At 38.1% G+C, this 57,671-nt stretch carries 58 protein-coding genes (1 of these 58 cut by a window edge); 25 read left to right on the top strand and 33 right to left on the bottom strand.

The window, feature by feature from the left end; translation table 11 throughout:
• The 8 genes from pcaD to chuA form a co-directional block, all read right to left on the bottom strand.
• On the bottom strand, window positions 1–447 hold the 5' portion of the coding sequence (gene pcaD, locus SOI81_RS07360; RefSeq protein ID WP_239977242.1) for a 3-oxoadipate enol-lactonase. 339 nt of this gene lie to the left of the window's left edge; 447 of the gene's 786 nt are visible here — the first part of the coding sequence; it begins with the start codon at window positions 445–447; the stop codon falls past the left edge of the window.
• Entirely contained in the window at window positions 444–1,802 is a 1,359-nt protein-coding gene (pcaB, locus tag SOI81_RS07355; RefSeq protein ID WP_239977244.1) for a 3-carboxy-cis,cis-muconate cycloisomerase, read from the bottom strand. The genes pcaD and pcaB overlap by 4 nt, the downstream gene beginning before the upstream one ends.
• A gap of 2 nt (window positions 1,803–1,804) precedes the next feature.
• Window positions 1,805–3,016 (bottom strand): 3-oxoadipyl-CoA thiolase, encoded by a 1,212-nt coding sequence (gene pcaF / locus SOI81_RS07350; protein ID WP_320541467.1) that lies wholly within the window; start codon window positions 3,014–3,016, stop codon window positions 1,805–1,807.
• 12 nt (window positions 3,017–3,028) lie between these two features.
• Window positions 3,029–3,682, bottom strand: a complete 654-nt coding sequence (gene pcaJ / locus SOI81_RS07345; protein ID WP_239975853.1) for a 3-oxoacid CoA-transferase subunit B — start codon at window positions 3,680–3,682, stop codon at window positions 3,029–3,031.
• Between the two features lie 18 nt (window positions 3,683–3,700).
• On the bottom strand, window positions 3,701–4,372 hold the full coding sequence (locus SOI81_RS07340) for a 3-oxoacid CoA-transferase subunit A (protein WP_262445257.1): 672 nt from the start codon (window positions 4,370–4,372) through the stop codon (window positions 3,701–3,703).
• Between the two features lie 342 nt (window positions 4,373–4,714).
• Complete coding sequence (gene ispD / locus SOI81_RS07335) at window positions 4,715–5,431, bottom strand: 2-C-methyl-D-erythritol 4-phosphate cytidylyltransferase (RefSeq protein ID WP_239977407.1); 717 nt, start codon at window positions 5,429–5,431, stop codon at window positions 4,715–4,717.
• The gene (gene ftsB, locus SOI81_RS07330; RefSeq protein WP_005069056.1) at window positions 5,397–5,786 is read right to left on the bottom strand and encodes a cell division protein FtsB; all 390 of its coding nucleotides are present in this window, start codon (window positions 5,784–5,786) and stop codon (window positions 5,397–5,399) included. Before ftsB ends, ispD begins: the two co-directional genes overlap by 35 nt.
• A 315-nt stretch (window positions 5,787–6,101) precedes the next feature.
• Window positions 6,102–8,297: a TonB-dependent siderophore receptor gene (gene chuA, locus SOI81_RS07325; protein WP_345791157.1), complete on the bottom strand. Its 2,196-nt coding sequence runs from the start codon at window positions 8,295–8,297 to the stop codon at window positions 6,102–6,104.
• A gap of 369 nt (window positions 8,298–8,666) precedes the next feature.
• On the opposite strand from chuA, the gene SOI81_RS07320 reads away from it, so the two are divergent.
• Together SOI81_RS07320 and SOI81_RS07315 are read left to right on the top strand one after the other, a co-directional pair.
• The gene (locus SOI81_RS07320) at window positions 8,667–9,347 is read left to right on the top strand and encodes a hypothetical protein (RefSeq protein ID WP_320541466.1); all 681 of its coding nucleotides are present in this window, start codon (window positions 8,667–8,669) and stop codon (window positions 9,345–9,347) included.
• A 307-nt stretch (window positions 9,348–9,654) separates the two neighbouring features.
• Window positions 9,655–10,332: a DUF421 domain-containing protein gene (locus SOI81_RS07315; RefSeq protein ID WP_239976641.1), complete on the top strand. Its 678-nt coding sequence runs from the start codon at window positions 9,655–9,657 to the stop codon at window positions 10,330–10,332.
• Between the two features lie 84 nt (window positions 10,333–10,416).
• Here the strand turns inward: SOI81_RS07315 and eno are convergent, their stop codons facing one another.
• The 3 genes from eno to pyrG all read right to left on the bottom strand — a co-directional run bounded on the left by eno (window position 10,417) and on the right by pyrG (window position 14,295).
• Window positions 10,417–11,706, bottom strand: coding sequence for a phosphopyruvate hydratase (gene eno, locus SOI81_RS07310; RefSeq protein WP_002121066.1), 1,290 nt, complete (start codon window positions 11,704–11,706; stop codon window positions 10,417–10,419).
• Window positions 11,707–11,769: 63 nt separating this feature from the next.
• The gene (gene kdsA, locus SOI81_RS07305) at window positions 11,770–12,627 is read right to left on the bottom strand and encodes a 3-deoxy-8-phosphooctulonate synthase (RefSeq protein WP_016140803.1); all 858 of its coding nucleotides are present in this window, start codon (window positions 12,625–12,627) and stop codon (window positions 11,770–11,772) included.
• Window positions 12,628–12,657: 30 nt separating this feature from the next.
• The gene (gene pyrG / locus SOI81_RS07300) at window positions 12,658–14,295 is read right to left on the bottom strand and encodes a CTP synthase (protein ID WP_016140802.1); all 1,638 of its coding nucleotides are present in this window, start codon (window positions 14,293–14,295) and stop codon (window positions 12,658–12,660) included.
• Between the two features lie 223 nt (window positions 14,296–14,518).
• Between pyrG and SOI81_RS07295 the strand changes: the two genes are divergently transcribed.
• Window positions 14,519–15,019 carry an internalin gene (locus SOI81_RS07295; protein WP_320541465.1) on the top strand — a complete coding sequence of 167 codons (501 nt, stop codon included), beginning with the start codon at window positions 14,519–14,521 and terminating at the stop codon, window positions 15,017–15,019.
• 242 nt (window positions 15,020–15,261) lie between these two features.
• Complete coding sequence (locus SOI81_RS07290) at window positions 15,262–16,107, top strand: metal-dependent hydrolase (RefSeq protein WP_239976639.1); 846 nt, start codon at window positions 15,262–15,264, stop codon at window positions 16,105–16,107.
• A gap of 63 nt (window positions 16,108–16,170) precedes the next feature.
• Here the strand turns inward: SOI81_RS07290 and SOI81_RS07285 are convergent, their stop codons facing one another.
• From SOI81_RS07285 to fadH, 4 genes are all read right to left on the bottom strand, one after another.
• Window positions 16,171–17,265: a YheT family hydrolase gene (locus SOI81_RS07285; RefSeq protein WP_224991187.1), complete on the bottom strand. Its 1,095-nt coding sequence runs from the start codon at window positions 17,263–17,265 to the stop codon at window positions 16,171–16,173.
• Window positions 17,266–17,284: 19 nt separating this feature from the next.
• A complete protein-coding gene (locus tag SOI81_RS07280) occupies window positions 17,285–18,001 on the bottom strand; it encodes an SGNH/GDSL hydrolase family protein (RefSeq protein ID WP_239976637.1) in 717 nt (238 codons plus the stop codon).
• Between the two features lie 38 nt (window positions 18,002–18,039).
• Window positions 18,040–18,447: a nuclear transport factor 2 family protein gene (locus tag SOI81_RS07275; RefSeq protein WP_239976635.1), complete on the bottom strand. Its 408-nt coding sequence runs from the start codon at window positions 18,445–18,447 to the stop codon at window positions 18,040–18,042.
• Between the two features lie 71 nt (window positions 18,448–18,518).
• Window positions 18,519–20,543: an NADPH-dependent 2,4-dienoyl-CoA reductase gene (gene fadH, locus SOI81_RS07270; protein ID WP_239976633.1), complete on the bottom strand. Its 2,025-nt coding sequence runs from the start codon at window positions 20,541–20,543 to the stop codon at window positions 18,519–18,521.
• Window positions 20,544–20,678: 135 nt separating this feature from the next.
• Between fadH and SOI81_RS07265 the strand changes: the two genes are divergently transcribed.
• Window positions 20,679–21,239, top strand: coding sequence for a PadR family transcriptional regulator (locus SOI81_RS07265; protein ID WP_239969716.1), 561 nt, complete (start codon window positions 20,679–20,681; stop codon window positions 21,237–21,239).
• Between the two features lie 2 nt (window positions 21,240–21,241).
• Window positions 21,242–22,159, top strand: a complete 918-nt coding sequence (bioH, locus tag SOI81_RS07260) for an alpha/beta hydrolase (protein ID WP_320541464.1) — start codon at window positions 21,242–21,244, stop codon at window positions 22,157–22,159.
• Window positions 22,160–22,207: 48 nt separating this feature from the next.
• Here bioH and SOI81_RS07255 read toward each other — a convergent pair whose 3' ends face one another.
• The 6 genes from SOI81_RS07255 to argC form a co-directional block, all read right to left on the bottom strand.
• Entirely contained in the window at window positions 22,208–23,263 is a 1,056-nt protein-coding gene (locus SOI81_RS07255; protein ID WP_320541463.1) for a 3-deoxy-7-phosphoheptulonate synthase, read from the bottom strand.
• 422 nt (window positions 23,264–23,685) lie between these two features.
• The gene (locus SOI81_RS07250; protein ID WP_016140792.1) at window positions 23,686–24,048 is read right to left on the bottom strand and encodes a YnfA family protein; all 363 of its coding nucleotides are present in this window, start codon (window positions 24,046–24,048) and stop codon (window positions 23,686–23,688) included.
• A 3-nt stretch (window positions 24,049–24,051) separates the two neighbouring features.
• On the bottom strand, window positions 24,052–26,328 hold the full coding sequence (gene clpA, locus SOI81_RS07245; protein ID WP_016140791.1) for an ATP-dependent Clp protease ATP-binding subunit ClpA: 2,277 nt from the start codon (window positions 26,326–26,328) through the stop codon (window positions 24,052–24,054).
• A 9-nt stretch (window positions 26,329–26,337) separates the two neighbouring features.
• Window positions 26,338–26,751, bottom strand: a complete 414-nt coding sequence (gene clpS, locus SOI81_RS07240) for an ATP-dependent Clp protease adapter ClpS (protein ID WP_002121129.1) — start codon at window positions 26,749–26,751, stop codon at window positions 26,338–26,340.
• Between the two features lie 9 nt (window positions 26,752–26,760).
• A complete protein-coding gene (locus SOI81_RS07235; protein WP_320541462.1) occupies window positions 26,761–27,519 on the bottom strand; it encodes a DUF6776 family protein in 759 nt (252 codons plus the stop codon).
• A gap of 75 nt (window positions 27,520–27,594) precedes the next feature.
• A complete protein-coding gene (gene argC, locus SOI81_RS07230; protein ID WP_320541461.1) occupies window positions 27,595–28,650 on the bottom strand; it encodes an N-acetyl-gamma-glutamyl-phosphate reductase in 1,056 nt (351 codons plus the stop codon).
• 183 nt (window positions 28,651–28,833) lie between these two features.
• On the opposite strand from argC, the gene SOI81_RS07225 reads away from it, so the two are divergent.
• Window positions 28,834–30,354, top strand: a complete 1,521-nt coding sequence (locus SOI81_RS07225; RefSeq protein WP_320541460.1) for a hypothetical protein — start codon at window positions 28,834–28,836, stop codon at window positions 30,352–30,354.
• Here SOI81_RS07225 and SOI81_RS07220 read toward each other — a convergent pair.
• Window positions 30,351–31,031, bottom strand: coding sequence for a SprT family zinc-dependent metalloprotease (locus tag SOI81_RS07220; RefSeq protein ID WP_320541459.1), 681 nt, complete (start codon window positions 31,029–31,031; stop codon window positions 30,351–30,353). The two genes, SOI81_RS07225 and SOI81_RS07220, sit on opposite strands and share 4 nt — an antisense overlap.
• Window positions 31,031–31,702, bottom strand: coding sequence for a ribose-5-phosphate isomerase RpiA (gene rpiA, locus SOI81_RS07215; protein WP_224991195.1), 672 nt, complete (start codon window positions 31,700–31,702; stop codon window positions 31,031–31,033). Before rpiA ends, SOI81_RS07220 begins: the two co-directional genes overlap by 1 nt.
• A 101-nt stretch (window positions 31,703–31,803) precedes the next feature.
• Between rpiA and ilvA the strand changes: the two genes are divergently transcribed.
• The 3 genes from ilvA (at window position 31,804) to ntpJ (ending at window position 35,502) form a co-directional block, all read left to right on the top strand.
• Complete coding sequence (gene ilvA / locus SOI81_RS07210) at window positions 31,804–33,351, top strand: threonine ammonia-lyase, biosynthetic (protein WP_014206951.1); 1,548 nt, start codon at window positions 31,804–31,806, stop codon at window positions 33,349–33,351.
• A 144-nt stretch (window positions 33,352–33,495) separates the two neighbouring features.
• Window positions 33,496–34,146, top strand: a complete 651-nt coding sequence (gene trkA / locus SOI81_RS07205; protein WP_016140785.1) for a potassium channel family protein — start codon at window positions 33,496–33,498, stop codon at window positions 34,144–34,146.
• 18 nt (window positions 34,147–34,164) lie between these two features.
• Window positions 34,165–35,502, top strand: coding sequence for a TrkH family potassium uptake protein (ntpJ, locus tag SOI81_RS07200; RefSeq protein WP_320541458.1), 1,338 nt, complete (start codon window positions 34,165–34,167; stop codon window positions 35,500–35,502).
• Window positions 35,503–35,539: 37 nt separating this feature from the next.
• Here ntpJ and pldA read toward each other — a convergent pair whose 3' ends face one another.
• Window positions 35,540–36,691: a phospholipase A gene (pldA, locus tag SOI81_RS07195; RefSeq protein WP_262456572.1), complete on the bottom strand. Its 1,152-nt coding sequence runs from the start codon at window positions 36,689–36,691 to the stop codon at window positions 35,540–35,542.
• Window positions 36,692–36,711: 20 nt separating this feature from the next.
• Window positions 36,712–39,651 (bottom strand): insulinase family protein, encoded by a 2,940-nt coding sequence (locus tag SOI81_RS07190; RefSeq protein WP_239976619.1) that lies wholly within the window; start codon window positions 39,649–39,651, stop codon window positions 36,712–36,714.
• Window positions 39,652–40,020: 369 nt separating this feature from the next.
• On the opposite strand from SOI81_RS07190, the gene SOI81_RS07185 reads away from it, so the two are divergent.
• The 8 genes from SOI81_RS07185 to SOI81_RS07150 all read left to right on the top strand — a co-directional run bounded on the left by SOI81_RS07185 (window position 40,021) and on the right by SOI81_RS07150 (window position 45,698).
• Entirely contained in the window at window positions 40,021–41,025 is a 1,005-nt protein-coding gene (locus tag SOI81_RS07185) for an adenosine kinase (protein WP_016140781.1), read from the top strand.
• Between the two features lie 16 nt (window positions 41,026–41,041).
• Window positions 41,042–41,350 (top strand): Rieske (2Fe-2S) protein, encoded by a 309-nt coding sequence (locus SOI81_RS07180; protein WP_002121079.1) that lies wholly within the window; start codon window positions 41,042–41,044, stop codon window positions 41,348–41,350.
• Between the two features lie 25 nt (window positions 41,351–41,375).
• The gene (locus tag SOI81_RS07175; protein ID WP_016140780.1) at window positions 41,376–41,984 is read left to right on the top strand and encodes an OB-fold-containig protein; all 609 of its coding nucleotides are present in this window, start codon (window positions 41,376–41,378) and stop codon (window positions 41,982–41,984) included.
• A 379-nt stretch (window positions 41,985–42,363) separates the two neighbouring features.
• Window positions 42,364–42,558, top strand: coding sequence for a cytochrome oxidase putative small subunit CydP (gene cydP, locus SOI81_RS07170; protein ID WP_016140779.1), 195 nt, complete (start codon window positions 42,364–42,366; stop codon window positions 42,556–42,558).
• Complete coding sequence (gene cydA / locus SOI81_RS07165) at window positions 42,558–44,144, top strand: cytochrome ubiquinol oxidase subunit I (protein WP_016140778.1); 1,587 nt, start codon at window positions 42,558–42,560, stop codon at window positions 44,142–44,144. The genes cydP and cydA overlap by 1 nt, the downstream gene beginning before the upstream one ends.
• Window positions 44,141–45,286, top strand: coding sequence for a cytochrome d ubiquinol oxidase subunit II (gene cydB / locus SOI81_RS07160; RefSeq protein ID WP_016140777.1), 1,146 nt, complete (start codon window positions 44,141–44,143; stop codon window positions 45,284–45,286). Before cydA ends, cydB begins: the two co-directional genes overlap by 4 nt.
• Before the next feature lie 10 nt (window positions 45,287–45,296).
• A complete protein-coding gene (cydX, locus tag SOI81_RS07155) occupies window positions 45,297–45,398 on the top strand; it encodes a cytochrome bd-I oxidase subunit CydX (RefSeq protein ID WP_000270276.1) in 102 nt (33 codons plus the stop codon).
• Window positions 45,399–45,698, top strand: a complete 300-nt coding sequence (locus SOI81_RS07150; protein ID WP_239976933.1) for a cyd operon YbgE family protein — start codon at window positions 45,399–45,401, stop codon at window positions 45,696–45,698.
• A 65-nt stretch (window positions 45,699–45,763) separates the two neighbouring features.
• Here SOI81_RS07150 and SOI81_RS07145 read toward each other — a convergent pair whose 3' ends face one another.
• From SOI81_RS07145 to SOI81_RS07125, 5 genes are all read right to left on the bottom strand, one after another.
• On the bottom strand, window positions 45,764–46,435 hold the full coding sequence (locus tag SOI81_RS07145) for a DUF2057 domain-containing protein (RefSeq protein WP_239976935.1): 672 nt from the start codon (window positions 46,433–46,435) through the stop codon (window positions 45,764–45,766).
• A 214-nt stretch (window positions 46,436–46,649) separates the two neighbouring features.
• Window positions 46,650–47,246: a nitroreductase family protein gene (locus tag SOI81_RS07140; RefSeq protein WP_320541457.1), complete on the bottom strand. Its 597-nt coding sequence runs from the start codon at window positions 47,244–47,246 to the stop codon at window positions 46,650–46,652.
• Window positions 47,247–47,434: 188 nt separating this feature from the next.
• Window positions 47,435–48,547 (bottom strand): signal recognition particle-docking protein FtsY, encoded by a 1,113-nt coding sequence (ftsY, locus tag SOI81_RS07135; RefSeq protein ID WP_320541456.1) that lies wholly within the window; start codon window positions 48,545–48,547, stop codon window positions 47,435–47,437.
• A gap of 119 nt (window positions 48,548–48,666) precedes the next feature.
• Window positions 48,667–48,993, bottom strand: a complete 327-nt coding sequence (locus tag SOI81_RS07130; RefSeq protein WP_016140772.1) for a hypothetical protein — start codon at window positions 48,991–48,993, stop codon at window positions 48,667–48,669.
• A 99-nt stretch (window positions 48,994–49,092) separates the two neighbouring features.
• Window positions 49,093–49,452, bottom strand: coding sequence for a hypothetical protein (locus SOI81_RS07125; RefSeq protein WP_002120892.1), 360 nt, complete (start codon window positions 49,450–49,452; stop codon window positions 49,093–49,095).
• A 216-nt stretch (window positions 49,453–49,668) separates the two neighbouring features.
• On the opposite strand from SOI81_RS07125, the gene SOI81_RS07120 reads away from it, so the two are divergent.
• From SOI81_RS07120 to SOI81_RS07110, 3 genes are all read left to right on the top strand, one after another.
• Window positions 49,669–49,902, top strand: coding sequence for a hypothetical protein (locus tag SOI81_RS07120; protein WP_002121063.1), 234 nt, complete (start codon window positions 49,669–49,671; stop codon window positions 49,900–49,902).
• Window positions 49,903–50,191: 289 nt separating this feature from the next.
• Entirely contained in the window at window positions 50,192–50,566 is a 375-nt protein-coding gene (locus SOI81_RS07115; protein WP_025470290.1) for a DUF2750 domain-containing protein, read from the top strand.
• A gap of 147 nt (window positions 50,567–50,713) precedes the next feature.
• Window positions 50,714–51,145 carry a CBS domain-containing protein gene (locus SOI81_RS07110; RefSeq protein WP_206239357.1) on the top strand — a complete coding sequence of 144 codons (432 nt, stop codon included), beginning with the start codon at window positions 50,714–50,716 and terminating at the stop codon, window positions 51,143–51,145.
• Between the two features lie 55 nt (window positions 51,146–51,200).
• On the opposite strand, the gene argD is transcribed toward SOI81_RS07110, so the two are convergent.
• Window positions 51,201–52,409: an aspartate aminotransferase family protein gene (gene argD, locus SOI81_RS07105; RefSeq protein ID WP_239976938.1), complete on the bottom strand. Its 1,209-nt coding sequence runs from the start codon at window positions 52,407–52,409 to the stop codon at window positions 51,201–51,203.
• Window positions 52,410–52,636: 227 nt separating this feature from the next.
• Between argD and grxD the strand changes: the two genes are divergently transcribed.
• A complete protein-coding gene (gene grxD / locus SOI81_RS07100) occupies window positions 52,637–52,978 on the top strand; it encodes a Grx4 family monothiol glutaredoxin (RefSeq protein ID WP_002120913.1) in 342 nt (113 codons plus the stop codon).
• 48 nt (window positions 52,979–53,026) lie between these two features.
• Here the strand turns inward: grxD and SOI81_RS07095 are convergent, their stop codons facing one another.
• Complete coding sequence (locus tag SOI81_RS07095) at window positions 53,027–53,350, bottom strand: hypothetical protein (protein WP_224991205.1); 324 nt, start codon at window positions 53,348–53,350, stop codon at window positions 53,027–53,029.
• A gap of 235 nt (window positions 53,351–53,585) precedes the next feature.
• On the opposite strand from SOI81_RS07095, the gene ltrA reads away from it, so the two are divergent.
• On the top strand, window positions 53,586–54,485 hold the full coding sequence (ltrA, locus tag SOI81_RS07090) for a LysR family transcriptional regulator (protein WP_016140766.1): 900 nt from the start codon (window positions 53,586–53,588) through the stop codon (window positions 54,483–54,485).
• A gap of 49 nt (window positions 54,486–54,534) precedes the next feature.
• Here the strand turns inward: ltrA and map are convergent, their stop codons facing one another.
• Window positions 54,535–55,329: a type I methionyl aminopeptidase gene (gene map, locus SOI81_RS07085; RefSeq protein ID WP_320541455.1), complete on the bottom strand. Its 795-nt coding sequence runs from the start codon at window positions 55,327–55,329 to the stop codon at window positions 54,535–54,537.
• 352 nt (window positions 55,330–55,681) lie between these two features.
• On the opposite strand from map, the gene brnQ reads away from it, so the two are divergent.
• Together brnQ and SOI81_RS07075 are read left to right on the top strand one after the other, a co-directional pair.
• Window positions 55,682–56,983: a branched-chain amino acid transport system II carrier protein gene (gene brnQ, locus SOI81_RS07080; RefSeq protein WP_032053926.1), complete on the top strand. Its 1,302-nt coding sequence runs from the start codon at window positions 55,682–55,684 to the stop codon at window positions 56,981–56,983.
• Between the two features lie 189 nt (window positions 56,984–57,172).
• Window positions 57,173–57,592, top strand: a complete 420-nt coding sequence (locus SOI81_RS07075; RefSeq protein WP_224991208.1) for a GlcG/HbpS family heme-binding protein — start codon at window positions 57,173–57,175, stop codon at window positions 57,590–57,592.
• Window positions 57,593–57,671 lie beyond the last annotated feature (79 nt).

Raw genomic sequence — 57,671 nt, 5'->3', positions numbered from 1 at the left:
AGTTTTAACCAACTCAGCTAAACCGTTTTGTTCTACCGACTCAGCGCGACTCAACCACGCTTCAGCCTGTCCAATTTTGGCTGCCGAGTTAGCGACTGTAATACTATTAAAACGCTCTGGATGATGAATACCTAACCAAAGTCCTGTAATTCCGCCCATTGAAATGCCACAAAAATGTGATTTTTCAATACTTAAGGCATCTAAAATATCAACAACATCTTCCGCTAAGTTTTGCAATGTAGTATCACTTATTACATCACTTTCACCGTGACCACGTGTGTCGTATGTAATGACATTAAAATGACTTTTTAGCTCATCTACTTGCGGCTGCCACATTCCATGATCTGTTCCTAATGAGTTAGATAACACAAGTGCTGGAGCATCTTTTAAACCTTCTGTATAGACAGCCAGCTGTTTTCCTTGGCGATTGCTAATGGTCTGTTTCACTTTATGTCTCCTCCTTGTGCTTCTTGTAAAACAGCATCAATTTGAGCTTGAATGTTGCCCAAATAGTTTTCTGCTTTAAAAATTTCCAAAATTTCTGCTAGGGAAAAATGTTCTTTTACTTCATCTAACTGACTAACAACTTCAGATAAATGCTGATTTTGTGCGACTGCTGTTTTACAAGCTGCTTCAACAACATGATGTGCATTTAAACGTCCAATTTTTGGAGCAAGCGCCATCATTACAGCTTCCGCCATAATCAACCCATTGGTACATTCAAGGTTACGTTGCATATGCTCAGCATTAACTTCGAAACCTTGTAAAACTTCACCAGTACGGCTTAATGCTCCAGCACAAAGTTGAAAAATTTCAGGAATTGCCAACCATTCTGCATGCCACGCACCTAAACTACGCTCATGTTCCTGTACCATGCTTTGATAGATACTAGACATCAGCGCTGGTACACGATTTGCTGCTGCAAGTACTGAAGCCGCTGCCACTGGATTACGTTTATGCGGCATGGTCGATGAACCACCACGACCCTTTGCAGTTGGTTCAAACAATTCTGCAATTTCGGTTTGCATCATAAGAGACCAATCACGTGCCATCTTGCCCGTATTCCCAACAATCATGCCCAGTACACTTGCAATTTCTACAATACGGTCGCGCTCACCATGCCATGTGCTTGTGGGCACGGTCAGATTCAGCTGCTGAGCAAATGCATTTACCACAAGTGAACCTTGATCTTGCAAAGAAGCCAGTGAACCCACTGCACCACCTAACTGAGCAGTGAGTACACGTGATTTCATAGCTTGGATACGATCTAAATCACGCTTAAATGCAGAAGCCCAACGAGCGAGTTTATGCCCTAGAGTGATTGGCAAAGCTTGCTGTAACCATGTACGTCCAATCATGACTTGATGACGATATTGCTTGGCTTGTTCTAACACACTCGCATAGCATTGTTTAAGTTGAGCTTCCACAATGTTCAACGCATCACGGCATTGCAAAATACAAGCTGTGTCTAAAATATCCTGACTGGTTGCACCCCAATGCACATAACGCGAAGCATCTTCATCAACATCTTTAACAATTGCTGTAAGTTGTTTTACAAATGGAATTGCAATATTTCCAGCTAAGCCAGTTGCGACAGCCAAAGCGGAAAAATCAAACTTATCTAATGCCTGCTCAGCTACTTGGGCAATGGTATTAGCTGCATTTTGAGGAATCACGCCAACTTGTGCCTGAGCTTGCGCTAACGCAACTTCAACCTGAATCATATATGTGATTAAAGATGAGTCACTAAAGATGTCAGTGACGTCTTTTTGATAAAACAAGCTGGCATATAACTGGCTCATAATTAGACTCTCTCAATAATCAATGCGATGCCTTGACCAACACCAATACACATCGAACACAAGGCATAACGACCATTTTTTTGCTCAAGCTGGTTTAAGGCTGTGGTCACGAGGCGTGCACCTGATGCACCAAGCGGATGACCCAATGCAATCGCACCGCCGTTTGGATTTACCTTGTCAGAGTTATCTGGCAAACCTAAATCACGGGTCACAGCCAAAGCCTGTGCAGCAAAGGCTTCATTCAGCTCAATCACATCCATCTGCTCTAAAGTCAGGTTGGCTTGTTTCAGTAATTTTTTAATCGCTGGTGCCGGAGCAAAACCCATAATGCGCGGTTCTACACCCACCGCTGTTGAAGCAATGATCTTGGCACGTGGTTTGAGGTTATAAGTTTGAACAGCTTCATCAGAAGCAATCAGCAGAGCTGCTGCACCATCGTTAATGCCTGAAGCATTCCCCGCCGTAACTGTACCGTCTGCTTTCACAACAGGCTTAAGCTTGCTTAAACCTTCAAGCGTGGTCGATGCACGTGGGTGCTCATCGGTATCAATCACAACAGCATCACCCTTACGCTGAGGGATTTCAACTGCCACGATTTCTTTAGAAAAAAAGCCTTTGGCTTGCGCGCTTGCGGTGCGTTGTTGGCTCACCAAGGCAAACTGGTCCTGATCTGCACGATTGACGTTAAACTGTTCAGCCACGTTTTCGGCAGTCTGGGGCATGGTATCTACACCATACAATTCTTTAAGTTTAGGGTTAATGAAACGCCAGCCCATGGTGGTGTCTTCGATCTTCTGGCTACGGCCAAAAGCACTATCTGACTTACCCATCACATAGGGTGCACGGCTCATGCTTTCCACACCACCGGCAATCACCAAGTTCGCTTCACCTGCTTTAATGGCACGGGCAGCAATGGCAATCGCATCGAGTGATGAACCACATAGACGGTTAATAGTCGTTGCAGGCACCTGATACGGTAAACCTGCAAGCAGTGCTGACATACGGCCGACATTACGGTTATCTTCACCGGCTTGGTTAGCACAGCCATAGATCACATCATCGACCTGTTCCCAATCTACATTCGGGTTACGCTGGATTAAAGCATTAATCGGCACAGCGCCAAGGTCATCGGCACGGACAGGTGCAAGGCCACCGGCATAACGGCCGAATGGAGTACGGATGGCATCGATGATATAAGCGTTTTTTAATGTCATTTCCCTACTTCCTTACCCTTGAGTCGCATCAATCAAAGTTGCACCCGTTAAAGCCTGTAACTCATCAAAGCTCAGACCTTCAACTTTCTCAAGTACCTTTAAACCATCTTGGGTCACGTCAATCACACACAAGTCGGTGTAAATACGGTCAACACATTTTTTACCCGTAACCGGATAAGTGAGCTCAGCCACAATCTTCGGTTCACCTTGCTTGGTTACATGGTCTGTCGTGATAAAGACTTTCTTGGCGCCTACAGCCAAATCCATTGCACCACCTACCGCAGGAATTGCATCCGGTGCACCGGTGTGCCAGTTGGCCAAGTCACCATTGGCTGCAACCTGAAAGGCGCCAAGAACTGCAATATCAAGGTGACCTCCACGCATCATGGCAAATGAGTCGCCATGGTGGAAAAAGCTGCCACCTTCAAGCATGGTCACAAACTCTTTACCCGCATTAATCAGTTCAGGATCTTCTTCACCTGCCGCTGGCGGTGGGCCAAAAGCCAATAGGCCATTTTCAGAATGAAGAAAAATATCTTTGTCGTTAGGTAAGTAGCTGACAATCTTGGTCGGTAAACCAATGCCGAGGTTCACATAGGCGCCATCTGGAATGTCTTGTGCCACACGCTTTGCAATCTGGTCACGGCTGAGTTTCTGGTAGCTCATGTTATTTCTCCTTATTGCTTACTGTGCGGGTGCGACTTGTACAACGTGCTGTACAAAGATACCTGGGGTGATGATATGTTCCGGATCTAATCCACCTAGCTCAACCACCTCAGAAACCTGAGCAATGGTGACATCAGCAGCCATCGCCATGATCGGGCCAAAGTTACGTGCAGATTTACGGTAAACCAGATTGCCCCAGCGGTCGCCCTTGTAAGCTTTAATCAAGGCAAAGTCAGCCTTGATCGGATATTCAAGTACGTAATCTTTGCCATCGATCTGGCGGGTTTCTTTGCCTTCAGCTAAAAGTGTTCCAAAGCCTGTTGGGGTAAACACAGCTCCAAGTCCCATACCTGCTGCCTGAATACGGCAAGCCAGATTGCCTTGCGGCACGACTTCAAGCTCGACCTTTCCGGCACGGTACAGTTCATCAAACACATAAGAATCGGACTGACGGGGGAAAGAACAAATCACTTTTTTAACTGAACCGGCTTTAAGCAGTTTCGCCAGACCGTAATCACCGTTACCGGCATTGTTGCTGACAATAGTTAAATCTTTAACACCCAGTTCAATCAGTCCATCAATGAGTTCAGCGGGTTGTCCTGCGGTACCAAAACCACCAATCAGAATGGTTGCACCATCTTTAATCTGCGATAGTGCCTCGCTTAGTGAGGACTTACTTTTGTCAATCATTAGACAACTCCATTGTGCTCATTGAAGAAGAGATAGGTAAGAGAGGTAGGCACACTGAGGCAAGAAGAATAGATAAATATTTCACTCAATCCCGAGTGTTTCCCTTAGATTTCCCTTTCTAAACATTCTTGATAATTTTTATAATTTGATCTAGTTATCAGACCATAGTTTTGTTCGGTATAAATGTTTTTTGTTCGATGATCGAACATTATCTAAAGTACTCGTATCATCTTGCTAGATGGTAGGACTGATCAATGTAAAAGAATATGAGATCTTATAAAGAGATATGTAGATGGATTTGCTTAGATATTTTCTCTTCTAAGCAAATACAAAAAGAGGCAATTAAGATTGAGACTGAAGAATTAAACGTGCAAGCTCTAAGTCATCGGGATAGGTAATTTTTATATTATCCGAACGCCCCATTACGACCTGTACAGTTTCACCCATATACTCAAGTGCACTTGCCTCATCGGTAATAGTGACGTTATTTTCTAAAGCATGTTCAATTGCTTTTTTTAGTTTACCGATTTTAGTAATTTGAGGAGTTTGGGCTTGCCATAAGAAATCACGGCTAACTGTTTTATCAATTTGATTGCCTGACTTAACCTGCTTTAACGTGTCACGAACGGGAATCGCTAAAATAGCACTATGATTTGACTCAACTGCTGTTTGAACAAGGGTATTTAAACAGTCAATTGTTACACAAGGACGTGCGGCATCATGAACAAGTACCCAATCATTTTCATCGGCAAAAGTTAAAAGATGATTTAAAGCGTTTAATACCGAATGAACTCGTTCCGCCCCACCCGTACAAAATTGCGCCTTATCTATATTTTGAAATGCAAGAGTTGGGGCAAAGGTATCTTGGGCACCGATTGCCAAAATATAACCATCTAATGGAAGTTGACTTATACGCCGAACAGTATGCTCTAAAACAGTCGTATTCTGAATATATTGATACTGCTTCAATTCAGTTTTAGAAAATCGACTTCCTGATCCTGCAGCGGGAATAACTGCCCATAATTTAGTCTGGGATATCTGGGGATGCAGGTGTCTCATTCGTTTCCAAATCAACTTTAGCGTTCGGGTCAATATAAATAGGCTTGTAATGGGTACTAATTGTACTCATTTGAACAAATGTCTCATGTGGTTTAACTAAACCTAGATCAAGGCGTGCATGTTCTTCTATTGCTTCTGTACCATTTTTCAGGTCAAAAACCTCTGCTGCCAAAATACGGTTTCGTTCTTTAAGCTCTTCATTAACTTCAGCTTGTTGCTGAATTTGTTGCATGAGAGCCTGATGAGGGAGATAGCCACCCTCACCTAACCAAAATTGATATTGCAGTATAGCTACTAAAACAATAACAAGTAGCAATATCAGTTTGCTTGAAGTGGATCTAAATACTTCTAACATATCATTAAGAGTTTTAATTAAAAACTTTGATTAAGCTTTTGTATTGTATAACAATTTAAAAAGAGCATGCAAAATTCCTGCAAAATCAGTGCAAAACTATTAATGCGCATGTTACTTTAAATTGACCATTGTGACATGTTTCATTTTGTCAAAAATGAATGGAATTTGAAAGGGAAATCATATTTATAAGTACAACTGCTTATAAATCACTCTATGTATATAAAAGCTATTCTGCGTATCAAGAAATTATGTTGAATAAATAGAAAAAAGCCCTCCGAAGAGGACTTATCAATAAAGATTTAAAAGAACCAGTAATTAGAAGTTATAACGAACACTCACCGTTGCATTTCGTGGTGTGCCCCAATTCATTGAGTTGTCACCAATACCTTCATAATATTTTTCATCAAAAATATTGTCGATATTAAATTGAAGTTTGATATTTTTATCTACTTGATAGCCAAGCATCGCACTTGCTAAAACATACGCATCTTGCTCAATACGAGAGCTTCCACTACCCGTATAGTATTTACTCTTATAATTTAAACCTAGTCCTGCACTCCACTGATCAAGTTTGTACTTAACAAATAGATTCGAGGTTGTTCGAGAGTTTGTCGTATTAACTTTTGTGCCTTGTGCATCTTTTGCTTCAAAATTAGCAATACCAAAGTTAATACCCCAATTGTCATTAATCTCGCCATCAACTTCAAACTCAAAACCTTTACTTTCAACACCATCTACAGCGCGATAGGCCTGCTCTGTAGTTTGTGTACCATTGCGGACAATAAATACTCCCGGTATCAACTCAGCAAAATTAGATTGTTCTATTCGGAATACTGACAATGCCGTATTTAACCGTCCTCCAAACCATTCGCTCTTTAAGCCAGCCTCATAACTCTTACCTGTAATCGGATCAATATATTGATCATTTACATCTTTACGTTCTTGAGGTTTGAAAATTTCTGTATAGCTCGCATACACAGAATGATCTTGGGCAAAATCATAAATAGCGCCCACATATGGTGCTAATTCATTGTTAAATTCACGGTTACCTTTATCATTTTCAGACTTATATTCCCAGTTAGATAAACGTGCACCAGCAATAATTTTCAAAGGATCCAGAATCTGAAATTTACCAGCAATATAAGCGGCAGTTTGTGTGGTTTCATTTAGCGCATTTTTACCATTTAAAACAACAGGCTGAAGCAACTCTTGAGCCATATCATTATAGTTAAGTGGTCCACCTAAATACTTTTCAATGTCTTGGTTTGTGTTAGATCCACCAAAAATATCTTTTGTTTTTTCATTCTTATTCCACGATCCACCAATAATGATTTCTTGCGGACGATTAAATAGCGTAAATGGAGCATTGATAAAAACATCAATATTGTTTTCTTCATTTGCAGCTTTTGCGCCATATACAGAAACATAATCAGTTTTATTCAGCTGATTATCATTTGGATTTTCTAATGGACTGGTATTGGTTGCCTTGTCTACTTTTCCAGCTGTATACAACAACATAGAAGCGGTATCTTCTTTACGGAAGGTATAAGCAACATTTAAATTAACGTCATTAAATAAATTCTGCTTTAAATTTGCAAATACTGCCGTTGTATTTACATCCCAATAGGTCCAAGGTGCACTTACTGTTAAGCTTCTGGAAAAATTGGTACGAGTCCCATCAGTATAAAAAGCAGGTGTCCCCCCCCAACGAATACCATCACGATGTAACTCTTGATAAGTTGCCCCAAGTGACATGCTTGTTTTATCACTCAAGTCATAATCAACCGCACCATAAAATACATTGCGTTCTTTCTCATAGAAATCCATAAATGATTTTTCATCAGAATGTTTTACAAACATGCGGCCACGCAATGATCCATCTGTATTAAGTGGTGTGGAAACATCTGCTGAGCTACTCCAAGAGTTCCACGAGCCTAAAGATGTGCTGACATTACCAGTGAGTTCTTTTGAGTTTGCATGTTTCCGAATCATGTTCAGCGCCATTGCTGGGTTTCCAGCACCGGTGGTTAGTCCATTGGCACCCTTTACAACTTCGATACGATCATAAATATCTAAATCTAAATCTCCAGTGCCTAAGTTTGTAGTACTAGGTATTCCATCAATTAAGTAATAATCCACTTCAAAACCACGTACATAAACTCTTTGGCGCTCATCAGTACGTGAGGTTGAAACACCCGTAATATTATTCATTAAATCTTGAAAAGAATCGATTTTTCGATCATCTAAATATTCACGAGTTAAAACTTTGACCGATTGAGGTGTTTCACGAAGTGATAAATTTAATTTTGTAGAAGTATTTGAGCTTTTAACTGTGTAACTGCCCGAACCTTCGGTAACAGCGGAATTTTCTTGTTCTGCTTGTACTTTTATCGTTTCTAAAGTGGCTGTACCATTTTTCTCATCTGCATAAACAAATGAAGGAACAGTTAAAGCCATAGCAAATGCTAAAGGATGAGCTCTAAATACTTTTCCAAAGGGCGAAGTGTACATAAGAAAATTCCATAATAACGAGTGTGCTGTGCGAGATCCCTAGTCTTTTACTGCTTTTTATTTGTTACATAACAGCAAAAGTTCGGCACAAAAACTAACACGAACGATAATTGTTATCAACAATATATTAATAATTATTCCTATTTATGTAGAAAAAATTATCAATATTTCTAATTATTTATATCCCTCATTCCCTACCAAACTTGCTTAATCCCCAGATCTTTTAAATTTATTACTCCTCAGATTAATGAATACAATGTTTAGAATAGTCTTAGGACTAACTCAAAAATAACAAACTAAACAGTATTTTCTTTTATATTTTATTATTCTTCTCAAATCTCATAAAAGAGAATAAAGGTATAAGTTGTAGTGTATAAAGTTTTAGTATTTTCTTTAGTAAGCATAGGTTTAAGTGCTTGTAATAATCCTACAGATGATAGTCCATCAAAAATAATTTATATGGAGGATATTCAAAAGCAATATAAACCAATTAACACTTATATATATGAATATAATGATATTATTTATGGACTAAATACTAAACAAGACCAAGCCACAGCTCATTTAAAATTAAAAACTTTATTAAAAAAGATGCCATCTAGTGATGACAACTTAAATATTTTAAAAACTAAACGTAAAATACTTGTACATTTAGGTTGTCTAAATGAGGCTTATATCGTCACAGAAAAAATACTCACTAAAACAGAAAGTTCAAAGCTACAAGAGATGCAATGTATTTTCTTGAGTAAAATGAAAAAAGATGCTCATGAAATAAAAGCATGTTATGAAAAAACCGCTAATAGTTACTTAAATGAGATAAATTTAATCCCCAAAGCTGCTTTGAGATATCAATATGCTTTATGGGGCCACTACGCAGCAATGTTCCATGCTGGACATATAGAATATAAAGATAAACTCCAAGAAATTATCGATTATCACAACATAGAAGATCACAAAAAAACATATCAGCAAATGTATGAAAACGTTATGAACTCTTCTATTTTTCAGACACGTTTAGACGCGATCCCTTATACCTCTGATTGTCATTAATCGATCTTCTTATTCTTATGATCTACCATATTTATAGCCTGCACCGTTATTCCGCTTAATTTATCTAACAATAAGAAAGCACGCTTTGGAATAGAGTTTCTAATGCTTCCCCCGCTCTCTTGCAAATATTATCTCGCACAACTTTACAACTTCCTTCATAAATCTTTTTTCAACGTGAGATTCATACAAAATCACATATATTTCTAATTTTTAACTAATAACTACTTAAAATGTATATTTTTTTATTTTTTACTTTGGTAAAAATTTTACAAGGATTTCTTCTAACTATTTTAATAAGGAGAAAAAAATGGATTTTTTTAATATTTTCATCGGCGATACGACCTGGAACTTTGTTTTAGAAATTTTAGTTCGATGTTTTGTAATGTTTATTATTATTATCAGTTTTTTAAGATTATCGGGTAAAAGAGGAATTCGGCAGCTTTCACTTTTTGAACTTGCCATTATTTTATGTTTAGGTTCAGCCGCTGGTGACCCGATGTTCACTAAGGACTTACCTATTGCCCATGCTTTAGTAGCTTTTATGGCTATTCTTTTTCTATACCGACTTGTAACCTGGGCCATGGTGAAGAATAAAAAAATTGAGGATTTACTGGAAGGGAAAGCTTTATGTGTAGTTAAAGAAGGTCTTTTAGTCTACAAAGATTTCCAGAAACAAACATATTCACATGATGAATTTTTCTCGGAAATGCGTCAGCAAAATGTTGAACATCTTGGGCAAGTGAGAACAGCTTTGTTGGAATCCGACGGCATTTTGAGCTTACTTTATTATGAGGATGAAGATGTCAGATGGGGCCTGCCATTATTCCCTGACGCCTACTGTAAAGCCGATGTACTTAAACTTAATACTTTTTATTCATGTATGAAATGTGGTGAAACTAAAATTTTAAACAAGATTGATCAAGAATGTATCCGCTGCAAACATCATAGTTGGGCTGAATCTTTGAAAACACGCCGATTAGGATAATAAAAAAGGTGCTATTTCCTATTAAAAACAGAAAAAAGCACCTTCAAAATGTTAAAAAATTAATTTTAACTTTTTATTTAAAGATTAGTTTAAACCTTTAAACTCAGCTTTACCGCGGTAAGCAGCTTTAGTCAATTCTTCAATACGAAGTAATTGGTTGTACTTAGAAACACGGTCAGAACGGCAAAGTGAACCAGTCTTGATTTGACCAGCTGCTGTACCTACTGCTAAGTCAGCAATAGTAGAATCTTCTGTTTCACCAGAACGGTGAGAAATAACAGTCGAATAACCATTTGCCTTAGCAAGATAGATCGCATCTAAAGTTTCAGTTAAAGTACCGATCTGGTTGTATTTAATTAAGATTGAGTTACCAACCTTCTCATCAATACCACGTTGTAAAATCTTAGGATTAGTTACGAACAAGTCATCACCAACCAACTGGATTTTATCGCCAAGGATTGAAGTCAAGTAGCTCCAACCTTCCCAATCAGATTCATCCAAACCATCTTCGATCGAGATAATTGGATATTGATTTACAAGACCAGCTAAGTAATCTGCAAACTGATGGCTTGTAAATGCACGATTACCTTCACCTTCTAAAACGTATTGACCGTTTTTGTAGAATTCTGAAGATGCGCAGTCTAATGCAAGCATCATGTCTGAACCAGCTTTATAACCAGTCAATTCAATTGCCTGTAAAATGATTTGAATTGCTTCTTCGTTAGAACGTAAGTTAGGAGCAAAACCACCTTCATCGCCGACAGCAGTATTCAAACCTTGTTTCTTTAAAACTGATTTTAAAGAATGGAATACTTCAGCACCCGCACGTAAAGCTTCAGCAAATGAAGTAAAACCTACAGGCTCGATCATGAACTCTTGAATATCAACAGTGTTGTCCGCATGCTCACCACCATTTAAGATGTTCATCATCGGTACAGGCATTGTCAAAATTGTTTGACCACGAAGATCTGCGATGTATTGGAAAAGAGGAAGTTTCTTTTCTTCAGCAGCAGCACGCGCCGCAGCCAATGAAACAGCCAAAGTTGCGTTAGCACCTAATTTTTCTTTGTTTTCAGTACCGTCAAGCGCAATCATTGTGTTATCAATGTCTTTTTGCTCAAAAACTGATTTACCCAACAAAGCATCACGAATCAATGTGTTTACATTGTTAACTGCTGTACGAACGCCTTTACCTAAGTAACGTGATTTATCACCGTCACGAAGTTCTAAAGCTTCACGAGAACCAGTTGAAGCACCAGATGGTGCACATGCACGACCAACAACCCCAGATTCTAAAATTACGTCTGCTTCGATGGTTGGGTTACCACGAGAGTCCAAAATTTCACGTGCACGAATGTCAACGATTTGGCTCATGAACAATTCCTCTTTGAATGAATATGAGCTGCGGTTAAAGCAGCGTAAGGGTTATAAAACAACTCAATGGGTGTCTAACTTTTTGAATCCTTTAACTAAAGTATCCAATTCTTTTATTTGTGCCAAGAATGGTTCAAGTTGCGACATACGCAATGCACAAGGTCCATCGCATTTTGCATGTTCTGGGTCTGGATGAGCTTCCAAGAACAATCCAGCCAAACCAGTTGCCATTCCTGCGCGTGCTAAAGTTGTAATCTGAGCACGACGACCACCTGCTGAGTCAGAACGACCACCAGGGGTTTGTAACGCATGTGTCACGTCAAAGAAAACTGGCACATTCATTTCTTTCATGGTGTCAAAGCCGAGCATATCTACAACAAGATTGTTATACCCGAATGCCGAACCACGTTCACAAAGAATAAGTTTGTCGTTTCCTGCTTCTAAACATTTATGCAGGATATGACGCATTTCATGAGGTGCTAAAAACTGGGCTTTCTTAATGTTAATAATAGCCTGTGTTTTCGCCATCGCTTCAACAAGATCAGTTTGACGACTTAAGAATGCGGGTAACTGAATAATATCGGCTACTTCTGCAACAGGTGCAGCTTGATATGGCTCATGTACATCAGTAATGATAGGAACATTAAAATGTTTTTTAATATCACCTAACCATTCGATACCTTTTTCAAGTCCAGGACCACGGAATGAATGCAGACTAGAACGATTTGCTTTATCGAAACTCGCTTTAAATACATAAGGAATATCTAAGCGTTTGCAAATATCAACATAAGTTTCTGCAATTTCAAAAGCTAAATCTTTTGATTCAAGTACGTTCATTCCGCCAAATAATACAAATGGCAAATGATTTGCCATTTGTATATCGCCTAAACGTACAACTTCTTGTGGTTTTAATTGTGACATTTAAACTTTCCCAGTTTATTTAAAATCGCATTATTTACTTTTTTGATGCTGTGTTTTTGCAGCGTCAATAAAACTAGCAAATAATGGATGTCCATCGCGTGGTGAACTTGTAAATTCCGGGTGGAATTGTACAGCAATAAACCAAGGATGTTCAGGAATTTCTACAGTTTCAACTAAATGTTGTGCTGAAGAGTAACCTGAAATCTTCATACCAGCTTGTTCAATCGACTCGATGAAACGGTTATTCATTTCATAACGGTGACGATGACGCTCAGTAATTTCAGCTTTACCGTAGACTTCACGTGTTTTTGTGCCTTCAACCAATTCTGATTTTTGTGCACCTAAACGCATTGTTCCACCTAAGTCAGACTCAAGGCTACGTTGTTGTAATTCACCGCGCTCATCTAACCATTCAGTAATTAAACCAATCAATGGATATTTTGTAGAACGGTTGAACTCAGTAGAAGATGCTTCTGGCATAGCAGCAACATGACGGGCATATTCGATTACAGCCAATTGCATACCTAAACAAATACCCAAAAATGGGATTTTGTTTTCACGTGCGTATTGGATAGCTTTCATTTTGCCTTCAGTACCACGTTCACCAAAGCCACCTGGGACTAAGATTGCATCAGCTGTTTGCAAAATAGAAACATCTTGGCTTTCAAGTTCTTCAGCATTGACATAGTCAATCTGTACTTTCACTCGATTTTTGATACCAGCATGTAATAATGCTTCATTCACAGATTTATAAGCATCTGGTAATTCAACATATTTACCAACCATTGCTACACGTACCGTGTATTCTGGATTTAGTAATGCTTCTACTACATTATCCCAATCAGTTAGGTCAGCTTCTGGTAAATCATTGAAACCAAAACGTTCACAAATAAGGTCATCTACATTTTGCTCATAGAAACCACGTGGAATTTGATAGATGGTTTTTGCATCTTTACATACCACAACAGCACGTGCTTCTACATTAGTGAATAGAGCAATTTTACGTTTCGTGTCTGCATCAACATCATATTCAGTACGGCAGATAAGAATATCTGGCTGAATACCAATTGAAAGCAACTCTTTTACAGAGTGTTGAGTTGGTTTTGTCTTAAGCTCTGCTGCAGATTTGATATATGGCAACAAAGTTAAATGCATAAGCATGGTTCTTTTATGACCAAGCTCAACCATTAACTGACGAACTGACTCCATAAACGGTAATGATTCGATATCACCTACCGTACCGCCAATTTCTACGATAGCAACATCGTAGCCTTCACCTGCGCGAAGTACGCGTTCTTTAATATTGTCAGTAATATGTGGGATAACTTGAACTGTACCACCAAGATAGTCACCACGACGTTCTTTGTTTAAAACGTCCTGATATACACGACCACTGGTAAAGTTATTAAGTTTGGTCATTTTCGCACGACGTAAGAAACGTTCGTAATAACCCAAGTCTAGATCAGTTTCGGCACCATCCTCTGTGACAAAAACTTCACCATGTTGGAAAGGGCTCATTGTCCCTGGATCGACATTAATGTAGGGATCCATTTTAACCATTGTGACTTTTAAGCCACGGGCTTCCAAAAGTGCAGCAACTGAAGCAGCAGAAATACCTTTACCTAGCGATGAAACTACACCACCAGTGACAAAAATAAAATGGGTCATTAAGTTTCTCGTACAATCAAGCCGAAATCGGCCTACAATGTTTGGCAATTTTACTGTACTCTGCCCCTATAAAGCAAAGTCAAACCGCATCAATTCAAAGATCATTAAACAACTGGCTATTCTATCAGCATTTTTAATAAAAAATTAGGTCAATCTCACATGATTTTTTCATTCTCTTTTGCTGTTATAATGCCAACTCCTCAATTAAATGTTGTTTAGGACAATGGCAAATAAAAAACTTTTAATCTGTGCTGCAATTGCTGCTGGACTATTGTTAACCGCATGTGTCAAAAAAGAAACACCCAAAGAAGAAGAGCAAGAAAAGGTTGAAACTGCTGTTTCAGAACCTAAACCTGCTGAACCTGCAAAATTTGAGTCTTTAGAAAGTGTGCAAACTGAAGAAGCTCAAACTCAGGAACCACCGCAAGTTGAAGTTCACCGTGAAGAAACAGCGAATACGACAACTGAAATTCGCCGTGAAACTCGCCCTGCCCAACCTGATCAAGGTTCACAAACAACAGTTTCTGAGCAACCTAAAGTAGAGCCGAAACCAAAACCTGAACCTAAGCCTGAGCCAAAACCTGAACCTAAGCCTGAGCCAAAAGCAGAGCCAAAACCTGAAAAGATTCAGTCAAAACCAGCTAAGCCTGCTGAACCATCTCAAACTGAAGATGATGCTGTTGCCGCTGCAATTGCTGCTGCTACTCCAGCGCTTAAAAACTAAGTTCGTTCTCGAATATGCCCAAATTGAACCATCGGTTTGGGCTTTTTAATTATTATTCAAATTATCAATTCAGTAATAAGTTTTAATTTTTCTTTCTATTTATCTTTAAAGTTTTCTTAGATATCAATTAGGGACAATCTACTTTTTCGACCCCAAAAAGCATTGACGATAGATATAGAGCGATGTAGTTTTTTATCAAGTTCCTTTTTGGAACCCTAATTAAAAGAAGATTGGAGCTTAAAATGAATACTGTATTAAACCGTGTGCCTGCCTCGTTTCCGGTCCGTCGTATGGACTATAATTTTGAAAATACACCTCGTTATTGGTGTAATAACGAACCAACTTTCACCCACTATTTTACGGGTTTATCTACGTTGTTTCCTGAAGGTGAATCATATTTCGTTCGCTCTGTTCGAGCTTTACGCGCAAAAGCAAAGTCGAATGAAATCTTAGATCGTGAAATCAGTGCTTTTATTGGCCAAGAAGCTATGCACTCTAAAGAACATCATGCTTTTCATGTAAGTGCACAGCAATATGGCTTAGATCCTCAATCTTTAGAAAAAGTAACTGGCATCGTTTTAAAAACGATTGAAAAAGTTTTTAGTAAAAAATGGAATTTGCTTGTAACCGTAGGTCTAGAACACTACACAGCAGTACTCGTGGTTAGCATGATGGAATCTGTTAATGAGTTAATGACCGACTCAACTATACGTAATTTGTGGCTATGGCACAGTATTGAAGAAACAGAACATAAAACTGTTGCCTTTGATCTCTATCAACATTTATATGGAAGCGGCTTAAGCGCCTACCTTCCGCGCATTACAGTTTTTACTTTAAGTTTATTTTTAATTACGGGCTTTTCAACAATTTATCAATTTATTTTAATGAAGCGAGATCATCAGCTTCTCAATTTTAAATCTTGGCGTAAGTTCTTTAGTTTTGCTAGTAAACAATATAGAGCATTGACCCCTAAATTTTTTGATTATTATCGCTTTGATTTTCATCCTAATCAGACAGACGAAAAAGACCTCGTTGCCAGCACGAAAATCAAAATTGGACTAAAAGATCCCAATTTACTTTTATCTTGACCAAATAAAATCATAAAGCCCATCTATTGAATGGGCTTTATTTAATTTATTGCAAATTTACCGTTATTGCTTATGTTCGACCATAAAATAATTTGATATTAATTTGGCAGCCCATGAAGTACTTTTCCAACCTTCATAGAAGCCACAATGACTTCCTTTTTTTGTAGTGATTACCGCAATATTACTCATTTGCTGAATCGTTTCTTTATAAGGCTCCAAATTTTTAATAGAACAGACCGGATCATCCTCAGCATTAAGAATCATCAATGGAATTTTGACATTCTCAAATACATAAATTGGATTAATAGCTTGGCAATAACTTTGATAATCCTCAAAGCCAGCCATTTCAAAATATTCTTTTTCAAATTCTTCTAGACTTGTGGTCGCTAGAACTTTCTCTATAGAAGAAAGTTGGTTCCATGTAGTTTGATAAGGATGAATAAAATATTTAAATAACTTTTTGGTCATCATTTTGCTATAAAACGGATGAACATTCTTAAAGCCAATCTCCGTGTTGTAGCCTGGACACATTGCAAAAGCAGCTTTAAATGGTGTATCTGCGCCTTGCTCACCCAAATAACGAACCAATAACCCTGTTCCCGCAGAGGAACCTACGGCGTATAAATCTGATTTTGGAAACAGGTTTTGGATATGTGCAAGTTGCTCTTTAAGATCGCTCGTTGACCCAAAAAGAGAGATCTGTGGTACAGGCATAGGTAAACCAGCATGCCCACGGCGTAAGCATAGCGCTATTCTCCAACCCGTATAATGATGTATATCTTTCACAAGTTCACGCATACTTTCAGGAGTTCCCGTAATGGTATGCATAATAACAACTGTTGGAGTATCTGCAGGGAGATCATACCCATACCACGCGATGGCAGTTACGCCACCATCTTTCATGGTGAGCTGATCAATTCGATCATATTCAAGTTTAATGGTTTTTTTTCTAATAATATCAAAGTACAAAAGATGAACATGATTATTGCTTAACCACGGTGTAGGACGATATTTTTGCTTGAGCTGGGGCAATTTATCTAGAATATCTTTTATTTTCCCATTTGGATCATAATAGATTTTTGGTTGTTCAGCACCTAATACTGAATCAAACAATTCCGAACCGAAAGCTTTAATTTTATTTAAAGTAGATATGCCCATTTCCAATCACGACCTCTGATTATGAGTTAAATGATTGCCGCACTAATGCTGCAACCTGCTGTCCCCAAATTGCATAAATTTCTTTACTCGGATGAAAGCCATCACTTGCCATAGGCAAATTCATCGCTTGAAAACTCTCAATATCATATTGAATGAATCTAAATTGGTTTTGTGATTCTAACCATTTATCTAGTGTCTGATTCATTTTTTCCGCATATTTTCCAAACAACCAAGCCAATGGATTGGATAAAGCTGGAAAATGTTGCATTGGCGGAACACCAGACACAATAATGAGTTTAGGCTGAAAACGTGCCTGTATATATTGAAATAATTGTTTTTGTTGTTTTATCCATGAACTTGCTGAGGTAAGTTTGGTGACATCATTAACCCCGATCGATGTAACAACCACATCGTAACTCTGTTGCTCTAAATGCTGTACCGCTTGGAAAACTTGCTTGGTTGTATCACCTGTTTTTGCATGTAGTTTCCAGCGTATTGAATATTGATTCTGCAATTCAGAAATAATAGCACCAGATAAAGCATCTTTTTGGGTTTCAACTCCAACACCTGCAGCAGCAGAATCTCCCAAAATAAGTAATGATAAGGGTTTTCCCTTACCCACTATGCCTTCTCTTTCACCACTGGCTTCTAGCAAGCGTGGTGTATTCTTACGAACCTTTGTTCCCTGCACAAAAAGGACAGGCAACAATGCAACAGTTGAAAGCTTTAACCACATTTTATTGATCTCTATATTACTTAGGCTATTTACTAAAATTATTGGGGTTGAAACTTGGCAATTCTTATACCCATTTGTTCAGCCAATGCTGCTAAGCCACTCATTGGACGGATCATTACTTCAAAATCAATAATCTTGCCCTCGTTATTAAAACGGATCATATCAATACCTTTTAATGATTTTCCACTGACATTGGCACTAAACTCAAGTACTACATTTTCACCATCTTCTGTATAGAACTCCCGATGATAGGTAAAGTTTTCGAACACTTGGATGACATTGGTAAGAATGAAGAAAACAACCTGTTTTCCTTCATAAGGTTTGTAAGCAACTGGTGAGCGAAAAACTACATCATCTGCCAGCAAATCATTTAGATCTGATAAATTACCGGCTTGAACCATTTGATGCCATTTTTCTAAAGACTGTTTTGTAGTTTCAAGTACCATTGTTTTTCCATCCTATAATTTACTAATGAATTAATGGACATTTCTCTTTAAAAGAAATGCCCAGCTAAAATTTAGAGTATTGCTGCTAATTCAGCGCCTTGGCGGATTGCACGTTTTGCATCTAGCTCTCCTGCCTCTTTAGCACCACCAATTAAATGAACATTTTTTCCATCTGTTTTTAATTGATCATACATTGCAGTAAATGACTCTTGCCCCGCACAAATCACAACATGATCGACCTCAAGTACACTTGGTTGCCCGTCTATCGTTATATGTAAACCTTGGTCATCTACTTTGTCATATTGCACACCAGCAAACATTTTGACCTGACGGTTTTTAAGTCCTGTGCGATGAATCCAGCCTGTTGTTTTACCTAAACCGGCTCCTACAGCAGCAGTTTTACGTTGCAGTAAATAAATTTCTCGTTCAGATGCCTCAACTTTTGGCTGCTTTAAACCACCCACATGTTCATATTGAGTATCGATTCCCCACTCCTCATAGAATTTTTCTGGATTTAAACTACCACTTTCACCTTCGTGAGTAAGATATTCAGCTGTGTCGAAGCCAATACCACCTGCACCAATAATGGCAACACGTTGTCCTACTGGCACACGCTCTTTTAGAACTTGTAAATAGCTCAGCACTTTAGGATGATCAATTCCCTCAAATTGTAATTGACGAGGCGTCACGCCTGTTGCAACTACAATTTCATCAAAACTTGCTTGGCTTAATTCGTCATAAGTCGCCTGATGATTTAATACAAGTTCAATGTTTGGTCTCAATTCAATTTGACGGCTAAAGTAGCGTAAAGTTTCGTAGAATTCTTCTTTTCCAGGAACTGTTTTTGCGATATTAAATTGACCACCAATTTGATGACTTGCTTCAAAAACTTTAACTTGATGCCCGCGATCGGCTGCATATACTGCAAAACTCAGCCCTGCCGGACCCGCGCCAATCACAGCGATATTCTTTTTAACCTGAGCTTCTTTAAAAATCAGTTCAGTTTCATAACACGCACGAGGGTTGACTAAACAGGTTGCAATTTTCATTGAGAAAATATGATCTAAACAAGCTTGGTTGCACCCAATACAAGTATTAATTTCATCACTACGGCCTTCACTTGCTTTCAAAACAAACTCAGCATCAGCGAGCATTGGTCGTGCCATCGACACCATATCAGCATGACCCGATGCCAATACATGCTCAGCCATTTCAGGCGTATTGATTCGGTTAGAGGTAATTAAAGGAATAGAAACTTCACCTTTAAGCTTTTCAGTCACCCAAGTAAATGCAGCACGAGGAACTTTAGTTGCAATAGTTGGGATACGCGCCTCATGCCAACCAATACCAGTATTGATAATTGTTGCACCAGCTTTTTCAATTTCTTTTGCCAGCTGAATCACTTCATCAAAACTTGAGCCGCCTTCAACCAAATCAAGCATAGATAGACGATAAATGATGATAAAGTTTTCACCTACTAATTCACGGGTACGCTTTACAATTTCGATAGGAAAGCGAATACGATTTTCGTAACTACCGCCCCATTCATCATCACGATGATTCGTACGAGCTGCAATAAACTCATTAATTAAATAACCTTCAGAGCCCATGATTTCTACACCATCATAGCCCGCATACTGAGCAAGTTTGGCACAGTTGGCAAAGTCATCAATTGTTTGTTGTACTTCGGCAGAACTTAAAGCTTTAGGTTTAATCGGATTAATCGGCGCTTGAATTGCTGAAGGAGCAACATTGTTTGGCTGATAAGAATAACGACCCGTATGTAAAATCTGCATAGCAATTTTGCCCCCAGCCTCGTGGACAGCTTGGGTAATCACTTTATGTTTTTCAGCTTCTTCAACTGTATCTAGTTTGGTCCCGTGGCTAAATACAACACCATCATCATTTGGAGAAACACCGCCAGTTACAATTAAACCCACATCACCTTTTGCACGCTCAGCATAAAACGCAGCCATGCGCTCATATCCTTGCGGTGCTTCTTCTAACCCAATGTGCATAGACCCCATAAGCACACGGTTTTTTAAAGTCGTAAAGCCTAAATCAAGTGGCTTTAATAAATGTGGATAAGCTGACATATTTTCTCCTATGGCTAGCAATAAGCTTGCTAATGCAACTTGTTGCATAAATTTATAATCAAATTTTGACTTTTATGCAACATGTTGCATAATCTCATGAGTCACACTTTACTTTTGCTTACAAACTGGATTGCCATGTCACTTCCTCATGTTTTATTGACCAGCTTGCTTGAACGTCCAAGTACAGGGTTTGAACTCGCCCGCCGCTTTGACCGCTCAATGGGCTTTTTCTGGAATGCCACTCACCAGCAAATTTATCGTGAACTCAATAACATGCTTAAAAAAGGCTGGGTTTCCACTTTAGAAAATGAAATGGACAATGGCCGAAAAAAAACCTATCAGGTTGAACAACTGGGACGTATCGAACTGGCTTCATGGATGACTCAACAAAGTGAACCTGCCCAGCTTCGTGATGATTTAATGGTTAGATTGCGTGCTGAAGCACAATTGAGCAATAATCAGATATTACCTGAACTGTTAAGACATCTTGGTTTACATCAAGAGAAGCTTAAACTTTATCAAAGTATTTATGATAAAGATTTTAAAGACAGCGATGATCTAAATGACCGTGTGTTATATATCCACAAAATGATCTTAGAACTTGGGATTACGATGGAAAGTGAATGGATCAAATGGTTGGAACAAGTCATCCCTCAATTAAAACGCTTTGCCCAAGATAACGCATCTGGAGAATAGCCATGCCGTATTACACCATGCCCGATCGGGAAAATTTATTTGTACGTCGTATTGGTCGTGGTGAGCCTGTTTTGGTTTTATCTGGCCTTGGCATGCAAAGTTGGCAGTGGCTACCTTTTATTTATGCAAACCGCAAAGAATATGAATTTATTATTCCAGACTGGCGCGGATTCGGTGGTTCAAAAAATTGTGCGATTCCCCAGCAAGATGCAATTTCTAGCCATTGGCAAGACGTTGCTCATTTAATAGATCAATTAAAACTTAATAACTTTATCTTGATGGGTTATTCAATGGGCGCGACAACTGCCATGCACGGCATGAAACACGCTCAACTGGCTCAGCAGTTAAAAGCTTATTTACATATTGATCAGACACCAAAGATATCAGTAGATTCAACTTGGGAATATGGTTTATTTGGCCCTCTTCACACTCAGTTCAAACAATTATTAAATGATATCTATCAATTATTAGCAAAGCATAAAAATGCCAAATATCTTTATGAGCTATCGCTTCCAGATCGGCAAGAACTGGTCCGTCTTTGGGTAGATTTTATTGAACTACAAAGTAGTAACCCATTTAGTCCTTTAGTTTTTAAAACAGCTTTGAAACAGCCTTTTCTACAAAAATATTTATTACCCATTCAACGTTTGGATTACTTGTTTTGGTATGTGGAAAATTATCTTTATCACAATGAAGATTATCGCGAAGCGATTCAGCAATTAGCATGTCCAACCACCTTCTTTATTGGTCGCAATTCGACACTTTATCCAGAAACTGGGCAAACACTGATTGCCCATAGTGTTGAACATGCAAAAGCAATATATTTTGAACGCTCAGGCCATACACCTCTATTAACCGAGCCTAAAAAGTTTGGAAATGAAATCACTACATTCTTATCCGAACTCAAGCATGCTTCTTAAAAAATAAAGGGATCTACTTACAGATCCCTTTTTTACATCAATAAATAATTAAGCGGAATGGGCTAACACTTTTGCTTTTAATTGCTCAGATACACTTAACAAAAGTTGCTCTGTTTTTTCCCACCCTAAGCAACCATCGGTTACTGACTGGCCATAAGTCATCTCACAAGAAATCTTTTGATTACCATCAACCAAATGACTTTCAATCATGACCCCTCTAACTTGTGTTTTTAAACGTTCAGCAACGATTTGCTGTAATACTTCCGGCTGACGCAACGGATCTTTGCCACTATTACCATGACTACAATCTATCACCAGTGCAGGTAGATTTTGTTTGTACTTTTCGCCTATCGCCTGAATTGAAGCTAAATCATAGTTTGGACCATGATTTGCTCCACGCAAGATCAAGTGCGGTAATGGGTTGCCAGCACTCTGAATCACTGAAGGCAAGCCTTGTTGGTTCATACCTAAAAATTGATGTTCATTTTGTGCTGACTGAATCGCATCTAATGCAATCTGAATAGAACCATCAGTGCCATTCTTAAAACCAATACTGTATGGCATATGACTTGAGATCTCACGGTGAATCTGAGACTCACTGGTACGAGCACCAATTGCCCCCCAAGCCAATAAATCATCAAAATACCCAGTTGCCATTGGGCTTAAAATTTCACTCGCAATTGGCAAACCTTTTTCAATAATTTGTAGGTACAGTTCACGAGACTTTTCTAAACCAAGTTGTAAATTTGATGAACCATCTAAATTTGGATCATACATGAAACCCTTCCAGCCCACAGTTGTGCGTGGCTTTTCAATGTATGTGCGCATTACGATAAAAATTTGATCTTTTATTTTTTCTTGTAGTTTTTGCAGTTTTTCAGCGTATTCAAGTACCGCGACTGGATCATGAATTGAACAAGGCCCTGTAATTACCATTAGACGATGATCTTTGCCGTTAAGAATATTTTGAATAATTTGACGGTGTTCGGCAATTTGACGTGCGAAAGTGTGTGCAAGCGGATATTTCGCTTTTAACTGTATAGGTAAACTAACTGGTGTTTCTTTTGTATTGGTTTGAGTCAGTAAAGTATTTAGGGCATTCATTGGTTTTTCCTTGGGACTGCAATCTACTCAGTCCGATCATTTATTTGAGCGTTTTGGATCTATTCGTTGGTAAAGGTAAGCAAAAGTAAAACCAATAAAAGTTGCTAAAGTACGAATAAGTCATGTTTTTCATTTTAAGTTCCTCGATTCAAAAAAGATAAAGCATAAAAAAACCTGATCGGGGTTGCCGATCAGGTATTAACTGTGATGGGCAACTTTCTCATGCCCGAATACGCTCAGGCAACTATCTAAATTGCCAAAAGTAATAGTAAGCGTTAGTGTTCACAGATAGATTTAACATCTTTATCTCAAATATTAAAAAATGTTCCTTAAATCTAAAATACGCATTGTTGATGAGTTTGACAAGTCTTTTTTTTGAAAAAACTTCTTATTTTTTCGCTTAAGATTTGATTCAATTCCTATTAGCGAATCAATCCTTGAGGCTGCAAAATAATTAAGCTCGCTCCACAAAGCACAATTAGACCACCTAATAGATCCCATCTGGTTAAACCGACCTGATCAACAAAGCGTAACCACATGAGCGCAGTAAAAATATAGATACCGCCATATGCAGCATAAATGCGCCCAGAAGCTGCTGGATGTAGGGTCAGCAGCCATACGAAGATAGCTAGACTTAAAGCTGTAGGTATCCACAACCAAGCTGACTTACCTTCTTTTAAAATCAGATAAGGAAAATAACAACCCAGAATTTCAGCAATTGCTGTGATAATAAATAACCCGAATACACTCAGTATTCGGGTTATAGCAAGACTATCAATTAACATAAGTTACGCTGGTTCTGCCGTATGATGATCTTCAAACACTTCAAGTTTCAAGCCGACAGCTTTGCCATCTTCTTTTTTCACTGATACAGCCACATTACCACCATGATCTGCAAGTTCACCAAACAGAATCATTTCAGCGAGTGGTTTCTTCAAATGTTCTTGAATGAGACGTTGCATTGGACGAGCACCCATCAAACGATCATAACCGTTTGTTGCTAACCAATCTCGTGCACTTTGATCGACATCAAGAACAACTTGTTTTTCATCCAATTGTGCTTGCAGTTCAGTTAAGAATTTGTCGACTACAGACTCAATCACAGTAGTTGGTAATGCTTTGAATTGAATAACGCCATCTAGACGGTTACGGAACTCTGGTGAGAAAGCACGTTTCATCGCTTCTTGGTTATCAGAACTATGATCTTGTTCTGTAAAACCAATGCTCGCACGTGAAATACTTTCCGCGCCAATATTCGTAGTCAAAACAATAATCACATTTCTAAAATCTGACTTACGTCCATTGTTATCCGTCAACGCACCATGGTCCATGATTTGTAGCAAGAGATTAAACACATCTGGATGTGCTTTCTCAATTTCATCAAGCAACAAGACGCAATGCGGATTTTTATGAATCGCATCAGTGAGCAAACCACCTTGGTCATAACCCACATACCCCGGAGGTGCACCAATTAAACGGGAAACTGCATGACGTTCCATATATTCAGACATATCGAAACGTACAAGCTCCACACCTAACAATTTCGCCAGCTGCTTAGTAACCTCGGTTTTACCTACCCCAGTTGGGCCAGCAAAAACAAAACTACCCACTGGTTTATCTGGCGATTTTAAGCCAGCACGAGATAACTTGATCGCTGAACCTAATGCAGTGATTGCTTCATCTTGACCAAACACTACACGTTTCAAATCACGCTCAAGATTTTCAAGCACTGACTTATCATCTTTAGACACAGTTTTTGGCGGAATACGAGCGATCTTAGAAACGATATCCTCGATATTCTCTACCGTAATCAAGCTATCATCACTTTCAGCTTTCAGACGACGCTGAGCACCTGCTTCATCAATGACATCAATCGCTTTATCGGGCAAGAAACGATCATTAATAAATTTAGCAGAAAGTTCTACAGCTGATACCAATGCCTTATCGTCATATTGTACATGGTGGAAATCTTCAAACTTAGTTTTCAATCCACGCAAAATATCAATCGTTTCCGAAATACTTGGCTCATTAACGTCAATTTTTTGGAAACGACGTGATAACGCATGGTCTTTTTCAAAAACCTGACGATATTCTTGGAAAGTCGTTGAACCAATACAACGTAAAGTACCATTAGCTAAAGCCGGCTTAATGAGATTTGAAGCATCCATTGTGCTGCCCATACTTGAGCCTGCACCAATGATCATATGAATCTCATCAATGAATAAAATCGCATTTGGATTTTTCTTCAATGCATTAAGCAGTTGTTTTAAACGTTTTTCAAAGTCACCACGATATTTCGTTCCAGCAACCAATGCCCCAATGTCCAGACTATAGATTTCAGCCTGACTTAAAGGTTTTGGTGCTTTACCATTCACAATTAACCATGCCAGACCTTCAGCAATCGAGGTTTTACCAACACCCGGATCACCTACAAGTAATGGGTTATTTTTGCGACGGCGGCACAAAATTTGTGCTGTACGCTCAATTTCTTTTTCACGACCAATCAGTGGATCAGTTTTGCCTTTTTGCGCTTCAACATTTAAGTTCAGCGTATAAAGCTCTAATGGCCCTGCATTGCCTGCGCTGGTTTCACCTTCAATATCTTCAACTTCTTCTTCAACTTGCACTTCGTCTTTACGTGTCCCATGAGACAAGTATTGAGTTAATGTCAAGCGATTGATTTGATGACGTTTAAGTAAATACACAGCAAAAGAATCACGCTCTGAGTACATTGCGACCAAAACATCCGCACCTTCAACAGTACGATCGCCGCCACTTGATTGCACGTGGAAAATAGCACGTTGCAAAATGCGGTCGAAACTTTCTGTTGGATGTGGAGCTTGCTCGCTATTTTCGCCAAGCTTAGGAGTATGTTGTTCTACATATTCTTCTAATTCTTTACGCAAAGAAACTATATCAGCCCCACATGCTTTGAGTGCATTCACGGCTGAATCGTTGTCGAGTAATGCTAATAATAAGTGTTCGACTGTAAGAAACTCATGTCTCTTTTGACGAGCCATGCTAACAGCCAAACGTAATGATACTTCTAATTGACGACTGAGCATGTAACCCCCTTATGCTTTAGGCTCAATCTGGCAAAGTAATGGATGACCTTGCGATCGAGCGTAATTATTAACAAGGTTTGCCTTAGTTTCCGCGATGTCTCTTGGATATACTCCGGCAATACCTTTACCTTCATAGTGTACTGTTAGCATTACTTGAGTTGCTTGGTCAAGATTCATTGCAAAGTATTGTTGTAAAATTTCAATTACAAAGTCCATTGGGGTGTAATCGTCATTCATTAATACAACTGCATATAATGGGGGACGCTTGAGTTCTGGAGGGGCTGTTTGTACAACAACCTCTCCGTCATGATCTTCGTTTTGCGAATCACTTAAGCGTGGATGGAAGTGCCAATCGACATAGCCAGACTGCTGAAAAGAAGCCTTGATATCTTTTAAGTTTGTTTGACGCTTATTTGTTCGCATAGGATGTTACTATTGTGAATTTGCTTCAGCTTGAGGAATTTCTGCTACAAAGGCAGAAGATGTTTCGACAGGTTTACCACGCTGCCAACTAAAACGTTTAATAACTGGTGTTTCAGAGCCGCCTGTTAAACGCACTTCAATAAATTGAGGCGTAAAACCTTTAGGCATCGTCCAACGACCTGTTAAACGTTCAAAGTCAGTAAAGTTAAAGTTCTTCGCTTCAAGTGGTACCACTAAAACTTCAGTATCTTTGATCAATCTTATTTCAACCGATCCTAGAGCACGGCGCTTACTTGGACTTACTTGTACTAAATCTAGCTGATATTCATAAGCATTTTCAGGTAAAGGCTTAATGGCCAGATTTTGAATCGTTAAGCTTAAACCACCGCGCTGTCTCAAAATCTCACGGTAGATATTACTCATACCTTCTTGCTGAGTTTTATCGGCGTTCGCTTGATTAAGCGCTTCAAACAGATCATTTGCATTGGTCACAGCCACATCACGCTCTTGTACTGCCGCGTTTAAGCTTTTGTTAACTGCATCTAAAGCTGTTTTTTGCTTTTGCACTACTTCAACCAATTGCTCCGCATCTGCATCGTAACCAACAACAGTTAAACCTTGACGGTGCCCAATTGTATAGCCGAGCGCAAAACAACCACTCATTAAAATGGCAGCACCAATAAATAAAGGCTTATTGGTGTTTAAAAATTTTTTCTTTTGCAACGAACTTTCTGCCGAAGTCGTCTGTCCAGAGTTTTGCATCGTCATCTCAGTGTTCAAGATCAGAGTCAAGACACACATTTAAATCGAAATTTAAATGTGTGTGAAGCAAAAAAGAGTTTTTTATGGTAATAAACCAATCCCTTGTAAGCCTTCATCTTCACTAAAGCCAAACATAAGGTTCATATTTTGTACAGCCTGACCAGATGCGCCTTTTACAAGGTTATCTTGAGCAGCCAAAATAATCAGTTTATTTGGTTGTGGTTTATACAAAGCAATACGAAGCTCATTTGCACCGCGTACACTACGTGTTTCAGGTGAACTATTCGCAGGCATGACATCTACGAATTTTTCATTAGCATAGAAGTTTTCATATAAAGCTTGTAAGTCTGTCTGCTTACCCGCTTCCGTTAAGTCTACATAAATTGTACTCAACATACCGCGAATCATCGGTACTAAATGCGGAACAAACAAGAGTCCTTCAAACCCACCTTTTTGTCCCGCAATATTTTCTAGTGCTTCTACAATTTCCGGATGATGACGATGGCCTGCAACACCATATGCTTTAAAGTTATCTGCATTTTCACTATAAATCATGCCTAAGCTTGCTTTACGGCCAGCACCAGAAACACCAGATTTCGCATCAATAATCATATTTTTAGTTTCAATCAGTGCTTGTGCTGATTTTAACAGTGGCGCTAAACCTAATTGAACAGTCGTCGGATAGCAACCCGGGTTACCAATAACTTGAGCTTGTTTAATTTTTTCACGGTTTAACTCAGTTAGACCATATACAGAATCTTTTAATACATCTGGGCAAGCATGTTCCATGCCATACCATTTTTCAAACTGTTCAAGATTTTGTAAGCGAAAGTCTGCCGCTAAATCAATAACTTTAGTTCCAGCCGCAATCAACTCTTTGGCATGCTGCATCGCAACGCCATGTGGAGTTGCAAAAAATACAACATCACATTCTTTTAATGCATCAATGTTTAAATCTGAAAATTGAAGATCAGTATGTCCACGTAAATTAGGGAACATATCTGCAACTGGTTTGCCCGCTTCTGTACGTGAAGTAAGAACTCGAACCTGCGCTTTAGGATGTCGTAATAAAATACGTAATAGTTCAACGCCTGTATAACCCGTTCCACCAACAATTCCGACAGAAATCACGTGCATTACCTCAATTTTTGAATCTATACTTGGGCAGTAGTATGACAGGATGTCCAAGCTTACAAAACCATTTCATGCTTGGTAATTTTAATTTTTTAATTTTAGTGACAATCAGATAGCACTTACTGGACTGTCATACCCACATAAATATCAGCAAATAAATACCAGATTAATTTTTGGAGAGCTAGGATGCTTCAACAATCAAAAGAAACAAAATTACGCACGTACCTTGGCTTGAGCACATTAATTTTAAGTGTAGCCCTTACTGGTTGCGGAGGTGGAGGCAGTAGTGGAGGCAGCTCACCAACTACTCCAACGCCTGTTGACCCTACACCCGAAGCAATAACTGATGTGACTTTAAAAACCCCTGTAGAGATGCGTAATATCCAACTTAAGGTATATGACAACACCAACAACGCTGTTTTAGTGGATACTTCAATTGCAAGTTTAAATAGTTTTAATGTCAAAATTCCTACTGCAAAATTGAATCGTTTATATCGCGTAGAAATTACAACTCAAAGCTCATCTCAAGTGTTTGACCCACTTACTTCACAGTATCAAAATCTGTCAGGTATTTATCATGCATTTATTACGCCGAATACGGCAAGTAGCAGAACCCAATTCATTAGCCCAAGTAGTGAAGCAGTTTACCAACGAGCGGTCATACGCTCAGGCCAACTCCCCCAAGAGACAGTTGATCCAACCCGTATTGAACAATTACACGTGGATTTAGCTTCTCAAGATGTCTACAAATCGTTAATGAATGCATTTAAAGATCCCGCTATTCCTAGTTTAAGTCCAGCGAATCCATTAACAATTTTAAATTTACAGCAGTATTCAACCAAACAACCTACCACATATGTGGATAGCTACCTTAGCTTTGGCTATTTACAATATTGGTCAGCAATTCATGGTGGAGCAAGCACCTACCAAGAACTCGTTAAAAGTTTAGCAACCGATTTAAAAGATGGCTTTTTGGATGGGAAAAAACTTCATGGGGATCAAACATCCTTTACCCCTATTTTCACTCCTGCTCCAGATAATATTGATCCAGTAAAAAATACGCTATTAGATATTGCAGCCAATCAAAAGGTAACGCGCGATTACTTTGGAACCCACCTAAAAGCATCTACTTTGCAATTGGCTCAGGCTAATTCACAACAGTCTTTAGATCAAACGGGCTATGAACTTCTACAAAAGAAACAATATACAGGTATTGTTCCTACTGTAAATTCAACAACATTTATTCGCATTGACGGTGCTGGAGATTACCGTAGAGCTGTAGGGTTTACCACCACAGCGACTTGTAATGGATCAACCTATCCATGCAAACAAGGCTTAACTAGCATTAACCTATCAGATCCAAACCTACCAGCTACAGACTATTTAATTGGTCACTATGAAGACACCTCGACTGGATGTCAGCTTAATTTTCGTGCGAATGGTCAAATCGATATGAGTAAAGGCTCACAAATTTATCGTGTGGCTCTAAGTGCTGATAGTACCGATAATTTATTGCAAACAGATGCTGCGAGCTCAAGTTATTTACTCAATTCAAGTTCAGCTGAACCAAATAACTCGACGCAACAATACAACTTTATACAGTTATCTATTAAAGCAAATAAAATTATCAGCGCCAAAGCAGGATTAGATAGCCGAAAAGCACCCGATAACTTACAAACACCTCAACTAGAATGTAGTTTTAGTTAAGCTGAAACATACCACCATGCAGGCAATGGATTTGATTTAAGTTGTCTGCGGTGTTTTTGAAAATATGGATCATATTTTTCAACTTCTGCCCAAAATGCCGGACTATGGTCAAAATGTTTGGTATGCGCCAACTCATGAATAGCCACATACCGAGCAATTTCATATGACATGAGCACCAGCCCCGCGTGTAGCATAATATTATGCTGACTACTACAACTTCCCCACCGAGTTTTCGGACGGCGAATTGTGCACTCCCTATAGGCTAAATGAGTCTGCTCACTTAACTCTTTTAAAAGCTCAGGTAATTCTTGCTTCGCATAAGCAATAACTGCACTTTGTAATGCAAAATATGGCTGCGTGTCTTTAATAAATAAACAACTAGTTTCCCAATCAAATTGAAAAATACGGTGCTGTTTTTGAACAATGACTTGAAAGGGATGTTCTTTATTAAAGAAATAAATTTCGGAAGGAATATCAATCGATGCCGATTGGACGTTTTGTTGTTTATTCCATGTTTCGGTCAACCATTGTTCAGATTGTGCTAAAAAATGCTGAATTTGCTTCTTACTACAAAATAAAGGAACCGTAAGACGGATTGAAGCAGGCTCAACACGTAAGCGCAATTTTCTTGCTCTTACGTGTCGAACGATTTTAATCTCTGGCATTTTTGCAGACATTACTGTGCGGTACGCTCTTCAATACCATTATTTGTTGCAACAATTGCAATCGTTGCTGGGTTTAAAGCGAAAATACCATTAGTCACAACACCCGGAATATTGTTAATGGTTTTTTCTAAATCAAGCGCATTTAAAATATTAAGATTGAAAACATCCAAAATCACATTACCGTTATCTGTAACTACACCTTCACGATAAACTGGGTCACCACCTAAACTTACTAATTTACGAGCTACAGCCGAACGCGCCATTGGAATAACTTCTACAGGAAGTGGAAAATCACGTCCAAGTTGATCAACCCATTTTGAATCATCAACAATACACACAAATTTCTTTGCAATTGATGCCACGATTTTTTCACGTGTTAATGCAGCACCACCACCTTTAATCATATGCATATGACGGTCGATCTCATCTGCACCATCAACATAGGCATCTAAGCTACCCACATGATTCATGTCTACAACTTCAATACCGAGTTTTTTAAGACGATCAGCAGTTGCTTGAGAACTTGCCACAGCTGCTTCTAATTGTAATTCAGGTAATAAATCAATTAGAAAATTTACGGTACTTCCAGTCCCAACCCCCAAAATGCCACCTTTGGGTAAGTGTTTTAAAGCAGCTTTCGCAGCAGCTTGTTTCTTTTCATCTTGGGTTGCATATAGACTCATGACATCACTCAACTATTTTTTGACATTTATGCGCCAATAAACGGCGCAAATGCACAAGGGTTTGCTACAATAATTTCCTATTTTAAACTGTTATAGGGAAGATGAACATGCTGTCTCGTGTGGTACGACAAATTTTACAAGCAACGGTTTATGATGTTGCAATTGAAACACCTCTCGAAGCAGCTCCACGAATTAGTCAAAAATTAAACAATACAATTCGTTTTAAGCGTGAAGATTTACAACCAGTTTTTTCTTTTAAATTACGCGGTGCCTACAACCGTATTAGTCAATTACCTAAAGAACAACTTGAACGTGGGGTGATTTGTGCTTCTGCGGGCAACCATGCTCAAGGTGTAGCATTGTCAGGTCAAAGACTAGGCATTCCTGCCATTATTGTTATGCCAAGCACAACACCTGACATTAAAGTTCAGGCAGTTAAACGCTTAGGCGGCCAAGTTGTGTTACATGGTGATAGCTTTGATATCGCAAATAAATATGCTCAACAACGTGCTGAAGTTGAAGGTCTTGTATTTATTCCACCCTATGACGATGAACTTGTCATTGCAGGTCAAGGCACAATTGCAAATGAAATTTTACGTCAATGGCGTGATGTAGAATATGTGTTTGTTGCTGTAGGTGGTGGTGGCCTTATTTCAGGCGTAGCAGCTTACCTTGGAGAAGTTGCACCGCACGTAAAAGTTATTGGCGTTGAATATGAAGAGTCTGCTTGTTTAAAAGCAGCCCTAGAAGCAAATGAACGTGTAATTTTGCCACATGTAGGATTATTTGCAGACGGTACGGCTGTTGCCCAAATTGGTGCTTTACCTTTTGATATTATTCGTTTGCGCAAATCTGATAATTCAGGCCCGATCGTTGATCCTGATATTGTCACGGTGAATACAGATGAAATCTGTGCAGCAATTAAAGATACTTTTGATGAAAACCGCAGTATTGTTGAACCTTCTGGTGCAATGGCTTTAGCGGGTATTAAAAAATATATTCACGAACACAAAATCAGCAATAAAAATATGGTATCGATTGTTTGCGGCGCCAATATGAATTTTGACCGCCTACGTTATATTGCTGAGCGTACCGAGTTAGGTGAGCAACGCGAAGCGATTTATGCGGTTACCCTATCTGAAGAAAAAGGTGCATTCTTAGGCTTCTGCCGTGCTTTACAAGGCCGCAATATCACTGAGTTTAACTACCGAGCAAACAATACAGAGGAAGCACAAGTATTCGTCGGTATTAGTTTGAAAGGTGGAGATGCAGAGCGCCATGAAATTTTGGAACAATTAAAACAGCAAGATTATATTGTAGATGACCTTTCTGACGATGAAGTTGCCAAACTACATATTCGTTATTTAATTGGTGGTCACGCAAATCTAGATGATGAAAGATTGTTCCGTGTTGAGTTCCCTGAACGTCCAGGTGCCCTCTTAACATTCTTAACTCGTTTAGGTCCAACTCACAACATTACCCTCTTCCATTATCGTAACCATGGCGCAGCAGAAGGACGTGTTTTAGTTGGTTTACAAGCAACCGATGCGAAACAAAACCCTGATGGATTGATTGAAACGCTTGAGCAGATTAATTATCCGTATGCAGAAATTACTGATAACGTCGGCTATAAACGCTTCTTGAAATAATCTTTAATTTTGATGAAGAAGCCGACAAAGATGTCGGCTTTTTTATACAATCTTTTTATATTTCTACCATCTTTACATTGCATCTCTTTATCTTAAAGAAAATATCCTTAAAAATAATGATCTAACTCGGAAAAAAGGACCAACATGGCACAGTTCGCAGTCATTGGCTTAGGTAGTTTTGGAGCAACGGTAGCTCAAGAACTCACAAAATTAAATCATGATGTTATTGGCATCGATACGGTAAAAAAGAATGTCGAAAATCTTGCCGACGTTTTAACGCATGCCGTCATTGCTGACGCTACCGATGAACATGTGCTTGACGAACTGAATATTCAAAATTGTGACGCAGTTGTGGTCGCAATTGGTGAAGATATTGAAGCCAGTATTTTGTGTGTGCTGAACTTAAAAAATTTGGGAATTGATAAAATTTGGGTAAAAGCAAAAACCAAAGCTCATCACACCATTTTGTCGCATCTCAATATCAATAAAATTATTCATCCTGAAGAAGATATGGGAGTAAGAGTAGCTCAAGCCCTCAACTATCCGATGGTAAGTCGCTATATGTCTTTAGAAGATGATCACTACATTATAAAAATTGAAATCCCTGAAAAACTGCATGGTATTAACCTATATGGCATTATGCAGCAAGCGCCACAGGTTAAAACCTTACTCGTTAAAAGACAACAGCAGATTTTGTTTGAAACTGAAGAAAATTTCACTTTGCAAACACATGATATTCTTATTTTAGAAGGTCATTTACCACAGTTAAAGAAACTTTCTAATTGCTTCTTATAAGAAAACGAAATCTAGAATATGTCCATATATCCCAAGCCTCATAAAACGTTAAATTTAAGCCCTCCTTCTCTTTTAGCGCTAGGGTTTTTAGGCTTTATTGCCTTTGGCACTTTATTGCTTAAATTGCCATTTGCGAATACGGGCAATGTTAGCTGGATGGATGCGCTCTTTACAGCCACCTCAGCAGTTACAATTACTGGCCTCTCTGTTTTAAATATTCATGAGTCTTTTACCCTCTTTGGGCAAACTATTATTTTATTGCTGATTCAGTCTGGCGGTTTGGGTTTTATGACTTTTGCGATATTGGCCGCATTAAGTTTGTCTCCCAAAGTTGGTCTTAAACAGCAAATGATGGCTCAAGATAGTCTCGGACAAACGAGCTTATCGAAGGTTACCTTTGTTGCTAAGGGTGTTGTCACCTATACTCTTATTTTTGAGCTGATTGGTACAATTATTCTCACCACTGCTTTTACGCCAATATATGGGTTTGCACGAGGTTTGTACTATGCGGCTTTTTACAGCATTTCCTCATTTAACAATGCGGGTTTTTCATTATTTTCCAACAGTTTAATGAATTTCCAAAGTAACTATATTATTTGTATAACCATTAGCATACTTTACACTTTAGGTGGCCTTGGTTTTTTAGTACTCATGGATATTAAACAAAACAAAAAATGGAAAAAACTAACGCCCAATAGCAAGCTTATTCTAACAACAATTGCAATTATCAACCTTGTTGCCTTTATTTTAATATGGGCCTTAGAAGCTCAAAATCCTCATACTTTAGGCATATTAAATGCAGGCGATCAAGCTTTAAATGCATGGTTTCAGGCAACAGTTCCTCGATCTTCCGGCTTTAATACCATTGATACGGGCGCAATGACCAACAGTAGCTCCTTACTAATGATGTTATTGATGTTTATTGGTGGTGGCTCACTGAGTACAGCAGGTGGAATCAAAGTTGGAACCTTTGTTATCTTAGTGCTGAGTGTAATTTCATTTTTACGCCGTACGGATGAAATTAGAATATTCAATCATTCGGTATCTCACGAAACGACTTACAAAGCATTAGCAGTGACTGCTATTACGAGCATACTCATCTTCATGGGCTTCTTTATTCTTTTACTTTTAGAGCCTAAAGCAGATTTTATGAATTTACTTTTCGAAGTTGTTTCAGCAGCATGTACTGTAGGTCTCTCTCGTGGTATCACACCAGATTTACATAATGGTAGTTTATTTATTTTAAGCCTACTTATGTTTGCTGGACGTCTCGGACCTTTAACACTCGCCTATTTAATCGCTACTCCTAAAAAGAGCCGGCTCAAACACCCTCAAGCCAACATTCAAATTGGATAATAAAAAAGCCGCTTTAAAAGCGGCTTTTTATAGAATCTTAGTACCAATTTAAGAGTGACACCCCCAAACCGGCATAAGTCGCTCGATGGTTATAATCAATCAAGCTTTCACCATAACCATTAAATAATTGGAAATGGCCGCGTAACTTTCCACTGATTGGGAAAGCCCAATCAAATTGAACAGCGCCATGAGAGTCATCACCACCTTTCAATGAATGACGGAGCATTAAAGAGAAATCATTCTGCTTCCACTTATAAAATGCTGTTAAATCACCACGACCGATGTAATCTTCAATATCAGGGTTATTATCATCTTTACTATCTTCTTCAAGACGAATCCATGGACGAAGCATTAAAGCAAAGTTACCGCGCTCTAATCCAACGTTAAAGATTACACGGTTCCAGCTACGAGATAGTGGGTCTGAGCGACCATTTGACTGATGGTTTAAGGTCACCCCCAGCAAACGCCCATCTAAACCAAGTAATTCATAGTTTGTTCTAAACATTAAACTTGCTTCTGGTTCATAGTTTGTTTCACGGAATGGACGAGACTCATCAGCATTGAAAGTCTGCCAACGTGAAGATTGCGTATACCCTAGCCACAAATCGCCATTATTGCCAAAAATATTTTCCCAAGCTTTGGTTTTCAAAGAAATCTGAAATTTACTTTCTGTTGATTTCAGATTTTGATCTTCTGTTACCGTATTATTTGGGTTTGGACTATGTGGCAACTCATTTTTGTCACTGGTCCAGAATACAGGTAGTAAATAGACGGGTTGATAAGCACGAATATTCCAAACCCCTAGTTTACTTTTTTCAGACAACTCCCAACGTTGATCTAACAAAGAAGTAGTAGGTTCAATTTTCGGTGCTTTACCAATTATTTTGATATTACTCACTGTATCTACCACCTTTTCTTTAAAGGTTTCAGATGGAACAGTAGGTGCATCAATTTTTTTAGCAGGCTCTGGTACTGCCGCAGCTTGAATAACTGGTAAAGCTGACGGTTTAAATACAGAGTCATAACAAGCCAGACGATCGGCATTCGAAGCAAGAGCAACACATGCATCTACTGTCGCGGGGGTTACAGGTGCCAAGGTGTCAGCATATGTCACAGACGCACATAAACAGCTAAGCACAGTTACTATGCTTAGCTGTAAAGATGTGCGTTCAAATTGTCTGAACGCCATGTTCATCTCCAATTTTTATTTTAATTCACTTGTTGAATGGTAAAACCTAATTGCTGCAATTCATCGCGTTTTGCAAATGGTGCAACTACAGCTTTTACAGGAGTTTGCTCAATTAAATATTGACGAGCAACGCGTTGTAAATCGTCTAATGTCACATGCAACAATCTTTCACGCAAAGTACGGCGGAAAGCTGGTGTTCTCGCATGCAACAGTGCATAACATGCCGTAATCGCTTCACCTGCCGGAGAACCTGGTTTATCCATACTTGCCACTAAACCAAGAATCGCTTCTTCAAGCTGATGAGGTTGTTGCTCTGTATTTAATAACCATTGCACGCTTGCTTCAAAGTCTTTAAAAGTTTCTGCTAAACGTGGGTCACGGTAGCTAAAGAAACGGAATGAACACGCATTTCCATCATAACTAGCGCCGCCACCATAAGCACCACCTTTTTCACGAATAGCACTGTGCAAGAATCCGTTACGTAAATAAGCTGCCAAGACCATTAATGGCGCTGCATCTGGATGCGACACTTCTACGGCTTGATATGCAGACGCACAGAATTGAACGTTTGCCTGAATTAACCATGCTTCATGATTATTATCATTAGCTTGTTCTACTTGAGTTAACTCAGCTGTAGCTGTATCAACGTTCAATTTATCCCAAACATTCTGGATTTCTTCAACCAAACGTTCAGATTGATGTTCTTCACAGACAAGTAAGAACTGTTTAGGAGCTTGCAACAACTTACTATGAATACGTTTTAATTCCGCAATTAATTCGTCATAAGCGGCATCATCTTGAGTAATCTTAGCGACAAGTTCGCCTAACCAGTTCAAAGCGCCTAAACCAGTATTTTGATAGTCACGTTGAGCCAAAGCACTCATATTGCGCGATGCGATTTGCATTGCATAACTATGGCCCGCTCCAGATAAACGAGATTGCCAACGTGTCTTACGTTGTTGTAATAACTCAATAATTCGCTCTTTTTCATCAAATCGAAGCTGTTCAAATGCTAATTTTAATAAATGAATTGCATCAAATTTCTGAGTCAAAGATTTGGTCGTTAACGTTAACCAAGCACTAATTTTATCTTTATCATCAACTTTACTACGTAATGAAGCACCCATTCCTAAACCACCACTTACAGCTGTTTGTAAGTTTTGCAGTTCAAGATAGTCATACTCACCTGCACCTACTTCACCCATTAAAATAGAAAGCAAATTAAAGTAAGGTGACTTCACAATATCTTCAGGAATCTGAATAAGTACTTGTTGATAATAAATACCGTTCGTACCCGCATGGTACAAGTTCAGCGGTGTATCCATACGATTACAAATAATTTCGCGTAACTGGCCCTGCACAATATGCAAGTCAGCCGGTACGTCTTCCAAACCTACTTTCGGTAATAACTCAAGGTTATCAGGCGTATCCTGACGTTCTTCTAGAGCCTTGGTCTTAGCAATAATTTCAGCCTTATCAGCGTCTGTTAGTTTTTCACCAATAGCTGCTAAGCGTGCTTTTTCCGCTTCTTGCTCTTTTACAGACTTGGTTGGGTCTGGAACTAAAGTCATCTGTACACGATGAGGATTGTCAAGCAAGTGCGTTTGAATCAGATTTGATAACCACATTGGGTCCTTCAACTCTTCTTTAACCTGTGCAATTGCGCTGTCGACATCCCAAATTTGGATTGGATCACTATGGTGAATCGCACCACTTAAACCATTTAAAATTAGACTTAAACCATATGGTGTACCATCACCATTAATTTCACGTTGATGCAACTCAATCTGATGCAAAATTGCATCGACTAAATTACTGTCAATTGGTTTTGCAGCAACATCACGCAGAATATTTAAAACACCCTCTCTAAAGCTTTGTGCATGTTCAGGATTTGAGCCTTGAACGCCACAGTAGAAAGTCATTTCAAAATTACTGTCGTCCACGCCCATTAATGGACCTGTTGATTGAGCGTAACCACAAGTTTCTAAGTAATGACGTAGAGGTGAAGCTGAATTTTCTAATAAAATCCCTTCTACTAAACGCATTCCTAAACGCAATTTAATGTCATTTGCTTCGGGTAATAACCAAGATAAAACATGATAAGTCTTATCTTTTAAATCATCGCTATCAACACCATAGTTCTCTATTACTTCAATTGGCGCTGCTAAACGTTTTTCAGGCTTAGAATATAAAGTTGTACCCGCAGAAAACTTATGTAGAGCTAGTTTTTCAAATTGCTCTTGCAGCTCATATGCCGTTTGATTACCAAAGGTCATAAACACAGCATTACTTGGGTGGTAATGTACTTTATAAAAATCGACTAACTGTTCATAAGTTAGGTCAGGAATATCTTTAGGGTCACCACCTGAGTTGTAATGATAGGTTGTTTCAGGGAATAAATGATGAGCCAACTGATGATAAAGTTGGTCAGACGGCGCACTCATCGCACCTTTCATTTCATTAAAAACAACACCTTTATAAACAGGTTGTCCATTTTCAAGTTCAATACGAATACCTTCTTGAGCAAAATCAAGTGGATTCAAGTTTGCAGCAAATGCCGCATCAAGATAAACAGAAAGTAAATTTTGGAAATCTTTTTTGTTTTGAGTAGCAAATGGATATGCAGTCCAATCTGCCGCTGTAAATGCGTTCATGAATGTATTTAAAGAACGACGAATCATTAAAAAGAATGGATCACGTACCGGAAACTTTTCAGATCCACACAAAGCCGTATGTTCTAAAATATGTGCCGTACCTTTAGAGTCCATAGGTTGTGTTCTAAAAGCAACAAGAAATACATTTTCATCATAATCAGTTGCCAAGTGATAATGCACCGCACCTGTGACTTTATGCTTATATTCAGACACTAAAATATCTAATGCTTCAACATGGTGCTGACGTAGCAACTGAAACGCAGGGTGAACAGTTTGAGAAATGGTTTCAGTGACATCTACAGTCATGTGATCTCCTAACATATCGGATAAGTCAATAAATCTCATTATAGCCTGAGTCAGCTTGAGATTGGCGAACAAAAGCCAAGTAAAATACTATGTTTTTGTTGAGTATTAGTTTTCGTTAGCACGGCTTTGATATCAAGCACATAGCTATCGATGTTTTATCCTAACAGAACAAAAGCTTTTAATTCTATGAATGAGATAGATATTGAATAAAAAAGCTTATTAATTTTATTTCTCTAATATAAAGAATCTTCTAACAACAATATCTTTCCACTAATTTTTGATTTAACTGAATTTTATTCAACAAACTACAGCAAATCCAAGCAATGGTGTAAACTTACCTACCTGATTTTTTTATTTGTGACAACACATATGGCAACTGTAGATCTTTTTGCAATTGGTAATGCATTAATCGACCAAGAATTTAAAGTGTCTGATGATTTTCTTAATCAGCAAGGCTTGCAAAAAGGCACAATGCAGTTGTCCGATGGTGACACTCAATCTGCTCTTTATGCAGAGTTGAAACAGCATCAAGACTACAAAGGTCAAGCGAGTGGCGGCTCAGCGGCAAACACAACTGTGGCCTTTAGTGCATTAGGCGGAAGCGCTTTTTATGGTTGCCGTGTTGGTAATGATGATTTAGGTTCAATTTATCTACAAGGTCTAAATGAAGCTGGGATCCAGACTACTCCAAAATCGATCAGTGAAGGCGTGACAGGTACTTGCATGGTACTCATTAGTCCTGACTCTGAACGTACCATGCACACCTATTTAGGTATCACTGCTGAACTCTCTCAAGATCAAATCGACTTTGAACCATTAAAAACATCAAAATGGCTTTATATTGAAGGTTATCTCTCTACAAGTGAAACAGCGCGTAAAGCTGTAAAACAAGCGAGAGAAATTGCAAAAGCAAATGGTGTTAAAATTGCTTTATCTCTTTCAGATCCTGCAATGGTTCAATACGCTCGCGAGGGCTTAGAAGAACTCATGGATGATGGTGTAGATTTACTGTTTTGTAATGAACAAGAAGCCTTAATGTATACAAATACTACTTCTGTAGAAGATGCTCTTGCTCAATTACGTTTTAAAAATCATACAGTAGTGATTACACAAAGTGCTAAAGGTGCTTTAGTTTCTAGCCCTACGCAACATTTCCATGTTGCAGGTCGCCACGTAGAAGCAGTTGATACCAATGGTGCTGGCGATGCATTTGCAGGCGCATTCCTTTATGCCCTAAATCATCATCAAGATTTGAATGCTGCTGCACAGTTAGCCGTGTTAATTTCGAGTGAAGTTGTTTCTCAATTTGGTCCACGTTTAGCGATTAATGATTATGCTAAACTTCTTGAAAATTTTCAGAAGGAATGTGCTTGAAATGGAAAGGATCTGTATGACGGAAGAAGTTCCTGAGCGTGAAGCTAGAGCTTTTGACACTCTACAAGGAACGACTATTTTCATTACGCAACGTGACGGCGCATTCTATGCTTATCAAAACTTATGCCCTCACTTGCAAACAGAGCTTGAATATTTAGAAAATCAATTTCTTGATCAAGACCAAGAATACATCCAATGTTCTACCCATGGTGCTTTATTTACTGTGGAAACAGGTGAATGTATCTCAGGTCCATGTTTAGGTGATTTTTTAAATAAAGTTGAGATTAAAGTACATTCAGATGGCGGTATCTACATCGTAGACTGAAGCGATCAACATTAGAGTTTCTGCCATGGCTGATTTCTTTTTCAATTATTATCTTATGCCATTTCACCTAAGTGTAGTGGCTTTGATATTACTCAGCGTGGTAGAAACCATTGGTATGTATATTGGACTTCGTCCAAGTCAATTACTCAAAAAAATTGCGCCTGTTTGGCTTTCTAACTCACCACTACTTAACGTTAAATTTTCTAAAGCTTTAATTTTCGTTTTTCTACTCATCAATTTTAGTTTTGCTGGTTATTTTTTACAGCTTTCTTTCTTTGCTATACAGCATTATTTTATTACACCATTTTATTTAATCGTCCCAGCGCTTGTCATCGCCATCTTTTTTACCGTGTTCATGATTCACTGTCTGGACCAAGTGATTAAACCAAAGCTCACCCATACCAACTATAATCTTTTAGGGCGATTAGCGACGATTTCCAGCGGCAATGCCAGACCTGGATTCTCTGCCCAAGCCCGTGTCCGTGATGAATTTGGACAGCTCCATTACGTTCAAGTCGAACCAGAGTATGGCGAACTCGAACTATACTCTCAGGTGATTCTTGTTAGAGTCCATAAAAGTCATTATGTGGCTAAGAAAATTTCTGTATCAAACGATCTTTTTGCACCCGATTAATCCCTAATCAACTTTCTATTTCCTTATTATTTTTTGCCAGGTTTATTACGCCTGCATTTTATTATTTTCCTTTTTAATTAATTATTTACTATCCTGACTAATTTAGTTTGAAATAAAATTTACAAATATTATACAAGACCATTTTAGTTGGTATTAATTTAAAACAAACTATTTTAATCAACTTAAAAAATTTATTTATAAGTGTTTTAGTAGGAATTAATAATTAATTCAAACTATTTTAGTAAAGTATTTATTTTCAAATATTAAGCCATTGTTTTATTTAATTTAATTATTTAAATATTTATTTAAAATATATTTAATGTTTATTTTTATTATATTTTATTTAATAATAAAATTAATATCAAATGAGGTTTAATTTATGAGCCTTAATTTTAAAAAACTTAACAGCCGTTTAATTAAAGAAATCACTATTATTCTAATAATAAAAATAGTGCTTCTTTTAACGATTAAACATATTTGGTTTGATGCTCCCACCATCCCCAAAAATTTTGACAATCAGGTCGCCGAGCATATTGCTGGCGATAACATTTCCCACATTAAGGAGACACGTTGATGATTTCTGAAAGCGTGGTTGATCTTTCGCGGTTTCAATTTGCGATGACCGCAATGTATCACTTTCTTTTCGTCCCTTTAACTTTAGGTTTGGCATTTATCCTTGCCATTATGGAAACCACCTATGTCATTTCGGGTAAAGAAATTTACAAGGATATGACTAAATTTTGGGGAAAATTATTTGGTATTAACTTTGCTTTAGGGGTAACCACTGGTTTAACAATGGAGTTTCAGTTTGGAACAAACTGGGCTTATTACTCACATTATGTAGGTGATATTTTTGGTGCACCATTAGCAATTGAAGGCCTTATGGCATTCTTCCTTGAGTCTACATTTATTGGGTTATTCTTTTTTGGATGGGATCGTTTAAGTAAGGTTCAGCATCTAGGCGTAACATGGTTAGTCGCTCTAGGTTCTAATATGTCAGCGCTTTGGATTTTAGTGGCTAATGGATGGATGCAAAACCCGGTAGGTGCTGCATTTAACTTTGAAACGATGCGTATGGAATTAGTTGATTTCGGCGCGCTTATCTTTAACCCAGTAGCTCAAGTGAAATTTGTCCACACTGTATCTGCGGGTTATGTAACTGGTGCAATTTTTGTACTGGCTATCTCAAGTTATTACTTACTTAAGAAACGCGATCTACCATTCGCGCGTCGTTCATTTGCAATTGCTGCAATTTTCGGTCTTGCATCTACACTTTCAGTAATTTTGTTAGGCGATGAATCTGGCTACGAGTTAGGAGATGTTCAAAAAACTAAACTCGCTGCGATTGAAGCCGAATGGGATACTCACCCTGCTCCTGCTCCATTTACTTTATTTGGTGTCCCAAACCATGAAGAAATGCGGACAGATTACGCAGTTAAAATTCCATATGCGTTAGGTTTAATTGCAACTCGTTCAACAACTAAAGAAGTTACTGGCCTTAAAGATCTCATGCAACAACATGAAGTTCGTATTCGCAACGGTATGCTTGCCTATGCCGACCTTGAAAAGTTGCGTGCAGGTGATCGCTCACCAGAGTTATTGGCTTCTTTTGAAAAAAATCAAAAAGATTTAGGTTATGGCCTACTTCTTAAGAAATATGCACCCAATGTAGTTGATGCAAGTGAGCAAAATATTAAAGCCGCTGTAAAAGATACAGTTCCAAATGTTACAGCACTATTTTTCTCTTTCCGCGCAATGGTTGCCTCTGGCTTTTTAATGCTATTACTTTTCATTTTAGCAACTTGGGCGGTAGCCAAAAGAAATGCTGAAAACAAACCTTGGTTACTTAAATACGCATTGTTTGCGCTGCCGCTTCCTTGGATTGCTGCACAAACTGGTTGGTATGTAGCTGAAGGTGGCCGTCAACCATGGTCCATTGGTGAGATTTTACCAACTCATCTCTCTACTTCTAGTTTAAGTACTGGAGATGTATGGGGTTCAATCCTTGCTTTAGCAGCGTTCTATACCGCTCTTTTAATTATTGAAATGTATTTAATGATCAAATTTGCTCGTTTAGGGCCAAGTTCCCTGCACACTGGCAAATATCATTTTGAAAAGCAAGAATCGAAAGCAGCTGTTAATGGGGAGGCCTTATCATGATTGAATATGAATTATTAAAAATCATTTGGTGGGTATTAGTTGGCGTACTACTGATCGGCTTTGCTCTAACTGATGGCTTCGATATGGGTTCTATGGCTCTTATGCCTTTCGTTGGAAAAACTGATAGCGAGCGCCGTGCTGCAATCAATACCATTGCCCCGCATTGGGATGGTAATCAGGTCTGGTTTATCACCGCAGGTGGTGCACTATTTGCTGCGTGGCCAATGGTCTATTCCGTTGCCTTCTCTGGTATGTACTGGGCACTGTTGTTGGTTTTATTCGCACTCTTCCTAAGACCAGTCGGCTTCGATTATCGTTCTAAACTAGACAATACCAAGTGGCGTAATTCTTGGGATTGGGGGCTTTGCATTGGCGGTGCCGTTCCAGCGCTTGTATTTGGTGTGGCATTTGGTAATTTGTTCTTAGGCATTCCTTTTAGTTTAGATAGCACATTACGCTCTGAATATTCAGGTAGCTTTTTTGCGCTTCTCAACCCATTTGCCTTAGTTTGCGGAGTTGTGAGTCTATCTATGCTTTGTGCACATGGTGGTGCATGGCTCATGTTGCGTACAGATGAAGCTTTAAAACAACGCTCTGCCAAAGCCACTCAAATTATGGCAATTGTATTTTTAATTTGCTTCCTTGTGATTGGAGCATGGCTCTATTTTGGACAAGTGCCCGGTTATAGCTATGCTGTTGCCATAGATCCAAATGCTGCGCTTAACCCCTTAGCTAAAGAAGTAATTACCAATGGTAACCCGGGTTGGATGAACAATTACAGCACCTATCCAATGACTAAAGTTGCTCCAGTTATTGCCATATTAGGTGCAATTATTGCAATTTTTGCATCTTCAAAAGCAAAAGCAGGTTTAGGTTTTACTGGCACAAGTTTAATGATTGTAGGAGCAATTTTAACTGCTGGCTTTGCTCTATTTCCATTTCTGCTTCCCTCTAGTATCAACCCTAACTCCAGTTTGACGATGTGGGATGCTGTCTCAAGTCATCTGACTTTAGGCGTTATGACTGTCGCTGCCTGCCTTTTTGTTCCTCTCATTTTGATCTATACCAGTTGGTCTTATTACAAAATGTGGGGAGTCATCACTAACAAACATATCGAGTCAAACTCGCATAGCTTGTATTAAGGAGAAAACTATGTGGTATTTCGCATGGATCCTAGGCATTTTGATGGCATGTTTTGCGGGTGTACTCAGCGCGCTGTATATCGAACACCATCAAAATTTAGATGAGGAATAAATGATGGCAAACGCAATGACAGCATCAAATCATCGAAAAGCTCAAGCATTTGCAATGGCCCTTTCTTTTCTGTTGGCATTGCCTCTTGCTGCAATTTTGTTGGTTTATCCTTCACTCATGCTAGATGCTAATGGACACTACAATCATAGCCAGCTTATGCTGGTGATGATTGGTATTTCTGGTGGCTTTATTTATGGAGTGGGTTTCGTACCCAACTTCTGGTTATGGAAATGGCTATTTAGCCCATGGGTGGCTTGGCCTCTCATGTTTCTAGGTTATTACATCTGGTTTCTAACCTAAATCCAAAAGGACCTCATCTGAGGTCCTTTTTCATTTCAACTAATGTAATGGGTACTAATATTAAATTAATTCGATTGTTCAGCTAACCACGCCATAAATTTTTGACGCTCAGCTTTAGAAGCTTTCTGCCAAGTTTCAACTAAACGTTGATCATTCGTTTGTGCTACACCCGCTACTGGCATAGACGTGGGAACTAGAACAGCAACCTGTGTAGCAATAGGTTTAGCAGATGCATACACTGCCTCAGGCTGTGATTTTGATGATTTAGTCGTAAAGTCAGTAACCTTACCTAATAAACCCGTTGCAAACCAAGGTTTTGCCTCATTGTTTGCACCAGTTTGTTTTACGATTAATTCATTATTTGCACTATACAAAGCCACTGTTGGCTGCTCCGCATATTTCTTAGCTTGTTCAAATTGTTTTGGTGCATCTACCATTGCAAGCTTATAAGTTTGCCCATCTTGGAGTGCTGGAGTTCGAATCGTAACTACTCCAGATTTAATAATGTCATGTTCACCATTTAAATGCTCAAAGTATTCTTGATAGCGCACACTTAAGCTCGTTTCCCCTGCATCAACTTTATAATTATTTTTAGATGAACGAAATAATCCAGAGTTGACTTCCTGACCATTCACCGCAAGGATTACAATTTCCTCTGGTGCTGTAATTGTAACTGCTGAAAATACCGAACCGCTGAGTAATAAACCAATTGCAGCAACACCTAATCTTAAAGTCATCTGTCTCTTTCTCTGTGTTTGATAAGCTATTAAATCATGAGCAATATGCAATATGATTGTGACTATTTTATGACAGTACAGTGATAGGCTAATTTCTTGTTTTTTTATTTTGAAATATCTACCTGCATTTTATTAGTTTTCAATTTGGTTAACCTACCTACTCATTCTAAAAAAATAAAAAAGCACCTAAATAGGTGCTTTTTTTAACTTTCAATTAATTAAAAGTTTTGAAACGATCAGCATCATTAATAAATGCTTTTTCGCCTGCTGGTGCTTCAACCGAACCAAATACTAGTTGAGCACGTAGTTTCCAATTTGTTGGAACATCAAAAGCTTCAGCTGCATCTGCATCAACAATCGGGTTATAGTGCTGTAAAGATGCACCTAAACCAAGCTCTGAAAGCGCAGTCCAAGTTGCAAATTGAGCAATCGCACTTGAGTGTTCAGACCATACTGGGAAGTTGTCTGCATATAATTCGAATTGCTCTTGTAAGCTTTTAACCACAGCTTGGTCTTCATAAAATAAAACCGTACCAACACCAGCAACAAAGCTATCAATTTTTGCATTTGTGCCCGCAAAAGAATCTGCAGGAACAATTTTACGTAATGCTTCACGAACTAAATTCCAAAATTTAGCATGTGACTCACCATATAGAGTCACAACACGTGAAGATTGTGAGTTGAATGATGAAGGACTATGTTTAACCGCTTCACGAATTGTTTCTTCAATTTTTGTGCGATCTAATGCAACATTTTTACCAATTGCATAAATAGTACGACGGTTTTTAATTTTATCTAAGAAAGTAGACATTTTGTTATTTCCTATCTATTGGTTGACCAAGAGTCGTTGTTTGGGAATGAATACAGTGTATTAAAGTCATTTTTTATAATCAGCATTAAAAATATGACAGTTCGTTTTATTTTCGCAACAATAAAAAAAGATATAGATATAAAAAAAGCTTCACGATTTAGTGAAGCTTTTTAAGATTAATAAACAATTTACTTATCAGTTTCAAATAATGCTGCAACAAAAGATTTAGCCGAGAATGGTCTTAAATCATCAATTTTTTCACCTACACCAATAAAACGAATTGGCACATGGGTACGACTGGCAATATTAAAGAGCACACCACCTTTCGCAGTTCCATCTAACTTAGTAATGGTAATACCCGTTAAACCTACAGCTTGATCAAACTCTTGTACTTGGTTAATCGCATTTTGCCCTGTACCCGCATCTACCACCAACATAATTTCATGAGGTGCAGTGGCATCAATTTTTTGCATAACACGTTTAACTTTTTTGAGCTCTTCCATTAAATTGCTCTTATTATGTAAACGACCTGCCGTATCTGCAATTAATACGTCAATTCCTTTAGCACGAGCACTTTCAAAAGCATCAAAAATAACAGAAGCACTATCAGCCCCATGGCCTTGGGCAACTACTGAGATATCGTTACGTTCACCCCAGATCTGTAATTGTTCAGTCGCTGCGGCACGGAACGTATCCCCAGCAGCCAACATTACTTTTTTACCTTCCCCTTGCAAACGTTTAGCTAACTTACCAATAGTAGTAGTTTTACCAACACCATTTACCCCAACCATCAAAATTACATACGGTGATTTATTAGGGTCAATATGCAAAGGTTTCACACGGGGAGCCAATAAAGCAACCAGCTCTTCTTGTAAGGCTTTATATAAAGAATGAGAATAGATCAAATCGCCACGAGCTGTACGCTCTGTTAAGTTGGTAATGATCGTTTTAGTTGCTTCGACGCCAATGTCTGCAACCAGTAATTGCTCTTCAACTTCCTCAAGTAACTCATCGTCAATTTCCTTTCCGCCAATCAAGATATTGACCATACCATCAGCGAAATTACGACGAGTTTTGGTTAAACCCTCTTTCATTCGGCCAAAGAAACCAGTTTTTGGTTGTTCGACCGCTGTTTCTGAAGGAGCTAATTCAACTTTAGCTACTTCAATATTTTCTTGTGATTTAACAGGAGATTCAACGATGGGAATATCGATAGCAGGTAAATTAGGTAATGTGACATCGTCATCACCGATCTCAGCATCTATCAAGAATTTATTTTGCATATTCGATTGTTGCTCCATGCGGATTCCTTGAAAAGCAGCGTGTTAAAAAAGATAAAGTTTAGCATAAATTCAAACTTTTGCCTGCCACAATAGTGCTCAAAAAGCTTTGGAAACCAAGATTTATCTCGATAACCAATTTATTGCATATCTTCCTGGGCTAGTGCTGGGTATTGCTTAATATGAGCACCTTCAAATTGGTATGCATGCATTAACTTTAAATACTCTGCTCTATGAATTTCAGATTGAGTCATGAGTAACTCAGCCATATCTTGAGTTCTTGGATAAGTTGCCTGATGAGAGAGTTGTACAATTCGTTGATATTGATTCGGACTAATAGGCCGAAGTAATGCTAAATATGACAGCACAAAAATACAGCCAATGACAATAACCACAAATAGGTTAAAACATTGATCAATTTTTAACTCAGACTTTAATTTAAGGAAATTTTGTTTGAATATGAGCATGACCTACCTCGAATTAGTGTAGTGTAGGGTTCAATACTCATAAGCACAAGATCAAACATCCAGTAAGGCCAAGAATCGTACCTTACTGGATAATAATACTTAGCTTATTAGTGAACGAATGACAGAAAAGTATAATATTGCCGCAATAATCACCAAGACTAAAAACATAGCAAAGATACTTAATCCTTCTTCTGCATCTGCTGGATGCAACTCGTCTTCATCAGCAATTTTTCTCAGTTCGCCATCATACACTTGATAAAACCAGTTTTTTTGTGCTGGTTCCAAATGCCGAGCGAAATCAAATACTCTTTTGCGCTGAGCAAGACAATAATCCCCTAAATGGATCTCTTGATGAAAGATCGCTTCATCTAATAGTTTACGATGATAATGGGCTAGTTCTATGATTTGTTCCTCTCTAGGTGGAGTATCAAAAACAAAGCCATCGATAGTATTTGTCATATTTTATTCTCCTTGTCTTTTATTCTCATATTGATTTTACTCAAAATTATTTGTGAATAATGTTTAATCATGTATCCTAATAGTGAATAAAGTGGTTTGCACCAATAGTTGACAAATCCATTAATTTGTAATATTAGTTTAACAATACTAAGTTAAATTAATTTAAAGGCACTGGCCTTTAGAAAAAGTAATCATAATTACAATAAGGAGTTTTATATGATTCAACGTATCTCTCATCATGATTTAGAACATGTATACGCAACTGCAGTAAACACTATTCACTCTCAAATGAATTTTCAGGATGCAGTTGCACAGTTAGAAGAAGTTGCTCGCGCTGGGCACGGTAAAGCCGCTCTGTTTTTAGCAGAATTGTATTATCAAGGTTTCCGTGTTGAACGTGACTCACTTAAAGCACAATATTGGCAAAAGTTAGCCACAATGCAAGCATAAAGAGACGTCACTTAGGTGGCGTTTTTTTACGCCTGTAAAATCCAAATTTATCAACTTATCTCTTCTTGCGCTTCACCAAAGCTTTAATCGCTTTGTCTTATTCAGGTGGCGTTTTTATACCTATAAAAAAACCAAAGTTATCAATTGATTTAAAACTTCAGACACTATAAGTAAATGAAAAGAATTTCATAGCTGGAATATTTGTTTACGATTTGATACCTGTTTAAACTGAAATGTCATCTGATTTTTTTATAATAAGCAAGACAAGTTAAGAACCATTAAATTCACAATGAATAGTTTAAGTAATCTACAACCGGTTTCAAGAGACTTGATGATTAAGATTTATATTTTAAGAACCATGATGTACTGCGGGGTTCTTTGGGGTTTATTTCATCAAGGATGGGCAATTAAATCAGATCAGGAAGATTTTATTTTCCCTTTTTGGCTTAACGGATTGCAGGCACATCGCTATGCAAAAGAGCATTGGCCACATTACAAACCTAGAAGAATTACCCCTAAAGATTTCCATGAGTCTTTATTACCCACCTTAACTCGACTTAACGTCACTCCTGCTTTGTTTAATTCATCTCATAGAAAATTAAAGCTATCTACTCAGCAAATGCATCATTTCTTTTTTAAACATCCCCATTGGCAAGGAGCTTAAACTTTTTCTTTAGCTTTTTAGCAATCAATATAGAATGCTTTTTGAACGCTTGAATGCAAAACTTATATTTGAATGACTATCAAGTCTTTGCATTTTTATAAAATCAAGCTAATTTAAAACAAAATGATAAAACACAGGACAGAAGAAATGACAATCGTTGCACAAGTAATCAAAAACAAATCAGAGCAAGATATTTTTACAATTTCTCCAGAAGCCACTGTCCTTGAAGCAATTAAGATCATGGCAGATAAAGGGATTGGTGCACTTGTCGTAGCAGACGGCGAAAAAGTTGTTGGAATTTTATCTGAACGTGACTACACGCGAAAAGTGACACTGATGGAACGTTCTTCATATAGCACCACAGTTGCTGAAATTATGACATCAAAAGTGATTACGGTAAGCCTAAACAATACGGTTGAAGAGTGTTTACAGCTCATGACAGACCGCCACTTACGTCACTTACCTGTACTAGACAATGAAAAATTAGTTGGATTTATCTCTATTGGTGACTTAGTAAAAGCTGCAATGGAAGACCAGAAGAACCTCATTGAGCAGTTAAAACAGTACATTTCTGGATAATTATTTTATATAAAAAATGGGCATTTATATGCCCATTTTTTATTGATACTAAAACTTAAAGGTAGTTATTAATTAAAGAGACTAAGCGCTCTAGCAAGTCATCAGCCTGTGCTTGAGTCATGTTAATTGGTGGTAATAAACGCACTACAGAACCTGCTGTAACGTTAATAATCAGCTTATGTTGATCACGAGCAATTGCAACGAGCTCAGCACAGTCTTTAGGTAATTGAATACCAATCATCATCCCAAAGCCACGTACTTGTACATTTTTATCTGCCAATTGAGCACGTAATTGATCAACAATATAACCACCGACTATAGCTGCATTTTCTACAGCATTCTCTTTTTGGATTGTATCAATTACCGTATAAACCACACGAGAACCTAACACAGTTCCACCGTAAGTAGAGCCGTGACTACCAGGTCCTAATAAACCTACAGCTTTACCTTGTGTCATGACCGCTCCTACTGGAAAGCCATTACCAAGACCTTTCGCAGTCGTAAGAACATCGGGCACAATATTTGTGTGCTGATACGCAAAATACTTACCTGTACGGCCATTACCGGTTTGGATTTCATCTAGCATCATTAGCCAGTTATGCTGATTACATAGGATACGGACTTCTTCAAGATAGCTAAAACCTTGAGGTGCTGTATTAATACCACCTTCACCTTGAATTGGCTCAATCAAAATCGCAACAATATCTGGATGCTGTAAAGCGGCTTCTTGAATTGCTTCTACATCACCAAATGGCACACGAATAAAATCATGAGTTAAGGGAGCAAAACCATCTTGTACTTTCTTATTACCAGTGGCTGAAAGTGTTGCTAAAGTACGGCCATGAAATGATTGCTCTGCCACAATAATCTTTGGTGAACTTATGCCTTGTTGAGTACCAAATTTACGAGCAATTTTAATCGCTCCTTCATTTGACTCAGCACCACTGTTTGAAAAGAAGATCTCTTCCATTCCTGAAACTTCAGCAAGCTTCTGAGCAGCAGCAGTTTGCCAAGGGATCTCAAATAAGTTACTCGTATGGACAAGTGTTGCAGCTTGTTCTGCAATCGCTTCTGCAATTACCGGATGTGCATGACCTAAACCACATACAGCAATACCCGTTAAAGCATCTAGATACTCTGTGCCATCTTCGGTATATAAATATGCCCCTCGGCCTCGTACAAAACTGATCGCTTGGCGGCCATAAGTAGCCATTAAATGTGATGGTTGATCAGGTTGTATTGGGGCTAGGGTAATATCAGTCATGACGAACTCTGTCTGTATGAGATTTTTAGAAGGGTTTATATAAGCAAAAACTGGCTCTGATGAAAAGTCTCATCATTCATTTATCTAAAATTTCGTCCGCTTTTTGCTATCACTTCGGTTTATACAATAAAATATTGAATATTCAATGCAACTTTAAGTAATCAGGTGGTTTGCAAAGCGATGTAAACACCCCCTATAATGCTGCTAGATTAGTTGAGGATCTATTTATGACTGAACAAGCACGTGATACTGAAGCGTTAATCCGCGATCAAATTGCGAAGCATCCCGTTTTACTTTACATGAAAGGCACTCCACAGTTTCCACAATGTGGTTTCTCTGCACGTGCTGTAGAGGCGCTCAGTCAAATTGGTCGTCCATTTGCATATGTAAATATTTTGGAAAACCCTGATATTCGTGCAACATTACCAAAAATTGCGAACTGGCCTACATTCCCGCAACTTTGGGTAAATGGTGAACTTATTGGCGGTAGCGATATCATGCTTGAAATGTTCCAAAATGGCGAATTAAAACCATTAGTTGAACAATACAGCGCAGCGCCAGAAGCGTAAATAATAAAAAAGCCAATCAAAAGATTGGCTTTTTTATTACTCTCGAATTTAACGATCACTCACCCCAACATAGCGAAATAAATTTTCTACGCCTAAATCAGACTTCAAAATAATTAGATTTTCATAAGTAGTTGTCGTTAAAGCTTCAAATACATTCATATTCGGATCTTCATGCAATTCATCTACATTCTGATTCATACCATCTTCAAATCGATCAGCAACAAATTCAAATCCTAAATCCATAGCAATAAATAAAGTATGTTCACACGGCTGAATATATTGTTCTTGCGCCCAGTCAATTATCGCTTGTTTACAAAGTGGGCATTCAATATTCGCTGAGGCATCGTTAAGTTCGATCAGTTGATAAGGCATGAAATTTGAGAGTAGAGAAAAATTGTAGTGTAAAAGAAAATAATTAAAACTTCTATAAGAGGCTAGAATACTAGTTAAAAACAACACACATTAAAATTACAACGTAATTACAATATAATTTCAAAATTCTATTTTTATTTAGAGGGCTAATTAATTACAAATAATTTAGTTTAAGAATTATTGTTGCAAAAATAATAATGTAAAATCGTTGGTGTTGCAGAAATAGGATATTTTAATGCTCACTGATCTTGATGATTTTTATTGTTTTGCTCTCGTTGTTGAGCATGGTGGCTTTAGTGCTGCTGAACGTGTAACGGATATACCAAAATCAAAACTAAGTCGGCGCGTGTATAGTTTAGAAGAAAACTTAGGGGTTCGCCTCATTCAACGTAGTTCACGTCATTTTGCTGTTACAGATATTGGGATGGATATTTATAGACATGCTCAAGTCATGATGAATGCTGCACAAGCCGCACATGATCTGGTTGATCACCTAAGTATTCAACCCAGAGGTGTTGTTAAAGTTAGTGTTCCAGTTGATGTTGCTCAAAATCAACTTCCTAAAATTTTGCCTGCTTTCCTAAAAAAATATCCAGAAATTCGTTTGCAACTTATGGTCAGCAATCGTCGAGTAGATGTTATTAATGAAGGAATTGATATTGCTCTACGAGTTCGCTCAAAACTAGATGATGACCCGAGTTTAGTTCTTAGACAATTTGCTCTGATAGAACAGAGTCTGTTTGCAAGTCAGGCCTATTTAAATGAGTTTGGTGATATAAAAACTCCTGAGCAGCTAAGCGAACACCGTATTTTAAGTCTTTCTGAAGAGCACCTTGATCAGCAATTTCTTTTGCATGGACCAGACAATCAGCAAAAGAAAATCAAAGTCAGCCCTACCATAATGGGTACAAACATACACATGTTGGCGCAATTGGCGAGTCAAAACTGTGGTATCGCTTTACTCCCAGAAAGCGCAGCAGAAGATTTTCTAAAATCTGGACAACTTGTACAAATATTACCAGAATGGAAAGCGCCTCACGGTATATTACATGCCGTATATCCATCACGCCGAGGGTTGCTACCTGCTGTACGAGTATTTATCGATTATTTGGTAGAACATCTTTCTGAGCATTAAAATAAATTAAAATAAAAAAAGTTCGATAATTATCGAACTTTTTTTATTTTCAAATTGCAGGATAATTTCCTACACCTTCAGGCCAAGGTGTTAATAGCTCAAAGCCTGTATCAGTTACAGCAACCATATGCTCCCATTGAGCAGATAACGAATGATCTTGGGTAATGACAGTCCACCCATCATTCAGCTCTTTCACTTGCGGTCTGCCCGCATTAATCATCGGTTCAATGGTAAAGACCATTCCCTTCTTTAAAACCAAACCTTGGCCACGTTGTCCATAATGTAGAACATTGGGTTGTTCATGATAAACCTTACCAATCCCATGGCCACAATATTCTCGAACAATGCTATACCCTTCTCGATGGGCAACTGACTGAATAGCGTAACCGATATCACCTAATGTAGCTCCCGGTTTAACGGTATGAATACCAGCAACCATCGCCTCATAAGTTATTTCAACAAGTTTTTTTGCTTGTGGATTTACATTACCCACAAAATACATACGGCTCGTGTCACCAAAGTAGCCGTCTTTAATAATTGCGACATCAATATTGATAATATCGCCATCTTTTAAAATTTTATTCGGCGATGGAATTCCATGGCAAACCACTTCATTTACTGAGGTACATATTGTTTTAGTAAAACCATGATATCCAACATTGGCAGGAATAACTTTTAAAGTATTTACAATATAGTCGTTACACAGGTTATCTAAATATTCAGTAGATACACCTGGTTTAACATGTGCCTCTATCATTTCTAAAACTTGCGCAGCCAAGCGTCCAGAAACTCTCAACTTTTCTAGATCTTGTTCAGTTTTTATTGTAACAGTAGAAGCTCTCATTCAGTTTTATCCTCGTAGACACTATTTTTACAATGCCTACAAAAATGTAAGTTAATTTAGAATATTTTAGAACGGATATAGGATAGGCTGGAAGCGTTAAGTGCCCAAATATTCAACATTCATAATAGAAATTTATACTTTTATTTTTGCATAATTTTTTTAAAAAGTCAGACATAAAAAATGATTTACGCATTTCTTTCAATGGTTTTTCAACTACATACTTTAACCAGTTGATATTTTTGATATCTATTAAAGGTTTTTATACTCCGAAAAAAATCTTTTTCACATAAAATACCGCTTGATCATGCTCTCTTTTGCTCTAAAATTCCTTCTTTTTTATTAAATTTAATTTATGCAACATCTTCGTACTGGAGATATTATTGCCTTAGGTTTTATGACCTTTGCCCTCTTTATTGGGGCTGGCAATATTATCTTTCCTCCCATTGTCGCTCAACAAGCCGGTGATCATGTATGGCTTGCTGCTATAGGCTTTTTGATTACTGCAGTTGGTCTCCCTGTAATTACCATTATGGCACTCTCTCGTATGCAGGGTTCCATTGAAATTATTAGCTCTCCTCTAGGTCGAGTTGCAAGTCTGATTTTAACTGTAGTTTGTTATTTATCAGTAGGCCCTTTATTTGCAACTCCACGTACAGCTACTGTTTCTTATGAGATTGGTTTTTCTTCTTATTTTGGAACATCAAGTAGTAGCCTTTTGATCTATAGTGCAATTTATTTTTCATTTGTAACTCTAGTTTCTCTTTATCCAAACAAGTTATTGGATACAGTTGGACATGTACTTGCTCCGCTAAAAATTATTGCATTAGCAATTTTAGGCATTGCAGCAGTCATGATTCCGTCTGGTTATGTTCCTGCTCCAATCAACCATTACGTTGCTTCTCCAGTTTCAGAAGGTTTCGTAAATGGTTATCTCACCATGGACACTTTAGGCGCATTAGTATTTGGTATTGTAATTATTCAAGCGATTTACTCGCGTGGTGTTACCGATAAAAAGCTAGTGACTAAATATGCAATTATTGCCAGTCTCATTTCAGGTGCTGGACTTACATTAGTTTATTTAAGCTTGTTTAAATTAGGTTTAGGTAGCCATGAAGTTGCACCAAATGCAGCAAATGGTGCAGTAATTTTACATGCGTATGTTCAACATGCTTTCGGCAATATGGGTTCGCTATTTTTAACTGGCCTCATTTTTCTAGCATGTATGGTAACAGCGATTGGCTTAACTTGCGCTTGCGGTGAGTATTTTGCTCAGTTAACTAAATTACCGTACAAACTTTTAGTATTCATTTTAGTTGGTTTCTCTTTCGTTATTTCTAATCTTGGATTAACCAAACTTATTGCTGTATCAGTGCCTGTTTTAAGCGCAATTTACCCACCTGCAATTGTGGTAATTATGCTGAGCTTCTTTTGGAAATTCTGGCACAAGCCTTCTTTTATTGTTGGTTCAGTAACAAGTATTGCTTTTATCTTCGGGATTATTGACGGTCTTAAGGTTGCAGGTTTTGGTGATTATTTACCCGATTTTCTTCAACACTTACCTTTAAACGAACAAAACTTAGCTTGGTTGATCCCATCTTTAGTTGTTCTCATCATTACCGTAATGATTGACAAAGTTAAATTTAAAAACATTTAATCTAGTGTCTATTTTGAAATCGAGTTTTACCCAAACATGATTTTATATATTAAATAAAATGCTGAGTTTACCCAACCAGCATTTTGTTTCCACACTAATTTGAATGACAAAACAATTATAGATATAATCAATTTTTACTGTAAAATTACACTAAAATAATTTTTAGCTTACTAGGAAAGAAGAGCAACAATGAAAAGTAAATATTACCTAACATTAGCAGATGCAGAGTTTTTAATGGAAGAAGCTCAAAAATATGCAATTGAACACAACTTTAAAGTTAGTATCGCTATTGTTGACGAAACAAGTTCTTTACTACTCATGAAACGTTTAGATGGTGCTTCGCCTTTAAGTTCCCATTTATGTTTAGAAAAAGCAAAATGTTCTTCAATATCAGGTAGACCTTCAAAATTCTATGAAGAACTTCTGCAAAATGGTCGCTTAGGTTTTTTAAGTATGCCGAGTGCTCAAGGCATGCTAGAAGGTGGTAAACCAATTCTTTATGACGATCAAATTTTAGGTGCAATTGGTGTTTCTGGCGTTCAATCTTTTGAAGATGCAGAAATTGCCCAACATGCCATTGACCTCTTTTTAAAAAAACAAAATAGTTAATCTGAACTTATAGAGAAGAGAAATTATTACACTTTTCACTTAAATATTTCTCTTTTCTAAAAAAGTAAGTATTTTATAC

This window comes from Acinetobacter pittii, assembly GCF_034067285.1.
Lineage (GTDB): Bacteria > Pseudomonadota > Gammaproteobacteria > Pseudomonadales > Moraxellaceae > Acinetobacter > Acinetobacter pittii_E.
This window is presented reverse-complemented; position numbering and strand designations above follow the sequence as displayed.

Coding starts and splice junctions, on each gene's coding strand:
- pcaB (WP_239977244.1), bottom strand. CDS start 1,802: ATGAGCCAGTTATATGCCAGCTTGTTTTATCAAAAAGACGTCACTGAC.
- pcaF (WP_320541467.1), bottom strand. CDS start 3,016: ATGACATTAAAAAACGCTTATATCATCGATGCCATCCGTACTCCATTC.
- pcaJ (WP_239975853.1), bottom strand. CDS start 3,682: ATGAGCTACCAGAAACTCAGCCGTGACCAGATTGCAAAGCGTGTGGCA.
- SOI81_RS07340 (WP_262445257.1), bottom strand. CDS start 4,372: ATGATTGACAAAAGTAAGTCCTCACTAAGCGAGGCACTATCGCAGATT.
- ispD (WP_239977407.1), bottom strand. CDS start 5,431: ATGAGACACCTGCATCCCCAGATATCCCAGACTAAATTATGGGCAGTT.
- ftsB (WP_005069056.1), bottom strand. CDS start 5,786: ATGTTAGAAGTATTTAGATCCACTTCAAGCAAACTGATATTGCTACTT.
- chuA (WP_345791157.1), bottom strand. CDS start 8,297: ATGTACACTTCGCCCTTTGGAAAAGTATTTAGAGCTCATCCTTTAGCA.
- SOI81_RS07315 (WP_239976641.1), top strand. CDS start 9,655: ATGGATTTTTTTAATATTTTCATCGGCGATACGACCTGGAACTTTGTT.
- eno (WP_002121066.1), bottom strand. CDS start 11,706: ATGAGCCAAATCGTTGACATTCGTGCACGTGAAATTTTGGACTCTCGT.
- kdsA (WP_016140803.1), bottom strand. CDS start 12,627: ATGTCACAATTAAAACCACAAGAAGTTGTACGTTTAGGCGATATACAA.
- pyrG (WP_016140802.1), bottom strand. CDS start 14,295: ATGACCCATTTTATTTTTGTCACTGGTGGTGTAGTTTCATCGCTAGGT.
- SOI81_RS07295 (WP_320541465.1), top strand. CDS start 14,519: ATGGCAAATAAAAAACTTTTAATCTGTGCTGCAATTGCTGCTGGACTA.
- SOI81_RS07290 (WP_239976639.1), top strand. CDS start 15,262: ATGAATACTGTATTAAACCGTGTGCCTGCCTCGTTTCCGGTCCGTCGT.
- SOI81_RS07285 (WP_224991187.1), bottom strand. CDS start 17,265: ATGGGCATATCTACTTTAAATAAAATTAAAGCTTTCGGTTCGGAATTG.
- SOI81_RS07280 (WP_239976637.1), bottom strand. CDS start 18,001: ATGTGGTTAAAGCTTTCAACTGTTGCATTGTTGCCTGTCCTTTTTGTG.
- SOI81_RS07275 (WP_239976635.1), bottom strand. CDS start 18,447: ATGGTACTTGAAACTACAAAACAGTCTTTAGAAAAATGGCATCAAATG.
- fadH (WP_239976633.1), bottom strand. CDS start 20,543: ATGTCAGCTTATCCACATTTATTAAAGCCACTTGATTTAGGCTTTACG.
- SOI81_RS07265 (WP_239969716.1), top strand. CDS start 20,679: ATGTCACTTCCTCATGTTTTATTGACCAGCTTGCTTGAACGTCCAAGT.
- bioH (WP_320541464.1), top strand. CDS start 21,242: ATGCCGTATTACACCATGCCCGATCGGGAAAATTTATTTGTACGTCGT.
- SOI81_RS07255 (WP_320541463.1), bottom strand. CDS start 23,263: ATGAATGCCCTAAATACTTTACTGACTCAAACCAATACAAAAGAAACA.
- SOI81_RS07250 (WP_016140792.1), bottom strand. CDS start 24,048: ATGTTAATTGATAGTCTTGCTATAACCCGAATACTGAGTGTATTCGGG.
- clpA (WP_016140791.1), bottom strand. CDS start 26,328: ATGCTCAGTCGTCAATTAGAAGTATCATTACGTTTGGCTGTTAGCATG.
- clpS (WP_002121129.1), bottom strand. CDS start 26,751: ATGCGAACAAATAAGCGTCAAACAAACTTAAAAGATATCAAGGCTTCT.
- SOI81_RS07235 (WP_320541462.1), bottom strand. CDS start 27,519: ATGACGATGCAAAACTCTGGACAGACGACTTCGGCAGAAAGTTCGTTG.
- argC (WP_320541461.1), bottom strand. CDS start 28,650: ATGCACGTGATTTCTGTCGGAATTGTTGGTGGAACGGGTTATACAGGC.
- SOI81_RS07225 (WP_320541460.1), top strand. CDS start 28,834: ATGCTTCAACAATCAAAAGAAACAAAATTACGCACGTACCTTGGCTTG.
- SOI81_RS07220 (WP_320541459.1), bottom strand. CDS start 31,031: ATGTCTGCAAAAATGCCAGAGATTAAAATCGTTCGACACGTAAGAGCA.
- rpiA (WP_224991195.1), bottom strand. CDS start 31,702: ATGAGTCTATATGCAACCCAAGATGAAAAGAAACAAGCTGCTGCGAAA.
- ilvA (WP_014206951.1), top strand. CDS start 31,804: ATGAACATGCTGTCTCGTGTGGTACGACAAATTTTACAAGCAACGGTT.
- trkA (WP_016140785.1), top strand. CDS start 33,496: ATGGCACAGTTCGCAGTCATTGGCTTAGGTAGTTTTGGAGCAACGGTA.
- ntpJ (WP_320541458.1), top strand. CDS start 34,165: ATGTCCATATATCCCAAGCCTCATAAAACGTTAAATTTAAGCCCTCCT.
- pldA (WP_262456572.1), bottom strand. CDS start 36,691: ATGGCGTTCAGACAATTTGAACGCACATCTTTACAGCTAAGCATAGTA.
- SOI81_RS07190 (WP_239976619.1), bottom strand. CDS start 39,651: ATGACTGTAGATGTCACTGAAACCATTTCTCAAACTGTTCACCCTGCG.
- SOI81_RS07185 (WP_016140781.1), top strand. CDS start 40,021: ATGGCAACTGTAGATCTTTTTGCAATTGGTAATGCATTAATCGACCAA.
- SOI81_RS07180 (WP_002121079.1), top strand. CDS start 41,042: ATGACGGAAGAAGTTCCTGAGCGTGAAGCTAGAGCTTTTGACACTCTA.
- SOI81_RS07175 (WP_016140780.1), top strand. CDS start 41,376: ATGGCTGATTTCTTTTTCAATTATTATCTTATGCCATTTCACCTAAGT.
- cydP (WP_016140779.1), top strand. CDS start 42,364: ATGAGCCTTAATTTTAAAAAACTTAACAGCCGTTTAATTAAAGAAATC.
- cydA (WP_016140778.1), top strand. CDS start 42,558: ATGATTTCTGAAAGCGTGGTTGATCTTTCGCGGTTTCAATTTGCGATG.
- cydB (WP_016140777.1), top strand. CDS start 44,141: ATGATTGAATATGAATTATTAAAAATCATTTGGTGGGTATTAGTTGGC.
- cydX (WP_000270276.1), top strand. CDS start 45,297: ATGTGGTATTTCGCATGGATCCTAGGCATTTTGATGGCATGTTTTGCG.
- SOI81_RS07150 (WP_239976933.1), top strand. CDS start 45,399: ATGATGGCAAACGCAATGACAGCATCAAATCATCGAAAAGCTCAAGCA.
- SOI81_RS07145 (WP_239976935.1), bottom strand. CDS start 46,435: ATGACTTTAAGATTAGGTGTTGCTGCAATTGGTTTATTACTCAGCGGT.
- SOI81_RS07140 (WP_320541457.1), bottom strand. CDS start 47,246: ATGTCTACTTTCTTAGATAAAATTAAAAACCGTCGTACTATTTATGCA.
- ftsY (WP_320541456.1), bottom strand. CDS start 48,547: ATGGAGCAACAATCGAATATGCAAAATAAATTCTTGATAGATGCTGAG.
- SOI81_RS07130 (WP_016140772.1), bottom strand. CDS start 48,993: ATGCTCATATTCAAACAAAATTTCCTTAAATTAAAGTCTGAGTTAAAA.
- SOI81_RS07125 (WP_002120892.1), bottom strand. CDS start 49,452: ATGACAAATACTATCGATGGCTTTGTTTTTGATACTCCACCTAGAGAG.
- SOI81_RS07120 (WP_002121063.1), top strand. CDS start 49,669: ATGATTCAACGTATCTCTCATCATGATTTAGAACATGTATACGCAACT.
- SOI81_RS07115 (WP_025470290.1), top strand. CDS start 50,192: ATGAATAGTTTAAGTAATCTACAACCGGTTTCAAGAGACTTGATGATT.
- SOI81_RS07110 (WP_206239357.1), top strand. CDS start 50,714: ATGACAATCGTTGCACAAGTAATCAAAAACAAATCAGAGCAAGATATT.
- argD (WP_239976938.1), bottom strand. CDS start 52,409: ATGACTGATATTACCCTAGCCCCAATACAACCTGATCAACCATCACAT.
- grxD (WP_002120913.1), top strand. CDS start 52,637: ATGACTGAACAAGCACGTGATACTGAAGCGTTAATCCGCGATCAAATT.
- SOI81_RS07095 (WP_224991205.1), bottom strand. CDS start 53,350: ATGCCTTATCAACTGATCGAACTTAACGATGCCTCAGCGAATATTGAA.
- ltrA (WP_016140766.1), top strand. CDS start 53,586: ATGCTCACTGATCTTGATGATTTTTATTGTTTTGCTCTCGTTGTTGAG.
- map (WP_320541455.1), bottom strand. CDS start 55,329: ATGAGAGCTTCTACTGTTACAATAAAAACTGAACAAGATCTAGAAAAG.
- brnQ (WP_032053926.1), top strand. CDS start 55,682: ATGCAACATCTTCGTACTGGAGATATTATTGCCTTAGGTTTTATGACC.
- SOI81_RS07075 (WP_224991208.1), top strand. CDS start 57,173: ATGAAAAGTAAATATTACCTAACATTAGCAGATGCAGAGTTTTTAATG.